Annotated in this window: 52 protein-coding genes and 4 pseudogenes (2 of these 56 only partly in view); 19 read left to right on the top strand and 37 right to left on the bottom strand. The window is 64.7% G+C overall.

Annotated features, from left to right (window positions below; translation table 11 throughout):
- The 11 genes from WKW80_RS24540 to WKW80_RS24490 form a co-directional block, all read right to left on the bottom strand.
- Positions 1–447: the beginning of an NADH:flavin oxidoreductase/NADH oxidase gene (locus tag WKW80_RS24540; RefSeq protein ID WP_340366183.1), read on the bottom strand. It extends 738 nt beyond the left edge of the window; only the first 447 of its 1,185 coding nucleotides appear in the window; its start codon is at positions 445–447; the stop codon falls past the left edge of the window.
- Positions 448–552: 105 nt separating this feature from the next.
- Entirely contained in the window at positions 553–1,770 is a 1,218-nt protein-coding gene (locus WKW80_RS24535; RefSeq protein WP_422822955.1) for an MFS transporter, read from the bottom strand.
- Positions 1,767–2,408: a 3-oxoacid CoA-transferase subunit B gene (locus WKW80_RS24530; protein WP_340366182.1), complete on the bottom strand. Its 642-nt coding sequence runs from the start codon at positions 2,406–2,408 to the stop codon at positions 1,767–1,769. The genes WKW80_RS24535 and WKW80_RS24530 overlap by 4 nt, the downstream gene beginning before the upstream one ends.
- A complete protein-coding gene (locus WKW80_RS24525) occupies positions 2,405–3,088 on the bottom strand; it encodes a CoA transferase subunit A (RefSeq protein ID WP_340366180.1) in 684 nt (227 codons plus the stop codon). Before WKW80_RS24525 ends, WKW80_RS24530 begins: the two co-directional genes overlap by 4 nt.
- Before the next feature lie 251 nt (positions 3,089–3,339).
- Positions 3,340–4,299: an MBL fold metallo-hydrolase gene (locus WKW80_RS24520; protein WP_340366179.1), complete on the bottom strand. Its 960-nt coding sequence runs from the start codon at positions 4,297–4,299 to the stop codon at positions 3,340–3,342.
- A gap of 32 nt (positions 4,300–4,331) precedes the next feature.
- Positions 4,332–5,042 carry an ABC transporter ATP-binding protein gene (locus WKW80_RS24515; RefSeq protein WP_340366178.1) on the bottom strand — a complete coding sequence of 237 codons (711 nt, stop codon included), beginning with the start codon at positions 5,040–5,042 and terminating at the stop codon, positions 4,332–4,334.
- A 15-nt stretch (positions 5,043–5,057) separates the two neighbouring features.
- Positions 5,058–6,836: a branched-chain amino acid ABC transporter ATP-binding protein/permease gene (locus WKW80_RS24510; RefSeq protein ID WP_340366177.1), complete on the bottom strand. Its 1,779-nt coding sequence runs from the start codon at positions 6,834–6,836 to the stop codon at positions 5,058–5,060.
- Entirely contained in the window at positions 6,833–7,756 is a 924-nt protein-coding gene (locus tag WKW80_RS24505) for a branched-chain amino acid ABC transporter permease (RefSeq protein WP_340366175.1), read from the bottom strand. The genes WKW80_RS24510 and WKW80_RS24505 overlap by 4 nt, the downstream gene beginning before the upstream one ends.
- A gap of 58 nt (positions 7,757–7,814) precedes the next feature.
- Complete coding sequence (locus WKW80_RS24500) at positions 7,815–9,014, bottom strand: ABC transporter substrate-binding protein (protein WP_340366174.1); 1,200 nt, start codon at positions 9,012–9,014, stop codon at positions 7,815–7,817.
- Between the two features lie 68 nt (positions 9,015–9,082).
- Positions 9,083–9,859, bottom strand: a complete 777-nt coding sequence (locus tag WKW80_RS24495; RefSeq protein ID WP_340366173.1) for an SDR family NAD(P)-dependent oxidoreductase — start codon at positions 9,857–9,859, stop codon at positions 9,083–9,085.
- A gap of 27 nt (positions 9,860–9,886) precedes the next feature.
- Complete coding sequence (locus tag WKW80_RS24490) at positions 9,887–11,647, bottom strand: FAD-dependent oxidoreductase (protein WP_340366172.1); 1,761 nt, start codon at positions 11,645–11,647, stop codon at positions 9,887–9,889.
- A 133-nt stretch (positions 11,648–11,780) separates the two neighbouring features.
- On the opposite strand from WKW80_RS24490, the gene WKW80_RS24485 reads away from it, so the two are divergent.
- Positions 11,781–12,602, top strand: a complete 822-nt coding sequence (locus tag WKW80_RS24485; protein WP_340366171.1) for an IclR family transcriptional regulator — start codon at positions 11,781–11,783, stop codon at positions 12,600–12,602.
- A gap of 66 nt (positions 12,603–12,668) precedes the next feature.
- Here WKW80_RS24485 and WKW80_RS24480 read toward each other — a convergent pair whose 3' ends face one another.
- The 7 genes from WKW80_RS24480 to WKW80_RS24450 all read right to left on the bottom strand — a co-directional run bounded on the left by WKW80_RS24480 (position 12,669) and on the right by WKW80_RS24450 (position 19,354).
- Positions 12,669–14,228: a UxaA family hydrolase gene (locus WKW80_RS24480; protein WP_340366170.1), complete on the bottom strand. Its 1,560-nt coding sequence runs from the start codon at positions 14,226–14,228 to the stop codon at positions 12,669–12,671.
- Complete coding sequence (locus WKW80_RS24475; protein WP_340366169.1) at positions 14,225–15,379, bottom strand: mannitol dehydrogenase family protein; 1,155 nt, start codon at positions 15,377–15,379, stop codon at positions 14,225–14,227. Before WKW80_RS24475 ends, WKW80_RS24480 begins: the two co-directional genes overlap by 4 nt.
- Positions 15,380–15,384: 5 nt before the next feature.
- Complete coding sequence (locus WKW80_RS24470) at positions 15,385–16,395, bottom strand: zinc-binding alcohol dehydrogenase family protein (RefSeq protein WP_340366168.1); 1,011 nt, start codon at positions 16,393–16,395, stop codon at positions 15,385–15,387.
- 30 nt (positions 16,396–16,425) lie between these two features.
- Positions 16,426–17,190, bottom strand: coding sequence for a transporter substrate-binding domain-containing protein (locus tag WKW80_RS24465; protein ID WP_340366166.1), 765 nt, complete (start codon positions 17,188–17,190; stop codon positions 16,426–16,428).
- A 106-nt stretch (positions 17,191–17,296) separates the two neighbouring features.
- Complete coding sequence (locus WKW80_RS24460; protein WP_340366165.1) at positions 17,297–18,025, bottom strand: amino acid ABC transporter ATP-binding protein; 729 nt, start codon at positions 18,023–18,025, stop codon at positions 17,297–17,299.
- Complete coding sequence (locus WKW80_RS24455) at positions 18,009–18,659, bottom strand: amino acid ABC transporter permease (RefSeq protein WP_340366164.1); 651 nt, start codon at positions 18,657–18,659, stop codon at positions 18,009–18,011. The genes WKW80_RS24460 and WKW80_RS24455 overlap by 17 nt, the downstream gene beginning before the upstream one ends.
- Positions 18,660–18,670: 11 nt before the next feature.
- A complete protein-coding gene (locus tag WKW80_RS24450) occupies positions 18,671–19,354 on the bottom strand; it encodes an amino acid ABC transporter permease (protein WP_340366163.1) in 684 nt (227 codons plus the stop codon).
- A 346-nt stretch (positions 19,355–19,700) separates the two neighbouring features.
- Here WKW80_RS24450 and WKW80_RS24445 point away from each other — a divergent pair, with 346 nt between their 5' ends.
- Complete coding sequence (locus tag WKW80_RS24445; protein WP_340366162.1) at positions 19,701–20,408, top strand: FadR/GntR family transcriptional regulator; 708 nt, start codon at positions 19,701–19,703, stop codon at positions 20,406–20,408.
- Between the two features lie 180 nt (positions 20,409–20,588).
- Here WKW80_RS24445 and WKW80_RS24440 read toward each other — a convergent pair whose 3' ends face one another.
- On the bottom strand, positions 20,589–21,329 hold the full coding sequence (locus tag WKW80_RS24440; RefSeq protein WP_340366161.1) for a TetR/AcrR family transcriptional regulator: 741 nt from the start codon (positions 21,327–21,329) through the stop codon (positions 20,589–20,591).
- A gap of 163 nt (positions 21,330–21,492) precedes the next feature.
- On the opposite strand from WKW80_RS24440, the gene WKW80_RS24435 reads away from it, so the two are divergent.
- The 4 genes from WKW80_RS24435 to WKW80_RS24420 all read left to right on the top strand — a co-directional run bounded on the left by WKW80_RS24435 (position 21,493) and on the right by WKW80_RS24420 (position 26,297).
- Positions 21,493–22,332, top strand: coding sequence for a fumarylacetoacetate hydrolase family protein (locus WKW80_RS24435; RefSeq protein ID WP_340366160.1), 840 nt, complete (start codon positions 21,493–21,495; stop codon positions 22,330–22,332).
- Positions 22,333–22,423: 91 nt separating this feature from the next.
- A complete protein-coding gene (locus tag WKW80_RS24430) occupies positions 22,424–23,377 on the top strand; it encodes a VOC family protein (protein ID WP_340366159.1) in 954 nt (317 codons plus the stop codon).
- Positions 23,378–23,400: 23 nt separating this feature from the next.
- Positions 23,401–25,014: a bifunctional 3-(3-hydroxy-phenyl)propionate/3-hydroxycinnamic acid hydroxylase MhpA gene (mhpA, locus tag WKW80_RS24425; protein WP_340366158.1), complete on the top strand. Its 1,614-nt coding sequence runs from the start codon at positions 23,401–23,403 to the stop codon at positions 25,012–25,014.
- A 29-nt stretch (positions 25,015–25,043) separates the two neighbouring features.
- A complete protein-coding gene (locus WKW80_RS24420; protein ID WP_340366157.1) occupies positions 25,044–26,297 on the top strand; it encodes an MFS transporter in 1,254 nt (417 codons plus the stop codon).
- A gap of 166 nt (positions 26,298–26,463) precedes the next feature.
- Here WKW80_RS24420 and WKW80_RS24415 read toward each other — a convergent pair whose 3' ends face one another.
- The 4 genes and pseudogenes from WKW80_RS24415 to WKW80_RS37710 all read right to left on the bottom strand — a co-directional run.
- Positions 26,464–27,849, bottom strand: coding sequence for an L-serine ammonia-lyase (locus WKW80_RS24415; protein WP_340366197.1), 1,386 nt, complete (start codon positions 27,847–27,849; stop codon positions 26,464–26,466).
- 4 nt (positions 27,850–27,853) lie between these two features.
- Positions 27,854–29,023, bottom strand: a complete 1,170-nt coding sequence (locus WKW80_RS24410; protein WP_340366196.1) for a M20 aminoacylase family protein — start codon at positions 29,021–29,023, stop codon at positions 27,854–27,856.
- A 26-nt stretch (positions 29,024–29,049) separates the two neighbouring features.
- Entirely contained in the window at positions 29,050–30,078 is a 1,029-nt protein-coding gene (locus WKW80_RS24405; protein ID WP_340366156.1) for a DUF3100 domain-containing protein, read from the bottom strand.
- Between the two features lie 91 nt (positions 30,079–30,169).
- Positions 30,170–30,223: pseudogene (locus tag WKW80_RS37710) on the bottom strand (hypothetical protein); the annotation flags it as partial.
- 282 nt (positions 30,224–30,505) lie between these two features.
- On the opposite strand from WKW80_RS37710, the gene WKW80_RS24395 reads away from it, so the two are divergent.
- The 3 genes and pseudogenes from WKW80_RS24395 to WKW80_RS24385 all read left to right on the top strand — a co-directional run bounded on the left by WKW80_RS24395 (position 30,506) and on the right by WKW80_RS24385 (position 32,259).
- Entirely contained in the window at positions 30,506–31,441 is a 936-nt protein-coding gene (locus WKW80_RS24395) for a LysR family transcriptional regulator (RefSeq protein ID WP_340366155.1), read from the top strand.
- 95 nt (positions 31,442–31,536) lie between these two features.
- Positions 31,537–31,827, top strand: a pseudogene (locus WKW80_RS24390) (hypothetical protein); the annotation flags it as partial.
- 120 nt (positions 31,828–31,947) lie between these two features.
- Complete coding sequence (locus WKW80_RS24385) at positions 31,948–32,259, top strand: hypothetical protein (RefSeq protein WP_340366154.1); 312 nt, start codon at positions 31,948–31,950, stop codon at positions 32,257–32,259.
- A 276-nt stretch (positions 32,260–32,535) separates the two neighbouring features.
- On the opposite strand, the gene WKW80_RS24380 is transcribed toward WKW80_RS24385, so the two are convergent.
- A complete protein-coding gene (locus tag WKW80_RS24380) occupies positions 32,536–33,768 on the bottom strand; it encodes an anion transporter (RefSeq protein WP_340366153.1) in 1,233 nt (410 codons plus the stop codon).
- Positions 33,769–33,898: 130 nt separating this feature from the next.
- Between WKW80_RS24380 and WKW80_RS24375 the strand changes: the two genes are divergently transcribed.
- On the top strand, positions 33,899–34,027 hold the full coding sequence (locus tag WKW80_RS24375; protein ID WP_340366152.1) for a hypothetical protein: 129 nt from the start codon (positions 33,899–33,901) through the stop codon (positions 34,025–34,027).
- Between the two features lie 237 nt (positions 34,028–34,264).
- Here WKW80_RS24375 and WKW80_RS24370 read toward each other — a convergent pair whose 3' ends face one another.
- From WKW80_RS24370 to WKW80_RS24360, 3 genes are read right to left on the bottom strand one after another with little or no spacing between them, the layout of a single operon-like run.
- Positions 34,265–35,494, bottom strand: a complete 1,230-nt coding sequence (locus WKW80_RS24370; protein ID WP_340366151.1) for a flavin-containing monooxygenase — start codon at positions 35,492–35,494, stop codon at positions 34,265–34,267.
- A 22-nt stretch (positions 35,495–35,516) separates the two neighbouring features.
- Positions 35,517–36,101, bottom strand: coding sequence for a VOC family protein (locus tag WKW80_RS24365; RefSeq protein ID WP_340366150.1), 585 nt, complete (start codon positions 36,099–36,101; stop codon positions 35,517–35,519).
- A gap of 42 nt (positions 36,102–36,143) precedes the next feature.
- A complete protein-coding gene (locus tag WKW80_RS24360; RefSeq protein WP_340366149.1) occupies positions 36,144–36,692 on the bottom strand; it encodes a Bug family tripartite tricarboxylate transporter substrate binding protein in 549 nt (182 codons plus the stop codon).
- Between WKW80_RS24360 and WKW80_RS24355 the strand changes: the two genes are divergently transcribed.
- Positions 36,691–37,629, top strand: a complete 939-nt coding sequence (locus WKW80_RS24355; RefSeq protein ID WP_340366148.1) for a LysR family transcriptional regulator — start codon at positions 36,691–36,693, stop codon at positions 37,627–37,629. The genes WKW80_RS24360 and WKW80_RS24355 overlap by 2 nt on opposite strands.
- A 71-nt stretch (positions 37,630–37,700) precedes the next feature.
- On the opposite strand, the gene WKW80_RS24350 is transcribed toward WKW80_RS24355, so the two are convergent.
- The gene (locus tag WKW80_RS24350) at positions 37,701–37,946 is read right to left on the bottom strand and encodes a hypothetical protein (RefSeq protein WP_340366147.1); all 246 of its coding nucleotides are present in this window, start codon (positions 37,944–37,946) and stop codon (positions 37,701–37,703) included.
- A gap of 436 nt (positions 37,947–38,382) precedes the next feature.
- On the opposite strand from WKW80_RS24350, the gene WKW80_RS24345 reads away from it, so the two are divergent.
- Positions 38,383–40,260, top strand: coding sequence for a sensor histidine kinase (locus WKW80_RS24345; RefSeq protein ID WP_340366146.1), 1,878 nt, complete (start codon positions 38,383–38,385; stop codon positions 40,258–40,260).
- On the opposite strand, the gene WKW80_RS24340 is transcribed toward WKW80_RS24345, so the two are convergent.
- Positions 40,204–41,934, bottom strand: a complete 1,731-nt coding sequence (locus WKW80_RS24340) for an arylsulfatase (RefSeq protein WP_340366145.1) — start codon at positions 41,932–41,934, stop codon at positions 40,204–40,206. The two genes, WKW80_RS24345 and WKW80_RS24340, sit on opposite strands and share 57 nt — an antisense overlap.
- Before the next feature lie 162 nt (positions 41,935–42,096).
- Between WKW80_RS24340 and WKW80_RS24335 the strand changes: the two genes are divergently transcribed.
- The 5 genes from WKW80_RS24335 to WKW80_RS24315 all read left to right on the top strand — a co-directional run bounded on the left by WKW80_RS24335 (position 42,097) and on the right by WKW80_RS24315 (position 46,698).
- Positions 42,097–42,537, top strand: coding sequence for a YidH family protein (locus tag WKW80_RS24335; protein ID WP_340366144.1), 441 nt, complete (start codon positions 42,097–42,099; stop codon positions 42,535–42,537).
- On the top strand, positions 42,537–42,929 hold the full coding sequence (locus WKW80_RS24330) for a hypothetical protein (protein WP_340366143.1): 393 nt from the start codon (positions 42,537–42,539) through the stop codon (positions 42,927–42,929). The genes WKW80_RS24335 and WKW80_RS24330 overlap by 1 nt, the downstream gene beginning before the upstream one ends.
- 92 nt (positions 42,930–43,021) lie before the next feature.
- Complete coding sequence (locus tag WKW80_RS24325; protein ID WP_340366142.1) at positions 43,022–43,639, top strand: response regulator transcription factor; 618 nt, start codon at positions 43,022–43,024, stop codon at positions 43,637–43,639.
- A 145-nt stretch (positions 43,640–43,784) separates the two neighbouring features.
- The gene (locus tag WKW80_RS24320) at positions 43,785–46,256 is read left to right on the top strand and encodes an arylsulfatase (RefSeq protein WP_340366141.1); all 2,472 of its coding nucleotides are present in this window, start codon (positions 43,785–43,787) and stop codon (positions 46,254–46,256) included.
- A 49-nt stretch (positions 46,257–46,305) separates the two neighbouring features.
- Positions 46,306–46,698, top strand: coding sequence for a hypothetical protein (locus tag WKW80_RS24315; protein ID WP_340366140.1), 393 nt, complete (start codon positions 46,306–46,308; stop codon positions 46,696–46,698).
- 84 nt (positions 46,699–46,782) lie between these two features.
- On the opposite strand, the gene WKW80_RS24310 is transcribed toward WKW80_RS24315, so the two are convergent.
- Entirely contained in the window at positions 46,783–47,952 is a 1,170-nt protein-coding gene (locus WKW80_RS24310; RefSeq protein ID WP_340366139.1) for a cation:proton antiporter, read from the bottom strand.
- 263 nt (positions 47,953–48,215) lie between these two features.
- Here WKW80_RS24310 and WKW80_RS24305 point away from each other — a divergent pair, with 263 nt between their 5' ends.
- Positions 48,216–48,608 (top strand): response regulator transcription factor, encoded by a 393-nt coding sequence (locus WKW80_RS24305; RefSeq protein WP_340366138.1) that lies wholly within the window; start codon positions 48,216–48,218, stop codon positions 48,606–48,608.
- Here WKW80_RS24305 and WKW80_RS24300 read toward each other — a convergent pair.
- Together WKW80_RS24300 and WKW80_RS24295 are read right to left on the bottom strand one after the other, a co-directional pair.
- Positions 48,602–48,907: pseudogene (locus tag WKW80_RS24300) on the bottom strand (hypothetical protein); the annotation flags it as partial. The gene WKW80_RS24305 and the pseudogene WKW80_RS24300 overlap by 7 nt on opposite strands.
- Before the next feature lie 21 nt (positions 48,908–48,928).
- Entirely contained in the window at positions 48,929–49,798 is an 870-nt protein-coding gene (locus tag WKW80_RS24295; RefSeq protein ID WP_340366137.1) for a VOC family protein, read from the bottom strand.
- Positions 49,799–49,965: 167 nt separating this feature from the next.
- Between WKW80_RS24295 and WKW80_RS37415 the strand changes: the two are divergent.
- Positions 49,966–50,694 (top strand): annotated as a pseudogene (locus WKW80_RS37415) (LysR family transcriptional regulator); the annotation flags it as partial.
- Positions 50,695–50,920: 226 nt separating this feature from the next.
- Here WKW80_RS37415 and WKW80_RS24280 read toward each other — a convergent pair.
- The 5 genes from WKW80_RS24280 to WKW80_RS24260 all read right to left on the bottom strand — a co-directional run.
- On the bottom strand, positions 50,921–51,565 hold the full coding sequence (locus WKW80_RS24280; RefSeq protein ID WP_340366135.1) for an ATPase: 645 nt from the start codon (positions 51,563–51,565) through the stop codon (positions 50,921–50,923).
- A 41-nt stretch (positions 51,566–51,606) separates the two neighbouring features.
- Entirely contained in the window at positions 51,607–51,951 is a 345-nt protein-coding gene (locus tag WKW80_RS24275) for a type II toxin-antitoxin system prevent-host-death family antitoxin (RefSeq protein ID WP_340366134.1), read from the bottom strand.
- Positions 51,952–52,142: 191 nt separating this feature from the next.
- Positions 52,143–53,975, bottom strand: a complete 1,833-nt coding sequence (locus tag WKW80_RS24270) for a phage integrase family protein (RefSeq protein ID WP_340366133.1) — start codon at positions 53,973–53,975, stop codon at positions 52,143–52,145.
- 51 nt (positions 53,976–54,026) lie between these two features.
- Positions 54,027–54,302, bottom strand: coding sequence for a hypothetical protein (locus WKW80_RS24265; RefSeq protein WP_340366132.1), 276 nt, complete (start codon positions 54,300–54,302; stop codon positions 54,027–54,029).
- 2,002 nt (positions 54,303–56,304) lie between these two features.
- Positions 56,305–56,488, bottom strand: the end of a protein-coding gene (locus WKW80_RS24260) for a ParB/RepB/Spo0J family partition protein (RefSeq protein WP_340366131.1). The gene runs 866 nt beyond the window's last position; only the last 184 of its 1,050 coding nucleotides appear in the window; its start codon lies beyond the right edge, outside the window; it ends in the stop codon at positions 56,305–56,307.

The following is a 56,488-nucleotide window of genomic DNA, read 5'->3' as shown; positions in this document are numbered from 1 at the left end:
CCATCCGGGGCCTGCAGGCAACGCACTCGGCCCGAGGCGTTGCCAGGGCTGCGGATCCGATGCCAGGCGCTGTTCGGACAGCGCCGCGCCCCCTTCCCACAGTGGCTGGCTTCCCGACTTGCGACCGGCATGGGCCAACTGCACTCCGATGGCACCCCCGTTGGAATGGACGAAATCGACCACCGCCTTCAACGGTTCGATCTGGCTGTCTTCCCATAGACCCAGATCGGCCGTGCCGATGCGGCCTCGAGGATCGACAGCCGTACTCTCGGTGAGGATCAGCCCGGCACCGCCGAGAGCGAACTTCCCAAGGTGAACCATGTGCCATGGCGTCGCGCGCCCGTTTTCGGCCGCGTGCTGGCACATGGGCGAGATGACGATTCGATTGTTCAGCACCAGCTCGCGAAGCTGAATGGGCTGGAAGAGAAGTGGTTCACTGGTGGTCATGAGAAAAGCCTGTCAGTTGGGGGCGACGACCGGGACGGTCGCGGGTTGCCGAGTGCCCAGGTCGCCTTGCACCGCGGTTGGATTTGTTTGGCGATCAGACATCGATCACGCTCCGCGCAGTCGGCGGTTGTGCTGCCGGATCAAGGACGCGAACGCACCTCCGAGCAGCAGGAGGCCGATGGCTGAAAATGCAAAGACCGTGCTTGACGACATGGCGTCGACAACCCACGCGGCGAGCAGGACTCCAAGCGACTGACCGAAAAACAGAACGCAAGCAAACAGCGAGACTGCCGTACCGCGCACGGCCGGAGCCATTTGGGTCGCATGCGTCTGCAGCGTGTTGTGCATGGCGTAGAAGCCGAACCCTGCAAGCAGGCACGCGGGAAGCGTCCACTGCCAGGATGGCGAAAAGGCGATCGTCCCGAACGCGATGCCGAGGCAGACGCCCCCGATGGTCGCCAGACCGGTTTCGCCGAATCGTCGAAGCAGCGTGCGCGCGCACCGGCTGTAGAAAAGGCCTCCGATGCCGTAGAGCGCGACGACGGCCCCTGCTGTTGGCATCGACAGATTGAACGAAGCGTGCAGGTGGGAAGGAATGAAGGCAAGCGCGCTGAACGCCAGCGCCCCTTCGATGCAAGTGACGAGCAATACCGTCCTTGCCCATGGCTGAGCGAGCACGTCCAGAACCCGGCGAGGCACGCTTCCCATATCTCCCGGTGCAGGTGTCGCAAAGCCGCGCGCACGCTTGGCAAGCATCGCTCCGCTGATCAGGAAGATCGCCGCGAGCATGACGAACGCCGCTCTCCAGCTCAACTTCTCAGCGACAAGGCCGCCGAGCCACTGGCCGCAGATCATTCCGAACACCGTCGCGCCGAGCAGTTTGGCCAACACCTCCTGGCGACCTTCGTAGGCCACGCTGTCGCCGATCCAGGCCATCGTCAACGGGATGATTCCAGCTGCCGCTGCACCGGACAGAATGCGACTGACGACCAGCCAGTCCAACGTGGGTGAAAGCGCCGCCGCCGCGCTTCCGATCGTGCAAGCCAGCGTCGCAAAACCAATGACGCGCACTTTGCCGTATCGATCCCCGAGCGGTCCATAGAACAGCTGCAGAACCCCATAGGCCAACGCAAAGCCGGAGATCGTCCGCGCACCTTGACCCGTCGTTGCCGAGAACTCCGCTGTCAGCGACGGAAGCATGGCGTCGCAAATTCGCATCGAAGCCATGCTCGCGAAGGCGCATGCTCCCAGCAGCCAAAGCGTTCGGGAATCGAGGGGACGGACGCTCAACGTCGAGTCGCTCTGCACTGCGGACACTTTCATACTGCCAGACCGGGTCCAGGCATCAGGTTCGCTTCGGTCGCCTCCATCACCTCTCGGACGGACACCCCAGGGGCCGTCTCCAGCAGGACGAGGCCGTTCTCGGTGGGTCGGATCACCGCCAGTTCCGTGACGATCAACTCGACGCGGCGCACCGAAGTGATTGGAAGTGTGCAGCGTGGAACGATCTTGGAACCGGTCCTGGAACGGTGCGTCATCGCCACGATGACCCGGCGGGCGCCGGTCACCAGATCCATCGCGCCGCCCATGCCTGGAATCATGAAACCCGGCACCATCCAGTTCGCCAGCCGGCCAAGTTCATCGACCTCGAGACCGCCCAGCACGGTGAGGTCGAGGTGGCCTCCCCGGATCATCCCGAAGGAGAAAGCCGAGTCGAAAGCACAGGCGCCGGGCAAGGCGCCGACGGGGCGTCCCCCGGCGTCGGTGAGATTGATGTCTTCGAATCCCTCGCCTGGCAGCGGGCTCATGCCGATGATGCCGTTCTCCGAGTGGAAGAAGACGTGGATCGACGGCGCCAGGTACTGCGCGACGAGGGTTGGCAGGCCGATGCCGAGGTTCACGCGATCCCCATCCTTGAGTTCCCTGGCAACCCGCCGGGCAATGATTTCTTTCTCGTTCATGCGGCACGCTCCTTCCCCACAAGCACATGAACGAGAACGCCTGGCGTGATCACGGCGTCCGGACTGATCATTCCGACGGGAACGATGCTTTCTGCCTCGGCGATGGTCGTCGTGGCCGCCATCGCCATCAACGGGTTGAAGTTCCTCGCAGTGAGCGAATATTCCAGGTTGCCGTAGTAGTCGGCTTTCCTTGCGCAGATGAAGGAGAAGTCAGCCTTCAGGGCCGTCTCCAGAAGGTAGTTGGAGCCGTCGACTTCAAGGGTTCGCTTGCCTTCTGCGACAAGAGTGCCGACACCCGTAGGCGTCAAGATGCCGCCGAGCCCGAAACCGCCAGCGCGTATGCGTTCGGCCAGCGTGCCTTGAGGCACGAGTTCCACCTCGAGCCGGCCCTCAAGCATGAGTTGCTGTGTCGTCGCGTTCGTCCCGATGTGGCTCGCAATGAGCCTCTTCACGAGTCCTGCATCGATGAGACGCCCCACACCTACGCCTGGCCTGGCAGAGTCGTTGCTGATCAGCGTCAGCTTGCCCCTCCGCTGGCGAACCATTTCATCGATGAGGCGCACAGGACTGCCGACCCCCATGAACCCACCGATCATCACCACCGCCCCCTCCGGGACCATGGCGACCGCCTGATTGAGCGGGACGGGCTTTTTCACGAGACCACCACAGTCCCGGAACACTCGTCCAGGCCAATGCGCACTGCGCCCGGGCGTTCGCACCAGCCACGCAGGGTCAACGTGACGCCGTCTTCCAGGAAGGAGCGCCGCTCACCGTTGGGCAGTGAGTTACCCCGGCGGAATCTTCCGAAGGGCAGGTTCTGAATCGGAAAGTCTCCGCCCGCCTCGTTGGCCGAAGAAACCCAGCTCTTGGGCCTTGGGTCGTGTGTGCCGTTGCTTTCGCACATATCGTTCACGATGGGCGGGCGAAGGCGTCAGCCTTCCAGCGTCTTCCACATCTCGACGTCGCGCTCGGCGGTCCAGATGCGCGGATCGGTGTACTGGGTCACCTCGTCGTAGCAGCGCGTGACGTCGAACGGCATGCAGTGGTCGAAGATGACCCAGTGGCCGTACTTGGGCTTCAACGCCGCGAACGTATCCTTGTAGACGGAATTCAGGTCCTTGCCGCCGTTGACGCCCTTTTGAACGTTAGCGTACACATCCGAAACGAATTCGCGTGTTTCATCGAGGCCCTTGGACACCTCCTCGGGTGTAGTCAGCGCAGCACCGCGGCCGGGCACCAGCGCCTTGGGCTTGAGCGCAGCGACGTTCTCAAGCGTCTTGGGCCAATCCTTGAAATAGGCATCGCCCGCATAGGGCGTGGCGCCGAATTCGACCAGGTCGCCCGACAGCAGCGCGCCCTCGCCAGGGAGCCAAACGACCGTGTCGCCCTTCGTGTGGCCGCGGCCGAGTTGCAGCAGTTGCACTTCGAGCTTGCCGAGCCACAGCGTCATCTTTCCTGTGAAGGTCATGGTGGGCCAGGTCATGCCAGGTGGCACGGTCTCGACACCTGCGAACAAGCGTGGAAAGCGGCCGATCTCGCTGGCCTTGTCCTGCTCGCCTCGTTCGACAATGAGGTCGTACGTATCCTGGCTCGCAAGAATGTGCTGCGCACCGTACGCGCTGGCACCCAGCACGCGCACCGCGTGGTAGTGCGTCAGCACGACGTACTTGATCGGCTTGTCGGTCACTTCACGAATGCGACGGATGACATCCGCCGCCATGGCCGGCGTGGCTTGCGTATCGGCGACCAGCACGGCGTCGTCGCCGATGATGATGCCGGTGTTCGGGTCGCCTTCAGCCGTGTACGCCCAGGCGTGCTCGGAGATCTGGCTGAAGGTGACATTCTTTTCTTCCAGGTCGGCCTGGCTCGCGAACTTTTTGGTTTCGGTCATGGGGTACTCCTTGTGTGGACGGTTCAATCGAGTCAGTGCGTGCCGAGGTAGGCAGCCTTGACCTTGGGATCGTTGAGGAGCGCGCGACCTGTGCCCTCCGCGGTGATGTGCCCTGTTTCGAGCACGTAGGCTCGATCGGCCACGCCAAGCGCCTGCTTGGCCATCTGTTCGACCAGCAGGATGGTCAGGCCGGCCTCGCGCAGTTGGCGAATGGCATTGAAGATGTCCTTGATGATCAAGGGCGCCAGGCCGAGCGAGGGTTCATCGAGCAGCAACAGGCGAGGGTCACTCATCAGTGCACGGGAGATCGCCAGCATCTGCTGTTCACCGCCGGACAAGGTTCCGGACAACTGGTCCTGGCGCTCCCGCAGCCGCGGAAACCTCTTGAATTCGCGCTCGATGGCGGCTGCCGTGGCGCCTGGGTCGCTCTTTCGCGAATAAGCACCCAGCATCAGGTTTTCGCGCACCGTCTGATCCGCGAACACGCCGCGCCCTTCCGGGGACATCGCGACACCAAGGCCCACACGCTGATGGGATGCAACGTTCGTGATGTCCTTGCCATCGAGCTGGATGCGACCTTCAGTGACGCGTTCCAGCCCGCAGATGCTCTTGAGCAAGGTGCTCTTTCCGGCGCCATTGGCGCCGATGATGGTCACCACTTCGCCCTTGCGCACTTCGATGCTCACGCCCTTGACGGCCTGGATCGCGCCGTAGGCCACCTTGACTGATTCGAGTTTCAGCATGATCGACTTTCTGGTTCAGGCTGCGCAGAGCGCTTCTTCGGGCTCGTCGACGCCCAGATAGGCTTCGACAACTCGGGGGTTGGCCTGCACCTCGGCGGGCTTGCCCTCGGCGATCTTGATGCCGTAGTCGAGCACGATGACGTGGTCCGAGATCGACATGACGAGATCCATGTGGTGCTCGACCATCAATATGCTCACGCCGCACTTGCCGATGCGCAGCAGCAACTGACCCAACTCGGCGGTCTCCTGCGGGTTGAGGCCTGCGGCAGGTTCATCGAGCAGAAGAAGCTGCGGTTCGGTCGCCAGTGCCCGTGCGAGTTCGACGCGGCGTTGGAGGCCGTACGGCAGGCTTCCCGCCGGGTGGTGCGCCAGATGCAGCAAGTCCACGAGATCCAGCAACTGCAGAGCGCGGGCCCTCGTCTCGGCCTCTTGCTTCTTCGCACCCGGCAGATGGAACAGGGACGCGAGGAAGCCGTTCGTCATTCGGCTGTGACGACCCAGCATGACGTTGTCGAGCACCGACAGTTCCGCGAAGAGACGCAGGTTCTGGAAGGTACGCCCCATGCCCATGCAGCAGATCGAGTGCACAGGCCGGCCGGAGACTTCCTGGCCAAGGAACTGGATCGAGCCCTCGGTCGGATCGATCAAGCCGGTCAACATGTTGATCATCGTGCTCTTTCCGGCGCCGTTCGGCCCGATCAGCGCATGGATGTGACCCCGTTGCAGCCGGAACGAAACGTTCTGGGCTGGCTTCACGCCGCCAAAGTTCTTGGTGACGCCCTGCACCACCAGCAACTCGCCTTGGCCCTCCGGGCCGATGCGGGTGGGAGCGGCAGACGTCTTCGATTTCTCCGGCGCCTCGGCTGAACGCCGGAACCATTTCGAGAACAGCCCCGTCACCCCGCCCGGCATCACGTAGAGCGCAAACAGCAGCAGGAAGCCGTACAGGAAATGTTGCGCCGAAGGCCAGCGTGCCAGGGCCGCATCGACCGCTGTCAGGATGACGGTGCCGACCAGCGGCCCATATTGGGACCCGGCTCCGCCAAACAGCACCAGCAACAGGATGAAGATCGAGAGGTGGAAGGTGATGAAGTCGGAGTTGATGTACTGGTTCTGTTGGGCGACCAGCGCACCCGCGATGCCGCAGGTGACAGCCGCAACGACGAATGCGATGACCTTGGCGCGATAGACGCGAACGCCCACCGAGGACGAGGCAATCTCGTCAGCCTGCAGCGACAGCAGCGCGCGACCGAACCGGCCCTGCAGGAGATTGCGCAACAAGAGGTGAGTCACGGCGCACAGGCCGATGCCAAGCCAGACCCATTGCAGCGACGTCAACGGTTGCCCATCCCAGGTCAACGCCTTGATGCCGTAGATCCCCTGCGCGCCGCCGAACACATCGGTCCATTCGCCCACGAGTTTTTCCACGACGATGCCGAATGCCAGCGTCACCATTGCAAGGTACGGACCCTTGACCCGCAATGACGGCAACGCGATGAGGACGCCACAAACCGCGGAGATGCCAGCCGCAACCACAAGTGCGAGCCATGGGTTCATTTCGGTACGCGTCGTCAGCAACGCCACCGCATAGGCTCCGGCAGCGAAGAGCCCCGCCTGGCCCAGCGACTTCTGCCCCGCATAGCCCACCAGCACGTTCATGCCCGCAGCGCAGAGGTAGTAGACGCACATCATGAAGACGATGCGCAGGTAGTAGTCGTTTCCGAAAAGGGACGTGATGCCGATCAGCGCGGCGGAAGCGAGCACGACGCCCAGGAGATGTTGACTGCGCTTCATACCTTCTCCACCAGTTTCTTGCCGAACAGTCCGGTCGGACGGAACGCGAGGACCAGAATCACCAGTCCGAAGACGGCCACCTCGCGCCACTGGGCCTGCCACAGGTTGACCAGCGATTCGAAGACACCGAGAACGAAGCCGCCAATGACGCAGCCTCGGGGATTGCTCAGGCCGCCGATCATGGCGCCGGAGAAGCCTTTGAGGCCGACCGTCAGGCCCATGAAGAGCGAGGCTTGCGCGATCGGCGCGAGCAGGAAGCCGGAGAGACCGGCGAGCCCCGAACTGATCACGAAGGCGCCGATCATCACTGCGTTGGTGTTGATGCCCATGAGGCTGGCGACATTGCCATTGGCTGCCACTGCGCGCATGGCCTTGCCCACCATCGTTCGATTCATGACGAAATCGAAGCCGATCATGATGACAACGGCGACAGCCAGCGTCAGGAGTTCCTGAGGGCGGACGCCGACACCGAGCAGTCGGATCACCGTATCGCCTACCGGCCCGGGTACCACCACCGGCTTGGGCCCCCAGATGGCCAGGCCGATGCTCTGCAGGATGACGCCGAAGCCCAGGGTGCTCATGACCCAGGCCATGCCGGGTCGCCCGGCAAAGGGCCGCACACCAATCGCATAGAGGAGCCATCCGAGAAGGCCCATCGCACCGAGCGCCGCTGAAAGTGCCAGCAGTTGAGCGCCGGCGCCGGGAAGTGCCTGGCCGAATGTGGTCGAGGTCACTGGAAGACCCAGGACCAGGAAGAGCGCGCTCATGCCGATGAATGCGCCTGCCGAGACGAACTCCCCATGGGAGAAGTTCAGTGTCTTGGTTGTCGTGAATGTGATGCTGAAACCCAGGGCGACCAGCGCGTAGGCACCGCCCACGGCCAAGCCACTGAGAATCGCTTGCAAGAGCGCCTCAACCATAGTTGCCTCCGAGATGATTGCCCGGGCCGCGGGATGCGGCCCGGATACGCGTGTCGCGTTACTGCTTGAAGTCCGCGCCAGCCAATGCGCCGACGATCGGGTCCGAGTAGGGCAGCAGCTTGCCGTCCTTCCAGCGAATCCACACCAGGTCCTTGGCCGTCAGGGCTTCGTGATTGGTCTTGCTGAATGGCTTGTCGTAGGTCTTGAGCAGCCCTTGAACAGGGGCCTTCAGATCCTCCAGTGCGACACGAACGGCCGGTCCATCAAAGCTGTTGGCCTGCCTGGCAGCGGCTGCATAGAGCATGACCGAGTCGTAGCCGTGCAGCGCGAAGGAGAAGGAGCCTGGTGCCTTGAGCTTGGGGCCGACGCGATCGAACAGCTTTTGCTGGCCGGGCGTGCGCGTCTCGCTGACCGTGCGCATGAAGATGGGCTTCTCTGCCAACGTCTTGCCTGCCGCGTCATAGAAGGTGATGTTGTCTGCCGCCCACGAGGACAGGACCAGCGGGAAGTAGTTGATCTTCTCCATGCTGCGAACCAGCTGGGCGATCGGGGTTCCCTGTGCCCAAACCACCACGGTGTCGACGCCCGCGGACTTCAGCTTGCTCAACTGGGAGGTCATGTCCGTATCGCCGACGCCAAAGCGCTCGATCGCGGCGATCTTGATGTCCTGCACCTTGGCGAGTTCTTCCATGTCCTTCAGGCCGCCCTGCCCGTAGCCCGTGGTCTCAGCCATCAAGCCCACGACTTTTGACTTGTCCGCATTCTTCTTGACGTACGCCATGAGGGCGGCGACCTGCTCGCGGTCCACCATCGAGACACGGAACATGTAGTTGTCGGCGCCCGGGCTCATCGGCTTGGTGATGTCAGTGCCCGAACCCACGTTGCCGATGACCGGAATCTTCTTCTGGTTGGCGATGTGCTTCCAGGCCATGGCATTGCCGGAATTGGTCGGGCCGAACACGGCGGAGACCTTTTCGTTGTCGACCAGTTCACTCATGTTCTGGATCGACTTCGGGGGGGCCGAAGTGTCGTCCCGGGTGACGAGCGCCAACTTCTTGCCGAGGACGCCGCCAGCAGCATTGATGTCGGCAATCGCCGCCTCCATGCCAAGCACTGCGGCCTGGCCGCTTTGCGCGGAGGGAGAGGCTGACAGATCGCCGTTGTAGCCCAGCTTGACGTCTTGAGCGCTTGCAGCCGCAGTGGCTGCAACAAGGCTCGCGGCAAGCGCGGCTCTCTTCAGGAACTTGGGAATGCTCATGGCTGTCTCCGGTTTCTTGAGAACTCAGTGAGTTCAGGGGGTTGCGAACAAGGAATAGGGGTTGCGAATCAGGAGGCGAGAAAGCCGCCGTCAACGGGAAGCGTCACGCCTGTGACGTAGGTGGCCATGCGCGATGCCAGGAACACCACAGGGCCGACCAGTTCTTCTGGCTGCCCGACACGCGCCATCGGCGTGCGCAACATGAACTTGTCGAGGCGCTCCGGCGCTTCCCGCGTGTAAGAGGTCATCGGTGTCTCGATGACACCGGGCGCGATCGCGTTGACGCGGACACCGTCTTTTGCCAGCTCCACAGCCAGCGCTTGAGTCATGAGCTTGACCGCGCCCTTGGACGGGGAGTAGCCCACGACATTGGGAATCCCGGTGCTCGAGGCGATGGACCCCACGTTGATGATCACGCCCCTGGTTTCCCTCAGCGCATCCAGCCACGCATGCGTTGGAAGAAAGGTACCCATCACGTTCACATTCAGCGTTCGCTCAAGGTTCGACGCGACCTCCGGGCTGTCCAGGCCTTCGCGAATGATGATGCCGGCGTTGTTCACCAGGATGTCGATGTTTCCGACTTCGTTGGCCACGGTGAGCGCCAGTGCCTGGCATGCGTCGCGCGAGGTCACGTCCAGCTTGTATGCGACCGCCTTCCCACCCGCAGCGTTGATCTCGGCGGCAACTGCCTTGGCGTTTTCATCGTTCAAGTCGGTCACGACGACCTGGGCGCCCGCTTTGGCCAGGCCCTTGGCGATGGCTTTGCCGTTGCCCTGCCCCGCGCCGGTCACCAGCGCGATGCGTCCGCCAAGGACTTGAGGCGCCATCAGTTCAGAGATTTCCATTTGTCTGTTCTCGTTGGTTTGGGGGAATCAAGCCGCGTGGACACGCTGGCGTGGGGCGACCAACTGCACGACATCGGCGGCAGCAGGTCGCTTCGTCTGCTTTGCAAGCGCGTTGCCGACGATGTAGCCGAAGGTCAGCGCCGGGCCGAGCGTGATGCCGGCCCCGGGATAGTTGCCGCCCATGATGCTGGCGGCGTCATTGCCGACGGCATAGAGTCCCTTGACCGGTTGCCGTGCCTGCGTGAGGACCTGGCAGGAGTCATCGGTCAGCAGACCAGCGAAGGTGCCGATCTCGCCGACAACAATCTTGATCGCGTAGAAGGGGCCCTGACGAACGGGCGCCATGCATGGGTTCGGCGTGACGAGGGAGTCGCCTTGGAAGCGGTTGTAGGCGGTGCTGCCCTTGCCGAACTTGGTGTCGACGCCCTTGGCTGCGTCACGATTGAAGGATTCGACCTCCTCTTGCAGCGCCGGATAGGGCACGCCGATCGCTTTGGCCAGCTCCTGCAGGCTGTTGCCCTTCTTGAGATAGCCGTTCTTCAGATGCTTGCCGATGGGCAACGGGAACGGAGCCACTGCCCCAAGCCCGTATTCGCGCAGATGCTTGTGGTCGCAGATGAGCCAGCAAGTGACCTCTGGCATGCCCTTGCAGGCCTTCACCAGGTCCTGGATGAAATCGTGATACGACAGTGCCTCGTTGGTGAAGCGGCGGCCCTTGGGTGTGACCGCAATCGCGCCCGGCTTGGCACGGTCGATGAAATGAGGCATGACGCCCTCGGAGCCATCCTTGCGCTTCGTCACCGAGGTCGGGCACCAGGCGGCGGCGTTGGGGATCGTGGGGTCGACCCAGCCGCCCACGGATTCACCCAGGCGCAGACCGTCTCCGGTATTCAGTGCCGGCGAGGGCGTGAAGTGTTCGTGGCCGGTCGGCGCGTGCGGGAACAGTTGCTTGCGACGCTCCACGTCATAGGGAAACCCACCGCACGCCAGGACCACGCCACGGCGCACGCGGATCTCACGGGGCTTGCCATCCTGCACGACGGTCGCTCCAACGACAGCATCACCTTCCACGATGAGCGACTTCACCGGCGAGTTCAGCCATACCGGAACATTGAGTTCCATCGCAGCCTTGGCGAGTCGGCCAGCCAGCGCGTTGCCGTTGGTCAGCGTCATCCCGCGGCCGTACCTCACCACATCGAGCAGGTGTCCGCCAAAACGCTTCGCGACGTACCAGAAGGACTCGAATGACTTGAAGGCGCGCAGGAAGTGCCACAGTTCCTTGCCGGAGCCCAGCATCATTCCGAATACGGTCAGCTCGGGCACGGGCGGCGCGAGTTGGGCGATGCGGCCGCCCAGTTCTCGCCCGTCGAACGGACGGGTCACCATGGACCGGCCGCCCGGTTGGCCTCCAGGCGCTTCAGCGTGGTAGTCGGGAAATTCCGGCGGCATGTCGAACTGCACGCATGTGTTCTCAGTGAAGAAGTCGAAGGCTTTCGGGCCGTTCTCGATGAAGGCGTCGACGCGCGCGGCATCGAAATGCGTGGTGGCCTCGTGCTCCAGATAAGCGCGGGCGGCGCCAGGGGCTTCGTTGATGCCCTGCGCTTTTGCGAGCTTGGTGCCGGGGATCCACAGCCAACCACCCGAGCGTGCGGTGGTGCCACCGAAGACCGGCGCCTTGTCGACGACCAGCACCTTGAGGCCCTGGTAGGCCGCGGTGACCGCCGCCGACATGCCAGACGCGCCAGTGCCGACCACCAGAACGTCGTACTCCGTTTCCTGCTTACCCATTGACCGTTACTCCTGAAAGTGGGGGTCATCTGTCGACCCGATGACGTTAGTATGGTGCTAACGCATCTTTCATACACTAATGGTTTACCCTAGACTAATGAAGTTGTTAGAATCTAAGTGTTAGGAGACGCGCATGGCCGAACTTGAAAACGAAGGCAGTGAATCGGGTTCCGAGAAGGAGCGCAGAGGCATCCAGTCCATTGAAGCTGGCGGCCAATTGCTACTTGCACTTGGGGCTCAGGGTCGACCCATGCCCTTGAGGGAACTCGCCAAGGCCGCTGACATGGCGCCTGGGAAAGCCCACCCCTATCTGGTGAGCTTCGCCAAGCTGGGGCTGGTGACGCAGGAGGCTTCGACGGGCTACTACTGGCTCGGCCCGACCGCCATGCAACTTGGCCTGGTCACGCTCAGGATGCTCAATCCTGTTCGCGAGGCCACGCCCTTCGCGGAACAGTTGGCAAGGGAGACCGGGCACAGCGTTGCGCTGTCGGTCTGGGGCAATCAAGGGCCCACGATCGTTTATCTCTTTGACGCGATCTATCCGCTTCACACCAACATCCGCACGGGCACCGTGATGTCGTTGGCGGGCACGGCAACGGGCCGCCTGTTCGCCGCCTATCTGCCCGCCAAGCTGATCGAGGAATCGCTGCTCGAAGACGAGCGGCGACTCGGGCCGGACATTGCCACGCCTACCGAGCGAGGCGATTTCCAGGGAATGTTGAACGAGGTGCGCAAACACGGTGTGTCTCGCTCCATCAACAACCCCACACCGGGCGTCAGCTCCTTTGCCGCACCTGTCTTCGACTACTCAGGAAATATCGTTTTGGGCATCACGCTCATGGGCCGCTCACGATCTTTCGATACGGACTGGACCGGTTTGCAGGCAAAGGCTGCAAAGGCATGTGGCGTCGAAGTCTCCAAGCGCCTCGGTCATCAAACGCTGCGCGCCGGTTGAGTGCTTGCCAGCGCTCGCCTTCGTCGCCCAAGGGCAGGTAGAGCGGGCGGCTGGTCAGTGAGGTGGTCAGGTGATGACGCTGATCTGCCAAGGAACAAATTCGTTCTGGCCATAGCCATGCACTTCGCTGCGTGATGGCCGACCCGACGCCGTGTCGAGCAGGAGCTGGAACAACTCAGCGCCGAGTTCCTGTATCGACTTCGTGCCGTCCAGGACCTGGCCGCAATTCAGGTCCATGTCGTCCGCCTGCCTGTCCATCAATGCCGTATTGGTCGCCAGCTTGACTGAAGGCGACGGCGCGCAGCCGTAGGCCGAGCCTCTTCCGGTGGTGAAGCAGATCAGATTGGCGCCGCCTGCGACCTGCCCCGTGGCCGATATGGGGTCGTAGCCGGGCGTGTCCATGAAGACCAGGCCCCGTGCCCTGACGGGCTGCGCGTATTCGTAGACCTCGGTGAGCTTGGTGGATCCACCCTTTGCGATTCCTCCAAGCGATTTCTCGAGCACCGTCGTCAGGCCACCGGCCTTGTTGCCGGCAGAGGGGTTGTTGTTCATCTGCGCGCCGTTGCGCCCGCAATAGTCCTCCCACCAGCGAATGCGGGAGACGAGCTTTCGGCCGATCTCGACAGTTTCAGCCCGTCGCGTCAGCAGATGTTCGGCGCCATAGATTTCGGGTGTTTCCGAGAGGATGGCCGTTCCGCCATGCGCGACCAGCAGATCCACCGCCGCGCCCAGTACAGGATTCGCCGAAATACCGGAGTAGCCGTCCGAGCCCCCGCATTGCAGCCCGATGACCAGGTGGCTGACTGGCACGCTTTGACGTCGCACATGGTCGGCTTGCAGCAGCATTTCCTTGACCAGTTCAATGCCGCGGGCGATCGCCTTCGTCGTGCCGCCTGCATCCTGGATCGTGAACGAGCGCAACGTCCCCGAATCGCTCAATCCTTGCGTGGCCAGCAGCTTCGGAACTTGATTGGTCTCGCAGCCCAGGCCGATGACGAGCACCCCCCCGAAATTGGGATGGCACGCGTAGCCGCCGAGCGTTCGTTGCAGGATCTGTAGGCCCTCGCCAGCGGAGTCGATGCCGCAACCGGTGCCGTGTGTCAGCGCGACAACTCCGTCGACATTCGGAAATGCCGCCAGCGCGTCGGGATGAATATCGCGTCGGAAGTGGTCCGCAATCGCGCGCGCAACCGTGGCCGCGCAGTTGACGGAGGTCAGGATGCCGATGTAGTTGCGCGTTGCCACTCGGCCGTCCTCGCGCACGATGCCCTCGAAAGTGGCAGGCTGCGCCGCTGGCACCGTCTCGCGAATCTCTACCCCATAGGCATAGTCGCGCTCGAACTCGCCCATCTCCAGGTTGTGCGAGTGCACGTGCTGGCCGGGCCGGATCGGCTGGCTCGCAAAGCCGATGATTTGACCGTAGCGCCGCACTGCCGCACCCGCTTGTATGGCACGCGTCGCCATCTTGTGGCCCGGCGGTATCAGGCCCGAGACCGTGGTGTTCTCGGAAGCGATGCGCGTTCCCGAAACCAGCTGGTCCAGCGAGATGACAACGTCGTCATCGGGATGCAGGCGGATCACGCGTGCACCAACAGTTGCATCGTCGAGGGCGCTCGCTGCTGTCATGCAAGCACCTCGCGCGCACCTTGTTCGGCAAGCGCCGTGCGCAGCCGTGGTTGGGCGAGTCCGCACTGCAACTTGTCGGCAAGCGCCACGATGGGGGCGAAGCGCCGCAGCTTCTTTTGCGCATGGTTCTGCGCAATGTCGGCGAGGCGGTGGTTCAGAAAGGGGTTGAGCAACCGCTCCCTCAGCTCGACGAGGTAGGTCTCGGCTTCGCCACGCTGCCCCAATGCTTCGAACACCGGCAGCACTTCCTCGGCCCAGAATGACTCGAGTTCCGCCCGGCTCGCGGCGTCATTCATGGCTTGCTGCACCGTCTCGTCCTGGGGCCGGCCCTGCTCCAACCAGCGATCGGCGAGAAAGGTGTGCCCCGCGTTCAGCAAGAACAACTTCAACCGCTCGAATCGCTCGAGGTCGTCAGTCAGCACGATGTGCTCGTGCGCGCAGGGCAGCATCAACCCACGCTGCCGCTCTATGGCCCAAAGCGCATAGGGTTCGGCAACTGCACCGACCGGATGCAATGCTTCCGACACGATGCGATCCACCAGCGAATTCGCCCAGACACAATGCTCGCCCAGCCAGTCGATGAAGCTCGCGTCCAGCTTCCACCGCGCAGCCAGTGCGTGCACGACATCGCGCAGGACATCGCCATTGCGCTCGATGAGCTCGCAAGGAAAGATCGAGATGTCGGCGGCAGGGATCGCGCGCCAACGATGGTGGAGCAGCACCAGCAGCTTGGCCGGGAAGCTTCGCGGTGCATGAAGCGTGTCACCGATGAGCTCAGGCCCATCCAGATCGTCCAGTTGATAGCCCCGATCGGCGGTGTTGGAAACAATCACGTGCACGTCGGTCGCAACGGCATCGCGTAGCGCGGACCAGTCGGCATCCGCTTGCATCGCCTGTCGCACAGAGCGGCAGGTAACGGTCTCGTCGATCCGCTCGCCACTCCTGATGCCGCGAATGCGGACCGGGTAGCCATCGCCGGATGCAAGGGCTGCCACCCGCTCGGCGCTGGCCGGATTGTTGGTTGTCTGAACGACCAGGATGCCGCCGATGGCCTTGCCGGCCTCGCCTCGATCGAGTGCCTGCGAAACGAAGAGGTCGACGTGCGCCTGAAGGAAGCGGCTGGTGCCGAACTGAAGGATGGCTTGGCCCATGATGCTCAGCACTCCACGATGGCTTTGACGACGCCGCGGGCGGGATCCAGCAGGCTCTTGAAGTCGGCAGGCACGTCGGACAGCGCCAGTCGGTGCGTGTTGAGCGCCGCATCAGGGATCTGGCCGGCGCGCATGGCGGTCAGCACCGTCTCGAAGTCCTCGGTCGTCGCGTTGCGGCTGCCGACCAGCGTGGTTTCGCGCTTGTGGAACTCAGGATCCGAAAAGCTGATCGTCGCGCCGACGACCGAGATCAGCACGTAGGTGCCGCCATGTGCGACGAACTTGAAGCCGCGTTCCATTGCCTTCGGATTGCCGGTCGCGTCGAACACGACATCGAAGTACTCGTTGTCGGTGAGGGCTGCAAGCTGCGATTCATCGTCCGGGCCGATCTGCACGCTGGCGGCCATCGCCAACTGGGCCGTGCAGAAGTCGAGACGGTCGCGCCTCGTGTCGAGCGCGGTAACCTGCGCACCCCGCAACTTGGAAAAGATCATGGCCGCCATGCCGATCGGTCCGGCGCCGACAACCAGGACCCGCTGCCCGGCGCGCACCGCACCGCGCCGCACCGCATGGGCGCCGATTGCCAGGAACTCGACCATCGCGGCCTGATCGAGCGACACGCCTTCGGCCTTGTGCACGAAGGCCTGCGGGATGGTCAGGTATTCGGTGAACGCGCCATCACGGTGGACGCCCAGGACCTGGATGCTGACGCAGCAGTTCGTCTTGCCCTGTCGGCATGCGACGCACTTGCCGCAGGACAAGTAAGGCATGACGTAGACCGAATCGCCTGGCGCCAGATGACTGTTCGCCGGGGCTTCCTCGATGACGCCGGAGAGTTCATGCCCCATGACGCGCGGGTAGTTGAGATAGGGCTGGTTGCCGGTGAAGATGTGCAGATCGGTGCCACAGACCCCGACGCGCTTCACGCGCAGCAGAACTTCGCCGTCACCGCGCAGCGGCATCGGCCGGTCTTCGGCGCGCAATGTGCCGGGGGTTTCGCAGATCACAGTCAGCATGACAATTCCTTGAGTGTTGGACTGGACGCTTCAACCGTGGAAGCGCTTGTAGATGGCGGCGAGCTTGCCGTTCTCGGTGTTGTTGCCGACCCACTGGTTGATCCACGCTTGCAGCTTGGTTTCACCCTTGCGCACGCCGATCCCGAGCGGGAAGCTCTTCATCACGAACTTGGTCTCTACGCCGAGCGCCGGCACCTTCTCCGCGACGGTCTTCACGATCGCAGGCGAGGTGGCGAATATTTCAACTTGCCCGCTGGCCACCGCGGTGACGAGCGTGCTGTCGTCATCGAAGCGGACGATCTGCGCGCCTTTGGCGCCCTCGGTCGCCAGTCGGTCGTTGGTGGTGCCGCGGGCAGTGGCAACCTTCTTGCCGGACAGGTCGGCAAAGTCCTTGACGGCGACGGCCTTGGGCGCGGCAACGACTGCCTGGATCTGCGCATAGGGCGCCGAGAAGTCGATGACCTTTTCGCGCTCCGGCGTGACCGATAGCGATGAGATCACCACGTCCGCCTTTCCGGTCTGCAGGAACGGAATCCGGTTGGCGCCTGTCGTCGGGACGATCTCGAGTTCGACGCCCAGATCCTTGGCCAGCAGGCGCGCGGTTTCCACGTCGGAGCCTGTCGGGTTCATTGACGCATCGTTGGTGCCGAACGGCGGCGAGCCGAGGTCGATGGCGACGCGAATCTTTTTCGCCGCACGCACGTCGTCGAGTTGGTCTGCCCGGGCAACGCCCGCAACGGCTACGAGGGCAAGGCTGGCACACAGGCCGCGCAGGAAAGTGGAACGCTGGATCATGGGAGTCTCTCTTTCGGATGGAATGGAGGAAATGGGGTGATGGCCACCTGGGTGGCATAGCTCGAGGGGTGACCGCCTCGGTACGTGTTCTGGCATGGCGGCCGCCTCAGAGCCCGCTGCCGACGAAGTTGCGTAGTTCCTCGGTCTTGGGTGCGTCGAGCATCTCGCCGGGGCCTTCTTCCCAAACGGTGCCGCGGTGCATGAAGATGATCTTGTCGGCGACCTTGCGAGCGAAGGCCATCTCGTGCGTGACGAGGACCATGGTCATGCCATCCGCTGCAAGTTTTTCCATCACGCGCAGCACCTCGCCCGTCAGTTCCGGGTCGAGTGCGGAGGTCACTTCGTCGAACAGCATCAGCTGCGGTGACATTGCGAGCGACCGGGCGATGGCGACACGTTGCTGTTGGCCTCCCGAAAGCTGAGACGGATAGGAGTCCGCCTTGTCCGCGAGGCCCACTTGGGCCAGCACGGCGTGGGCGCGTTCGCGGACTTCGGCCCGCTTGCCCTTGAGAACGATGCGCGGGGCCAGCATGACGTTCTGCTCGACCGTCATGTGCGGGAACAGGTTGTAGCTCTGGAACACGATGCCCACATCGCGCCGCAGCTTCTGCAGGTCCAGCTTGGGCGATGTGATTTCATGTCCGCAGACGTCGATGCGACCGTCGCTGACCGTCTCGAGCCGGTCGATGCAGCGCAGGGCCGTGGTCTTCCCGGAGCCGCTGCGTCCGATGATCGCGACCACCGTACCCTTGTCGACGGTGAAGGACACGTCGTTCAGCACCTTGTTCGTGCCGAAGCTCTTCGTGATGGACTGAACATTAACGATGGGCGACATTGAATTTCCTTTCGAGGCGCCGGCTCATCACCGACAAGGGGTAGCACAGGGCGAAGTACAACGCGCCGACGAGCACGAAGATGACGAAGGGCTGGAAGGTGGCGTTGTTGATCACCTGCCCGGCGCGGGCGAGTTCGACGAATCCGATGGCGGAGGCCAGCGAGGTGTTCTTGACGATCTGGACCATGAAGCCAACGGTTGGAGGCGTCGCGATCTTCATGGCCTGGGGCAGGATGACGTGGCTCAGTCGCTGTCCCCAGTTGAGCGCCAGGCACTCGGCGGCTTCGGCCTGGGTTCGAGGCACTGATTCAATGCAGCCGCGCCAGATTTCGCCGAGATACGCCGAGACATAGATGCTCAAGCCCAAGGCGGCGGCGCTCAGTGGCTTGATGTTGAAGCCCAGCGTCGGCAAGCCGAAGTAGGCGAGAGACAGCAAGACCAGCAGAGGCGTGCCCTGGATCAGCTTGATATAGAGCATCACGATCTGGCGGGTGAAGTTCGGCCCGTAGACGCGAGCGATCGCCACCACGAAGCCCAGGATTCCGCCGCCGGCGAAGGCCAACAGAGTCAGAACGACAGTCCACGCCAAGCCGCTGAGAAGGAACTGGAGTTGGGGGAAAGACAAGAGGGTCATGGCTTCTCTCCTTAGACGGTCGTGCCGAGCCGACGGCGGCGAGGGAAGGCAACGTAGCTCGCGCACCAGAAGACCAGGCGCATCACCAGCGAGAGCACCAGGTAGGCCGCTGCGACAAGCAAATAGGTTTCCACCGAGCGGAAGGTTTCGGACTGGATGCGATTGGCGACCGCCGTCAATTCTTCGGTGGAAATTTGCGAGGTGATCGACGAAGCGAGCATCAGCAACACGTACTGGCTGGTGAGGGCCGGGTAGACCCGCTCGATGGCCGGCGGCAGCACCACGTGAGTCAGTAGTTGGCGCCGCGTGAGGCCCAGGCACTCAGCCGCCTCCAATTGCCCCTTGGGGATCGATTCGATGCCCGCACGGACGATCTCCGATGTGTACGCACCGACATTGATCACCAGCGCCGCAGTTGCAGCGGTGAACGCATCGACTTTCAGGCCAACGGTTGCGAGCCCGAAGTACACGATGAAGATCTGTACGAGCAAAGGCGTGTTGCGAATCGTCTCCACGTAGAACGTGGTCAGTCGCGCCAGCCATGCAACGCGGCCTTTGCCTGCGATGGCGCAGAACACGCCAAGCAAGAAGCCGAACACAGTCGCAGCCAGCGACAACCCCAGGGTTGTTCCGGCAGCGGCCAACAGTTCTGGCCAGTAGGCCAGCGGGGCGCTGAAGTCAAAGTCGTATCTCATGTCTCCTGTCCTGGTTCAGTAGGGATGTGCACCTCGAAGGCCAGATGGCTTGCCAGACGCCGTGGCCTGACCAAATCCGCTTCCTTCCCGCCTCCACAGGACTAAAAGCGCGCTGTGTTGGTAAGGCCACTTTACCTATAAAGGCAAATTGGCCTTACCGTGTTTACCCTCGGGTGCCTCGAAATGGCGGTCCTTTGCGGTCCAATTAACCCGTGCGCGGGGCCTCTGGCGTGGATAAAAGCCCGGCAATGCAAGGGGTACACTTGAATTCCTCCACTTGGTAAGGCCACTTCTCCAACACCTCGGGGACTCCAAGCGTCAGGATCTTTGAACCAAGGGCAACAACGTGATCGCTCAGCTCAAACCAATCGACAACCGGCGGCTCTATCAGCAGATCGCCGATCAGATTCGAGGCCTCATCAGGGAAGGCGGATTCGCCGAGGGATCGCGGTTGCCACCGGAGCGCGACCTGGCCCAGCAATTAGGTGTTTCGCGTCCTTCTGTCCGTGAGGCGTTGATTGCGCTCGAAATCGAAGGAAGCGTTGAAGTGCGTATGGGAGCCGGCGTCTATGTCTGCGCCGCGTCGGAGCGCGCCAGCCAAACCACTACGTCGTTAGGGGAGAGCCCGATCGAACTGATGCAGGCACGCTCGGCGCTCGAAGGCTGCGTGATTGCGCTGGCGTGTGGTCTGTCAACGCCTGAAGGAATCGCAACCGTATCGACGGCTCTGGAGGAGATGCGCGCTGCCATCGAAGAAAATCGCTCGCCCTTGAAAGAGGACCGCGCATTTCACCTGGCCATCGCCGCAATGACAGGCAACTCGGTGCTGGAGCGTCTGGTCAGGGAATTGTTCGACGAGCGCCACAGCCCTATCGCCTCCCAACTCCGTGTACGTTCGGAAAGCAGCGAAACCTGGATGGAGGCGTTGCGCGAGCATGAGGCTATCTTGCGGGCACTGGAAAGACGGGATGTGATTGCAGCGCAGACCTCCATGCGCTCGCACCTCCAGGCGTCACAAGACCGCTGGGTTGCATCTCGGCGGGAGTGGTCCTGATAGAGAGGTTGGGGAGCTGCCATCGCCCGCGCCAGAACTCGTCGCTTCGGTGGACGATCGAGCCAGTCGGCAAGAATCTCAACACGAGCAACGGGCAATTGCGGCATCGGTAGACGTCGCACCGATCCTTGCTGTCATTGCTTCTGTGTACTCGTTTTGTATTCTCAGGATTCGAGTGCATCACGGCACGCGGCCACGCGGCACAGCCAGCCGCGGAGACACTGAGGGCGTCGCTTTGGGCTTCATCGCTGAAAAGATCGGCCCCTTGATCGCACCGGGCACATCCAGCGGCATGTACGCAATCGCCTCGGCTTCCTTTGGCTCCAGCCCGAATCCCACCAGCACGCTGCGCAGGATGTGCTCCGGATGGTGGCTTTGCGTCGGCTCGGTCAGCATGGTTTCGATACCGTAGAAGATCGAGCCCAGCATGATGTCGCGGGCCACGATCACACTGTCGATGTGGATGCGCTTGCTCTTTCGAGCCGTCTCGAGGTCGCGTGACAGGTAGACGTCGATGAGCTGCCCGCGCGTGGCAATGCGCGTACCGACGCGCGTGATGAAGCTGCCCCACAGCGGATAGCGCATCGCCATCTGCATGTACATGCGCGTGCCGGCGGCCACGCGCGCGATCGGATCGTCGAGTTGCAGCACGATCGGGTCGACCACCTGCAGCACCTCGTCGCTCATGGCCGCGGCCAGCGCGAGCATCAGCTCGTTGGTGGTCCTGAAGTGGTTGTAGAAAGTGCCGCGCGCCACGCCCGCGGCGGCGATGAAGTCGTCGATGACGGCCGCGTCCGGGCCCTTCTCCGCGAAAACCGCCAGCGCGCTTTCCAGCAGCCGCAGCCTTGTCTTCTCGCGCCGCTGCGCTCCCACCCGCACGCGGTGGTCTTCTGGGGGTTGTTCGACTTGCTTGGTTGCCATGGCGCATGAGGGTACACGACGAAGACCGGCCCAAAACGGCGCATCCGCCCATAGGGAAAGCACCTACTATTTTGAACGCTTCGTCATCTTGACGTTTTTGTCATAACGACTAAAGTTCGTTTTAGACAAACAGTCTAAATCCAAATCAACCAAGAGGCACAACATGAAATTGCTACGTCACGGCCCCGCAGGGGCAGAAAAGCCCGGCGCACTCGATGCCGACGGCAGGATCCGCGACCTGTCCCTGCTGGTCCCCGACTTCACGCCCGAGTGGATGTCGCCGGCCAAGCTGCAGGCGCTGACCGCCATCGACCTGTCGAAGCTGCCGATGGTGGCCGAAGGCACGCGACTCGGCGCCCCCGTCACCGGCGTGCGCCAGTTCGTCGCCATCGGCCTGAACTACCGCAAGCATGCGGAAGAGTCGGGACTGGAGATCCCCAAGGAGCCGGTGGTCTTCACCAAGGCGCTGACCTCGCTCGCCGGCCCCGACGACGATGTCGAGCTGCCAGAGGGCTCGGTCGCCGGCGACTGGGAAATCGAACTCGGCTTCGTCATCGGCACGCAGTGCAAGAAGGTGTCGGTGGCGGATGCGCTTGCTCACGTGGCGGGCTACTGCCTGGCCAACGACGTGTCGGAGCGCGACTGGCAGATCAAGCGCAATGGCCAATGGGGCAAGGGCAAGAGCTTCGACGGCTTCGGCCCGATCGGTCCGTGGCTGGTGACCAGCGACGAGCTGCCCGACCCGCAGAGCATCCCGCTCGAACTGGCCGTCAACGGCGAAGTGAAGCAGCAGAGCAACACGGCGGACATGATCTTCCCGGTGGCGGAAGTGGTGTCGTACCTGAGCCAGTTCATGACGCTGCTCCCCGGCGACGTGGTCATCACCGGCACCCCGCAGGGCGTGGGCCTGGGCATGAAGCCGACGCCGCAATTCCTGAAGCGCGGCGACGTGATGACGTTGAGCGCCGGCGTGCTGGGCACGCAGCGGCAACGGGTTGTCTGACCCGAAGCGAGAACCACCCGATCCCTCATCGACAACGCCGCGGATTCGCGGCGCGGGCGCAGCGTTGCCCGGACTTTCAAAGGAGACAACGATGACTGCAGCGACAAGCACACACGACAACGGCATCCTGGCGGTGCACTCGGTGGACGAATTCGTCTTCAGCGTGCCCGACCTGGAGAAGGCGCGCCACTTCTACACGGCCTTCGGGCTGGACGTGCGCGACGAAGGCGGGGCGCTCGCCCTCTACACCTACGGCAATCCGCACCGCTGGGCCCGCGTGCTCCAGGGCGGCGACGCCAAGCGTCTCGAATGGATCAGCCTGGGCATCCATGCTTGCGACGAAGCGCGCTTCAGGCAGCACCTGGCCGCGAAGCGCATCGCCACCATCCCCGCACCGGCGAATGCCGACGCGAGCGGCCTGTGGATCGCAGGGCACGATGCGATCCCGCTGCAACTGCGCGTGGCCACGAAGTCGTCGCCGTCGCAACCCGCGCCGCGCGAGTTCCCGCCAGCGAGCGCCAACGCCGGCCGCTCCCCGAGGCGCAGCGAGGTGCAGCCGACCCGGCCGCTCTACCTCTCGCACATCCTGCTGTTCAGCACCGACGTCGACGCGGCCCGCGCGTTCTACGAAGACGTGCTGGGCCTGCGCCTCTCCGACAAGTCCGGCTCGGTCATCGCCTTCCTGCACACGCCGCACGGCAGCGACCACCACCTGATCGCGCTCGCCAAGTCCAACGGCAGCGGCCTGCACCACAGCAGCTGGTGCGTGCCCTCGTTCGACGCCGTCGGCCAGGGCACGCAGCAGATGGCGGAGGCCGGCTACGAACAAGGCTGGGGCGTGGGGCGCCATGTGCTCGGCTCCAACTACTTCCGCTATGTGCGCGACCCCTGGGGCAGCTATGCGGAGTACTCCTTCGACATCGATTACGTCGAGGCCGGCAACACCTGGCCCGCGGCCGACCACCCGGGCGAGGACTCGCTCTATGTCTGGGGCCCATCGCTTCCCGAGGATTTCATCGTCAACCACGAAACGGCTGCCCGCTGAGCGCGCAGCACAAGGAGATCACCATGACCACCAGCGCAATTCCCTTCTACGACGTCGTGCAGATCGGCTACGGCCCGGTCAGCGAGATCATGGCCCTGTCCCTCGCCCGGCAAGGCCACAAGGTCGCCGTGTTCGAACGCTGGCGCGAGCGCTATGCGCTGCCGCGCGCCGTGTGCATCGACCACGAGCTCTACCGCGTGCTGTCCGCCCTGGGCATGAGCACGCAACTCCCCGCCGTGAGCCACGCCGGTCCGCACTACAAGTGGTTCAACGCCGAGTGGAAGGAGCTGCTCTCGATCGACTGGGAATCCGAATCGATCTCCGGCGGCCCCGAAGTCAACTTCGTGCACCAGCCGACGCTGGAGAAGATGTTCGAGGAGGTCGTGCAGGCCCGGCCCGAAGTCACGCTCAACCTGGGTTGGGAAGCCATCGAAGCCACGCAGACGGACGACTTCGCCCAGCTCGTCGTGCGCGACACCGAATCCGGCGAGACGCGCACCGTCCGCTGCAAATACCTGATCGGCGCAGACGGCGCCAACAGCCTCGTGCGCCAGGCCATAGGCTCCACGCAGGAAGACCGCGGGTTCGAAGCCGACTGGCTCGTGATCGACGTGCTGCCCAACGAGGGCGTGACGCTCGACATCCCGCCGGCGGCGCAGTACTGCAATCCGGTCCGCCCGACCACCATCGTGCCGGCCGGCATCAAGGACGGACGCTACTTCCGCCGCTGGGAGTTCATGCGCCTACCGCACGAGTCGCGCGAAGAACTCGAGCATGAGCATGTCGCGTGGGATCTTCTCGAACCATGGGTCAAGCGCGACCAGGCCACCATCGTGCGCCACAAGGTCTACACCTTCCGCTCGCTGCTTGCCGACACCTGGCGCAAGGGCCGCATGCTGATCGCCGGCGACGCCGCACACGTGATGCCGCCCTTCATGGGCCAGGGCATGTGCGCCGGCCTGCGCGACGACTGGAATCTCGCGTGGAAGCTCGACCTCATCCTCAAGGGCAAGGCCGACGACTCGCTGCTCGACACCTACCAGCCCGAGCGCCGCCCGCACGTCAGCGATGTGATCGACCTGTCGATGTTCCTCGGCAAGATCATCTGCATTCCCGATGCGACGCTGGCGGCCGAGCGCGACGAGGCCTTCTTCAGTGGCAAGGTGCCGCCGCCGCCCGCGTTCCCCTCGCTGACCGACGGCATCCTGCGCCGCGATGCGGACGGTGCGGTGCAGGCGCCCGCAGGCTTGCTGAGCCCCCACGGCACGGTGCGTTCAGGCGCCCGCCAGGGCCGTTTCGATGAAGTGGTGGGACTGGGCTTCGTGCTTCTCTCTCGCGACATCGCACCGTCCCTCGGCGCATCGCAGCGTTCGTTCCTCGATGCGATCGGCGCGAAGCGCGTGATCGTCAGTGACAAGGCCATGAACGGCACGTTGATCGATGCCGACCACAAGTACCTCCCGTACATGGAACGGCACGGCATCCAGACGATGCTGGTGCGCCCCGACTTCTACCTGTACGGCGCGGTCGCCAGCGCCGGCGATGTCAACGCACTCGTCGACGACCTGGCGGCCGACCTGCGGCGCCACGGCGTGGACGTGGTGACCGAGCAAGAACCGCAGGCGCTCGCCGCCTGAACGAAGCCGACAAACAGGAGCCAGACACCATGAACACCTATGTCGCAAGCAACGTGGGCACGGCCCCGGGCACGTCACGCCGGGATGCCGGCTACGAATGGAAGGCGGTCGCGCTGCTGTGCCTGGGCTTCGGCCTGGTCGGCATCGACCGCTTCATGATCCTGCCGCTGTTCCCGGTCATCGCGAAGGACCTGAACCTCGACTACCAGGACCTTGGTCAGGTCACGGGCGTGCTGGCCATCGCGTGGGGCGTGGCGGCGCTGTTCATGGGCAACCTGTCGGACCGCTTCGGCCATCGCAAGGTGATCATTCCCGCGATCATCGTATTCTCGCTGCTGGCCGGCTTCAGCGGTCTCGCCACCGGCGTGATGAGCCTGATGTTCATCCGCGCGCTGATCGGCTTCGCGGAGGGCGCCTACACGCCATCGAGCATCGTTGCCACGCTCGATGCATCGAAGCCTTCGCGGCAAGGCATGAACATCGGCATCCAGCAGGCCGCGCTGCCATTGTTCGGGCTGGGCATTGCGCCCATCCTCGTGACGCAACTGCTCAAGGTGGTCGAGTGGCACTGGATCTTCGCGATGGTGTCGATCCCTGGCCTGCTGATCGCGTACCTCCTGCATCGCACGCTGCGCGACACGCCGGCCGCCGTCGCCGCAACGCACACGACCACGCACGACGCTTCGCCGCACAAATGGTCCGACGTGTTCAGGTATCGCAACATCACGCTCAACATGATCGGCATGCTGTGCTGGCTGACGAACCTGGTCGTGCTCAGCGCGCTGCTGCCGAGCTACCTGATCGACTACCTGCACCTGTCGCTGGAGCAGATGGGCCTGGTGCTCTCGGCCATCGGCTTCGGCGGCACGACGGGCACGCTCGTCATGCCGGCCCTGTCGGACCGCATCGGCCGCAAGCCGGTGATGATCGTCTCGGTCATCGGCGCCGCCATCGGGCTGTACTTCCTCATGCACACCGGCGCCGAACCCTGGCGCCTGTTCACCTGGCTGTTCGTCACGCTGTTCTTCATCTTCAGCATGATCTGCCTGACGGTCGGCCCGCTGAGCGCCGAGTCCGTGCCAGCGAAGTTGATGTCGACGGCGTCGGGCATCGTGGTCGGCACCGGCGAGATCTTCGGCGGCGGCATCGCACCGGTGATCGCGGGCTATGTGGCCCAGCACTTTGGCATCCAGTACATCATGCACCTCGCGGCCATCGCGCTGGTGATCGGACTGCTCGTGGCGCTCTCGCTCAAGGAGACGGCGCCGGGCAAGCAGCGCTGAATCAGCGAGCATTCCAGTTCGCACCCCTCGTTCGTCGAGCCGCCGCGGTGGCCACCGCCTGCGCTGCCGGGGCCGCCGGGGCCGCACGGGCTCGACGAAGCGCAATGTCCGGCGGGGCGGCGTGGGCTTGCCCGGCGCGGCTTGTGGCCTTGGTTGCCCCCCGGCCTCAGCACTCGACGACGTTCACCGCCAAGCCGCCCAGCGAGGTTTCCTTGTAGATGGACTTCATGTCCTCGCCGGTCTGCTTCATGGTGCGGATCACCGTGTCGAGCGAGACGTAGTGGCTTCCGTCGCCACGCAAGGCCATGCGCGCGGCGTTGATCGCCTTGACCGCCCCCATGGCATTGCGTTCGACGCACGGGATCTGGACCAGGCCACCGACCGGGTCGCAGGTGAGGCCCAGGTTGTGTTCCATGCCGATCTCGGCCGCGTTCTCGACCTGCTGCGGCGTGCCGCCCTGTGCGGCCACCAATGCACCGGCGGCCATCGAACAGGCCACGCCCACTTCGCCCTGGCAACCGACCTCGGCGCCCGAAATCGACGCGTTGGTCTTGTAGAGCATGCCGATCGCCGCAGCCGTGAGCAGGAAGTCGATCACGCCCTGCTCGTTCGCCCCAGGCACGAAGCGCATGTAGTAGTGCAACACCGCCGGCACGACGCCGGCTGCGCCGTTGGTGGGCGCCGTCACCACACGCCCGCCGACGGCGTTCTCCTCGTTGACCGCCATCGCGAAGGCGTTCACCCAGTCCATCGCGGCCAGCGGGTCGGCACTGGCGGCGCCACCACGCGACAGGCTGCGGAACAGCTCGGGCGCACGCCGGCGCATGCGCAGCACGCCCGGCAGTGCCTCGGCGGCCTGCGCGTTGCCAATGCCGAAGCCGCGCTGCACGCAGTCCTGCATCACCTGCCAGATGCGCAGCAGGCCGGATCGGACCTCGGACTCAGGTCGCCACGCAAGCTCGTTGGCCAGCACCAGTTGCGCAATCGAGCGGCCCTGCGCCACGGCATGGGCCATGAGTTCGTCGCCGGTGCGAAAGGGAAAGGGCAGCGCCACCGCATGTGCCGCAGCCGGCGCCGCCGCACCGCCTTCGACCACGAAGCCACCGCCGACGGAGAAGTAGCACGACTCGCGTAGCAGCGCTGCGTCGCCATCGAAAGCGGCAAGCCGCATCGCATTCGGATGCTCGGGCAGCGAGCATTCGCCCGAGAAGGCAATGTCATCGCGCGGGTCGAATCCGATGGAATGCCGGCCCAGCAGCGGCAGCACGCGTTCGCGCCGCACCGTGGCCAGGATCGCCGCCACGCCTTCGGGCCGCACCGTGTCCGGTGCCTCGCCGAGCAGGCCCAGCAGCACGCCCAGGTCGGTCGCATGGCCGCGGCCGGTGGCGCCCAGCGAGCCGAAGAGCTCGACCTGCACGCGCGCCACCTTGGCCAGCAACCCGCTCGATTCGAGCGCGCGCGCAAACATCAGCGCCGCGCGCATCGGCCCCACCGTGTGCGAGCTCGAAGGCCCGATGCCGATCTTGAAAATGTCGAAGACGGACAGCATCAGTGCATCACTTCACAGGCAACTGTTGCTGGACCAGCGCCACCCAGTAGGCGGCGCCGAGCGGCAGGATGTTGTCGTTGAAGTCGTAGTACGGGTTGTGCACGTTGGGGTCGTTCTCGCCCTCGCCCGCGCCGATGCCGATGTAGGCGCCGGGGCGCTTCTGCAGCATGAAGGCGAAATCCTCCGACCCCATGGCCGGCGCAATGTCGGTGCGCACCTGCGCCTCGCCCACCAGGCTGGCCGCTGCAGCCACGGCGGCCCCGGTTTCCTTCGGCGTGTTGACCACGCCCGGGTAGCCGCGCATGTACTTCAGCTCGATCTTCGCGCCGTGCGTCCGCGCGACGCCTTCGCAGATCTGGCGCATCAACGCTTCCGTCTGGTCCTGGATGGCGGCGTCGAGCGTGCGCACCGTGCCGCGCAGCACCACGTTCTCGGGGATCACGTTCCAGGTGTCGCCGCCATGGATCTGCGTGACGCTCACCACCGCGGACTGGGTCGCGCCGGTGCGGCGACTGACGATGGTCTGCAATGCATTGACGAGCTGCGCAGCGACCACCACCGAGTCGATGCCTGTCTCGGGCATCGCGCCGTGGCTGCCCTTGCCGGTGACCTGGATCTCGAAGGTGTCCAGGTACGCGGTCATCGTGCCGACCCGAATGCCGAACTGCCCGCGCGGCATGCCGGGGAAGTTGTGCATGCCGTACACGGCGTCGGCCGGGAACTGCTCGAACAGGCCCTCCTCCACCATCACGCGGCCGCCGCCCTCGTTCTCCTCGCCGGGCTGGAAGATGAACTGCACGGTGCCGCGGAAAGGCTTGTGGCGCGCCAAGTGCGCCGCGGCCCCGAGCAGCATGGCGGTGTGGCCGTCGTGGCCGCAGGCGTGCATCTTGCCATCGCACTTCGACGCGTGCGACCGCGTGCCGAGTTCCTGCATGTTCAACGCGTCGAGGTCGGCGCGCAGCGCGATGCTCGGGCCCTCGCCGTTCTTCAGCGTGGCGACCACGCCTGTCACGGCCAGGCCGCGGTGCACCGGCAGGCCCATCAGCATGAGGGCCTGCGCCACCACGTTGGCGGTCCGGTGTTCCTCGAAGGCCGTCTCGGGGTTGGCGTGGATGTCGCGCCGCCAGGCGACCATGCTCTGGCGGATGTCGTCGGCAATCTCGGGTTCGCGGTACATGGTGGGTCCTTGTGTGCTGCAGGGGATCAATGGAACAACTGGGCGATCAGCGTCGCGCCGAGGAAAGTGCCGGCCGTGGCGGTGAGCGACACCAGCACGATGCGCCAGCCGAGTTGGCGGAACAGCGGCAGATCCTTGGCGACCGAGAAGCCGGCCAGCGCCAGCACCGGCGTCGTGAAGGCCATGAAGTTCAGCTTGCCGGTGAGTGCCAGCACGGCGTCGGAAAAGGGAAAGAGGCCCGGCACGCCGACCACCGTCGCGACGACCGACAGCACCAGCACCAGTGGCAGGCGCGGCAGCAAGCGCTTGAACGCCTCGACCACCGCGACCACGAGCAGCACCACGACCACGCCTTCGAACGACGTGAGCAGCGGCACCTTGTACGACAGCAGGTTGGCGATCATCACACCGCCGGTCATCACGACCCAGGCCACTGCCGTATCGCCAATCGACAGGCTGTGCGCCGCCAACGGCTGACCGCCTGCGGCGCCAGTACCTTCGGCCGTCGGCGCGCGGCCATGTTTCGAGACGCGGCCCAGCACCGGCTCCAGCTTGCGGTACAGCCAGTCGCACAGCGGCAGCGAGAGAAAGAGCGTGAAGTAGAAGCCCACGACCGAGGTGAGCAGGTTCGAGGCCGCCGCGATGGCGGTGAGTTGCGGCACCATCTCGGCCGGTTGCTGCGCCGTGACGGCGCCGAGTGCCGCCGCCATCAGGCTGCCCGAGCCCACGCCGGCGCCCATGGCCAGCGCACGCGGATCGAAGATGTGCAGGCTGGCGATGAAGCCGGCGAGCACCGCGATGAACAGCGCGCCCAGCACTGTGCCGGTGATGTACTCGGCCAGCACGCCGCGGCCCTCCGGCGAGGTCATGCCGTACTTCTCGCCGATGATCACCAGGTTGCCTTCGCGGCCCACCGAGAAAGTGGAGCCGACCGCCTCGCGCTTGATGCCCAGCAGCAGCGCCAGCGGCAGCCCCAGGGCGAGCGTGCCGAACGCATGCCCGAACTCCTGGAACACCAGCGCCCAGCAGGCCGGCGTTGAGCAGACCGCCGGCAAAACCTTGCAGGTTGGTGTCGATGCGCGCGACCGCCGGCACGCGCCGCTGCGCAATGCCCCAGGCGGCGGCCAGCAGGAGCGCCCACAGCATGGGCAGCAGCACCACCCTTCCCGGCCCGAGGTTGAATTGAACGGCGCCGATCATTTCGGCCAGCGCCACGACGACAAGCGTGACGATGACGAGCCGGAACTTGCCCGTAGCCGTGGCGGGGAGGGGCGCGGCAGGCATGGCCGCGGACGAAGACATGACATGGTTCATGGGGCGCTTTCTCGCTCCGGGAGCCGGAGGGTGAGGTGTGGAACTCGGGGGTGTCGCACAGCGTCTCGGGCAGCGACGGCGGGAAGTTTCTCAACGCTTTCCCGTTGCATCAATGACCCAACTTTGGGATATTTGTTGCGTGAAATGCAACGCTCGAGAGGCTCGCCCATGCCTAACACAACGGAAGACCGGCTCGACCCGCGCCGGGTGCGCTACTTCATGCAGGTGCTGGAAAGCGGCTCGGTTCGCGGCGCCGCCGAAGTGCTGGACATGGACCCCTCCGCGGTGAGCCGGGCCATCGGCGTGCTCGAGCAGGACTGCGGGATGCGGCTGCTGGAGCGCCGCGGCCGCGGCGTGGTGCCGACCGACGCCGGCCAGCTGCTGGCAAGCTACCTGCGGCGCCAGCACAACCAGATGCAACACCTGCTCGCGCAACTCGAAAGCATCCAGAAGGTGGAACGCGGACACATCGGCATCGTGGCCGGCGAGGGGTTCGTCGACTGGCTCATGCGCCGCAGCCTGCGCAGCTTCATGAAGGCGCATCCCGGCATCACGGTGGACCTGGCAGTGGGCAACACCGACGAGATCGTGCAGCACATCGTGGAGGAGCGCGCCCATATCGGAATCGTCTTTCAACCTCCAAAGGACGACCGGCTGCGCTCGCACCACTCGCACCCGATGCCGATCCTGACGCTGGTGCTCGACTCGCATCCGCTGGCGCAGCTGAAACGGCCACTGACGCTGAGCGACCTGGCGCCCTACCCTGGCGCCATGCTGCACCGCGGCTTCGGCGTGCGCCAGCACATCGAGGCTGCCGAGATCAGCGAAGGGGTGCGCCTGCAGGCGCTGTTCACCACGACGTCTTTCGGCGCCGTCGGCCACTTCGTGGTGGCAGGGCTGGGTTACGCGCTGAGCACACGGATGTCGCTGCCGCCGCTGGCGGACAGCGCGCGCGTGGTGGCGCTGCCGATGAAGAACCCGCTGCTGTCGCAAGGCAGCGTGCAAGTGGTGTCGCGCCACGGTCGATTGCTGTCGCAGGCTTCGTCGACGCTATTGCGGGAGATCGTGTCGGACATCGGGCGGCCCGCACCGTTCAGGGACTAGAGGATCAAACACCCCCGAAGCGCCTGCGGCGCCTCCCCTTCGAGGGGGTTTCACCAGAGCGCGTGACGTCACGCTCGCGAGGATCGACGAATTGGTGGCGACTCGCACTGGCGAAGGGCGAAGCCAGGTACGACGAGTACGAAAAACGGCTGGCCGGCGGACTCGTCATCGCCGTGCCGACCATCACCCTCGAAGGTGATGCCAACGGTGCACCGCATCTGGGCGCCAGTGCCTATGCGAAGAATTTTTCGGGAAAGTATTCGCATCGACCCGTCACGGGCGGTGTGGGCCACAACCTTCCACAGGAAGCCCCGAAGGCCTTTGCGCAGGCTGATCGACGTCAACACCTATTGATCAACGCGAGTGTGGATTCAAGGGCCACGTGATTGCGTGCGAGGCCATCACGGCAATTCCTGCGTTTCCCAGGTCAATATGCCGATGAGTCCCTTGGCACGACCATCCTGAAAATACTCGCATACTGCGATACCCACGAATGGAGGTTGAAGATGGCCCAGCACGCAATCACAGCTGTTCACCACAGCGGCGGCAAGATCGATCTCGTCGCCATTCACACGGTGAAGGATCAGGAGTTCGGCTCGAAAGAACTGTCGCTTGGCGCGGCACGACGCATCAGCGTCGGCGAATGTGCCAATCTTGTTGCTGCCGGCGAGGAAGTTTGCATATTGCGCCGCACCGAGAGCCACAGCTGGGAGATCGTTTGTGACGTCAAGGTCGTGCCGGGTCTGAACGAGATTGTGGGCGTCGATATTGTCGGGCGGCCCAACGATGCCCTGCAGGGACTGCCAGGCTGGGACTAGTGATCGCCGGCAATCGCCGTGCCGGGCCGACGGAAGTCCACTTCACGGGTCGGGCTCCTCGGTCCTTTATTTGCGCTTCGGATGTAGGGCATCTCTCACGCCGAGCGAATCCCGCACGCCGGTCGCGATCCAACTTGGCCGGGACGACCGCTTCGTGATTGAACCGACATTGAACGGCGTTGGAAGCAGTCACTGAAACAGAACGCCTGACGCGCCTCAACTCGAGCGGGTGAGGCTATCGATGGGGCATCGACCGCTCGGGGCCCGATGCGTGGATCAGCCGCGCATGCGCCACCACAAATAAAGCGCTGTGACGGACATGGTGGCAATCGTCACCGGCACGCCGATGCGGGCGTGCCGCCTCCAGTCGATCACGACACCGCGGCGCGCTGCTGCGTCGACGACGATGATGTTGGCGATGCTGCCGACGATGAAAAGGTTGCCGGCAAAGGTGCTCGCCAAGGCCAGCAAGGGACCGGCGAGCGGGTGATGCGCGACGGGCAGGAGCAGCATCACTGCGGGGACATTGGAGACGATATTGGACAGCACGAAGGCTGCCCCGAACAGCGGAGCCGGGTGATCCAGATGAAGGCCCAGCGCCGCCGCGTCGGCCACCAGGCGTGCCGGAACGCCGGTGCGCTGCAGCGCGTCATTGACGACAAAGAGCCCCATGAAGAGCACGAGCAGTTCCCAGTCGACCAAGCCCAACATCCTGCTCGAGTGCAACTGGCGGCTCATCAGTAGCACACCGGCGGCGGCCAGCGCGACGACCTCTCTCGGCCACGGCGCAAACAGAAACGAAAGAAGGATCGCGATCGCCACCGCCAGGCCCTTCGTGGTTTGCCAACGATCCAAGGCTTGAGCCTCGAATTCGGGCCGTGCCTCGGGCGCCGCGCCGCCCGCCAGTTGCCAACGCCCCCGGACGCGAACCACGATCACAGCCCATGTCAGCACCAGTCCGACAAGCACTGGCGTGGCCGCTTCGGCGGCATAGCCGGCAAAGGGCAAATGCAGGGTCTGTCCGATGAGAATGTTCTGTGGATTGCCGATCAGGCTTGCAGCCGAGCCGACGTTGGCGGCGCAGGCGAGACCAAGCAGGAACGGAATCGGAGCTAGGCTTCGGCGCATGCAGGCGTCCACTAGCACTGGGGCGACGGCCAGGCAGACGATGTCGTTGCTGAACACAGCGGACAACAGCGCGACGACCGCGATCAACACGCCTAGCAACGTCGGCGGCGAGACGGGCAGCGCCGATAGAAGGACGGTGATCCAATCGTAGAAGCCGCCGAGGCGCATTTGCGCGGATACGACCATGAAGGCAAACAGCAGCAGCACCGTTGGCAGATCGATGGAGCGTGCAGCCTGCTCGACCGAGACAGCTTCTGTGGCGATCATTGCGATCGCGCCGAGCAGCGCGATGCCGGTGCGATCGAGTTGCAGGAACGGCAGCCCGCCCAGGATCATGCCCAGGTACACCAAGCCGAAAATCACCAGGACGGTCGCGGTCATGAACGCATTGTCGATGAGGTCCCGGCCCCGAACGCAGGGCCATTTCAAGAATGGCGAGAGATCCCGAAATCGACCGAATGACGAGGCAGTTGCACAAGTCGACAGAGATCAAGAACACTGGCTGACTGCCATGGACGACTCCTGGCCATGTTCGTTCATGGCCGATCCGAGTCGAAGGGCGGCGCGCCACGGCTGCGAGTCGATGAACAAGAAGGCGCAGTTGATCGACCTGCCACTTGAACTCCTCCTCGAATGCTGAAGGGTCGCCGATCGCATAGCCGCCATAGGCATAGACCACCGCGTTCGCCGCATAGCCAGCGGCATCGAGCGCCTTGCCGGCCAGTGCGTTCGCGGAGGCATAAGTGGCAGACCTGCCGCGTGACCAGCGCCGTGGATGGAACTGGAACCCTGATGGATGTTGGAGATCTGCGCAACGCAATCTCCTGCGCTGCCTCGGCCAGGCTTGCTGCGTCGAGGGTTCCTGCTACAAAGCCGTTCAATGACGCAAGGCCGGTGCGCGCAACCGCGCGGCGATCCTGTCGGCGACGCGCTCGGCATCCCGAGCGACGCCGTGGATCATCCCCGACGACGCCGAGTACTGGAAGGCAAGGCCCGCGACATACAGTCCTGGCTCGCCGGCGACGACGCCCCGGTGCTGGTCCAGGCGCCCGGAGGCATCGAAGACCGGCAGCTTGATCCAGTCCAGGCCCGCCTGAAAGCCGGTGCACCACACGATGGTGCTCACGTCCAGGCGCCTTCCGTCCTCGAGCACCGGCTGGCCACGCTCGACGCCGGCCACGCGCGACACACGCCTCACGCCGGCCTGATCGAGGTCCTTCGGCCTGAGTCGGATCAAGGGCGTGCCATGGGTGATGAAGTCCGGTCGCGCCTTACGACCGATCGGCGTGTCGACCGACAGCAGCCGGTGGAAGACGACGCGAAACAGGTTCGGCAGCACGATGAAGTAAGCCAGTGCACTGCCATGCTTGAACGGGAGGTGGCCAGGGTGCCGACCCGCCAACCAGACCTGGTGCGTGCGTGCCAGCTCGGAGGCTATCTCCGCGCCTGAATTGCCCGCGCCCACCACCAGCAGGCCGCCGGGGTTCAACTGCGAGGGTCTCCGATAGCGCGATGCATGGATTTGTCGAATCGACGGATCGAGTTCTGCCGCGAAGTCCGGAATCTTGGGCTTCTGGTAACTTGCGGCGGCGACCACCACATGGGCAGCCACATAACGCGTATTGCCGGCAACCACGACGTAGTGCCCATCGACCCGCGTCACCTCGTCCACCTTGGCGCCGCTGCGCACCGGCAACTCGAAGCTGGCCACATAGGCTTCGAGAAAATCAGCCATCTCGTCCTTGGTCGGAAAGTAGCGTGGGGGCGCGGGGAAGCGCATGCCGGCGAGCCCGTCGAAGCGCGCCGGCGAAAACAGGCGCAGCGAATCCCAGCGGTGGCGCCAGCTGTCGCCGACACGCTCATTGCTGTCCAGGATAACGAAGCGCAGGCCCTTGCGGGCCAAGTGGTAGCCGATGGAGAGCCCGGCCTGGCCTGCGCCGATGACGACGGCATCGAAGCGCTGCTCCGGGTTCGCAGACGCCGGTGCATCGGCGTGCGATTTCCCATGCGTTTCGGGAGCGCCGGACGCGCGCAACGCGACCGCGTCCAATTGCCTGAACGAATAGCTCTTGGCGGAAGGAACGGTAGGGGCTATCGCACGCTCCATCAGATTTCGTTGCGTGCGGAACTCACGGCTTCTCGGCCAGCGCGCAGATGAGAGCCGTCACGCCGTCGGCATCCACGTTGCGCCCAGAAGGATCGCGCTTGAACGCCGGACTCGCCAGCGCAGCGAGGTAGCCCTCGACGGACATGTGATTGCTCGCCGAGATCTCGACCACATTGCGATCGGGATCCTGGTAGTAGAAGCTCAGGGACGGACCATGGTCCACCGATCTGAAAGGTTCGATGCCAAGGAACTTGAGGCGCCGGTAGCGCACTGCCATCGCCACCAGCGACGCGTCGCGCAACTGCATGTGGTGCAGGCCCGGCCCGACCGGGTCCGCAAGACCGGCAGCGGGCACATCGAACAACGCGATCACCTGCATGTAGGGATGGTCAAGGAGCAACCTGAAAAAACACAGCCGTGACCGGCTGGCCCATGAGGGTTCCCCGTCTTCGTGCGCCGCCCTGCCCTGCGCCGCCATCGGTGGCACATGCTCGTAATACGGATCGATCCCCAGCACCGCGGCGTACCAGGCGCGCATCGGGTCGTACCGCGAGGTTCTAAGGACGACCTCGGCAATGCGCAACGAAGTGGGGGCTTCAGTCAACATGAAAGGATGCTCCTGGGTTATTCGCGTCTACGGAAGGGTTGACTACGAGAAGCTGCGGTCCACGATAAAGGATGCCGATGGGCGCGAAATCCTTTGACGGGGTCGTAGCAGATGCTTGAACAAACTGGGGCTCACACTCATTTGCGGCATGGCGACGACGCGCAAGGTGTAGCCGTCGGGTGCGCTCGACTTCAACGCCTGCAGCGCAACGATCCCGCCGGCCGAAAAGCGGTTCTCGACAAGCACGGGCTGCCGTAGCTCGCGCGCCAGGCCTTCGCCAATCTGACGGGTCACGACGTCGATCACCGAACCGGGAGCGCTGCCGATGATGAAATGGATGGGCCGGACCGGATAGCCCTGCGCATGAGCCACCGGCATCGCGACAAGCGATGCGAGCAAATCCCAGCGTCGAAGAAGACATCCCGCGTTCATCGCAGACTTCCTTTCGAGAACCTGCCGGCAGCTTAGGTGCTGTCCCCTTGCCGCGCCAGCCATGGCGCGGCACACGAGAAGTGAAAAGAATTCACCTCGTTTTCCTCTCCGCGCAGTACCTTCCGGGTGTCGGCCAACGCTCGCATGGAGAAGCGACATGGAACATCTTCGAAGCATCAGCATCTTTGTGCGGACCGCGGAGTTGGGAAGCTTTGCGGCCGCCTCGACGACGCTTGGCCTGACGCCCTCAGCGGTCAGCAAGTCGATCGCTGCGCTGGAGCGCGGACTCAAGGTCCAGCTGCTCGTGAGGACCACGCAAGGGGCGCGGCTCAGCGACGAAGGCGCGAGGTTCTACCAACGCTGCAAGGCCATCGTCTCGGAGCTCGAAGCGGCCGAGCGCGAGGTCGCCACTGCGCGCGAGACAGCGCGTGGACGCCTGCGCGTGATGCTCCACGTCACGCCGGCGCGATACCGGATCCTGCCCGAGCTGCCCCGCTTCCTGCGAGAGCATCCGGACCTTCAGCTCGAAGTGGTGATCTCGCCAGGCGCAAGAAGCGTCGAAGCCGAAGGCATCGATGTCGGCGTCTTCATCGGCGATCCACCCGATTCAAGGCTGGTTGCCCGTCGCGTCGCCGACCTGAAGTTCGTCACCTGCGCGTCGCGCGCCTACCTTGCGCAGTACGGCACCCCGTCTCATCCTCGCGACCTCGTGCACCACAATTGCATCGAGTACCTGCGCCCCGACGGTCGCACGCGCAAGGAATGGACCTTCGAGCGTGGTGGCGAGACGCACGCGGTCGAAGTGGGCGGCAACCTCTGCATCAACGATGGCCAGGCACTGGTCGACCTGGCAGCGGCAGGCAATGGCATCGCACACGTGATCGCGATGACAGCGGAACGATCGATCGCGGCGGGCGTCTTGGTGCCCGTCCTGCCCGACTGGTCGAGTGACGCGCCGCCCATCTACATGCTCTTCGCGCGTGGCAACAGCCAGACGCTGCGGGTCAGGAAGTTCGTCGAGTTCATCACCGGATTGTTTGTGGACATGCCGCGCGTGGCGGCACCCGCACGGCGTTGGCCGATGTACCAGAGTTGAACGTTGGCGAACTTCGTTCGGATCGCGACGACACGCGGATACCGGGAAGGTCTCCGGAGTGACACCTCGCCTCACCTGCGAACGACCGCGGCCCCGTTGGGCCCGGCGCAACCGGCGCGATACACGCCCTTTGCGCAAGTCACCGTTGCCGGCGCGTGGTAGACCGGCGGCGGCTTTCTGACCGCTACGGCACCGCTGGGACCCACGCAGCCAGCGCGATAGACACCCGCCGCGCACGCGACGGCTCCTGAATCCAGCGGCACCAATGCCAGCAATGAAAACGCGGCGGCGATACCGAGAGAATGAAGATCGACCATTGGATTTCCTTTCCGAAGAGTTCAATGTCCACCCATCCGCTCCTTGGGGCCATAGGTTCAAGGGGCAGGCTGCTTGCCCGAAGGGGAAGGCGGTTCGCCCAGGCTTCACTCTCGAGCCAACGCCCTGTCCCCCGACCTGGTGCTTGCGTGCCCGCGGCGTCGCAGTGATTGCGCCCATCGGCGCGCCGTTCAGAAGATGGCTTTCGAAAAGGAAGCAGCGTTGGTCGCGGCGACACCTTGTGCAATAGGCCAAACGGGAGAAAGGCAATCGGTGGCAATTTGGCTAAGGTCTGGCTGCGGGAGCCGACATGACCCACAGGAGAACGCTGTGCCGAAGACTCGCTGCCCCAAGACCTCGCAGACCCCAGCATTTGCTGTGCGCCCAACGTCACGCGATTGCACCTGAATCGCATCCTGCCGTCTGCCAGGTTTCCGCATGCCCGCCCCGATTCCGGCGTTGTCGCAGCGCCCGTCACATCGACGGCGGCTGAACGTCATTGCACTGTGGCTGTTCCTGATCTGCGGCGGCGCCATGGCGGAGCCCGGCCGCAACGTACTGGTCCTGTATTCCAACGGCAGACTTGTGCCCGGCAACGTCGAGGTCGAGGGCGCGCTGCGGGACGCGATCCACAGCACCATCGCAAGGCCGGTGCACATCAACAGCGAGTTCCTCGACCGCCCCGAGTTCGTGAGCGATGCGTACGAGCAGGTCATGACCAGCTACCTGCGCGACAAGTACGTCGAACATCGGCCGCATGTGGTCGTCGCGATCGGCCGGGACGCCCTGGATTTCATGCTGCGCCAACGCGGGCAACTCTTTCCGCGGGCACCGCTCGTCCACGCTGCAATGCTGGGCACCCTGCCGAGGGCGATCGGCAATCTGCCGATGGACGTGGTCGGCGTTCCCATCGAATACGACGTGCCTGCCACCATCGAACAGGCCTTGCGATGGCATCCGAAGGCCAGGCGGCTGCTCGTCGTCACAGGGTCGACGCGGCGCGACCGGGAGTGGGAGGCCATGCTTCGCGAGCGAACGGCACCCCTTCGCGACCGCGTGCAGATCGAGTTCGCCGCGGGCATGCCGACCGACCAGCTTGCACGTCGACTGGGCAGACTCGATCCCGACTGGCTGGTGCTGACGGGCGGCTTCTACCAGAGCGGCAACGACCTGTGGTTCACGCCGCGCGATTCGGCAGAGTTCATCGCGCAGGCCTCCGCGGTACCGGTCTATGGACTGCTCAGCACCTTCGTCGGCACCGGCGTCGTCGGCGGCCGTGCCCCGCGCTTCCAGACCGCGGGCGACCAGGCCGGTCAGATTGTCAATCGCCTGCTCGACGGTGAGTCGCCCGCATTGCTCGAGCTCCCGGCCGTCATGGCCAACACGCTGTTGGTCGACTGGCGACAGACGCGCCGCTGGGGCATCGCCGACGAGGACATCCCGATCGACGCAGTTGTTCAGTTCAGGCCGCCTTCGTTCTGGGAAACCTACCGCACGGCCAGCCTGCTGGGCGGGGCGGCCATTCTCCTGGAGACGGGCCTGATCGCGCTGCTCCTGTTCGAGCACCACCGCCGACTCAAGGCGGAGACCGCGCTCGCGCAGCGCGGGACCGAACTCGCCCACGCGTCGCGCCTGGCGATTGCCGGCGAACTCACCGCTTCGATCGCACACGAGATCAACCAGCCGCTCGCGGCGATCCTGTCCAATGCCGAGGCCGCAGAGCTCCTGCTCGAGTCCGGCCGCGTCGACCCCGGGGATCTCGCCAGCATCCTGGCCGACATCCGCCGCGACGACATCCGGGCCAGCGACGTGATCTCTCGGTTGCGAACGCTGCTGGCCCGGCAGGTCGGCACGCGCCAGCCGTTCGAACTCAACGCGGCAATTGCCGATGGATGCGAATTGCTGGCGGCCGAAGTGCGACGCCGCACCATGCGGCTCGCGATCCGGCCCAGTGCGAACCCCGTGCTCGTTGTCGGCGATGCGGTGCAGATCCAGCAAGTGCTCATCAACCTCGTGCTGAACGCGATGGATGCGATCGGCGACCGCCCCGAAGGCCGCCGCGCGATACGCGTGTCGACCGTCGAGCAACGCGACCTTGTCGAGATCAGGGTGAGCGATCGCGGCGAGGGCGTGGCCCCGGAAAACCTGGCCAGGTTGTTCGATTCCTTCTTCAGCACCAAGCGCCGCGGAATGGGCCTTGGCCTGTCGATCACGCGCACCATCGTCGACTCGCATGGCGGGCGGATCTGGGCAGTGAGCTCACCGGACGAAGGCACGACCTTCCACGTCGAATTGCCCAGGGTCGTCGAGGGCTGATGTACGAGCGTACGAGCGCATCGGGATGCACGGGTGAAGCCACCGCGTCGGCGACGCAATCCACCTCCGTTCGCAATCACCAGAAATGACATCGTGCCGCAAGCGGATCTCCGCGGTCGCACCGCGACCCACGCTCAGTTCCCGCTGCCGCGACTCCCGGCCTGCAGCATCAGCAGTGCTTTCTCCACGCTGAGCGAACCCGACACCTGGCTCGGCGGATAGTCCTTGAAAGTCGCGAGGAACTGGCTGACGATGCCCACCGCGGGGATCATGGTCCAGAGCTTCTCGCCCCACCAGCGTCCGTACGAGGCTCTCGCTCTGGTATCGCTCCCACGGGTCCTGCCGCAGGTTGGTCACGAGGGGCACGTTGGTCGAATCGGGCTTGCCGTTGAAGAGATTGCCCTCGATCGTCTTGAAGCTGACCTTCCAGGCGTTGTAGCGGATCGCCATCAGGTCGGCGTTGTCGCTGAAGTAGTAGAACTCGTGGCGCGGCGCCGGCGCTTCGCCCTTGAAGTAGGGCATGAAGTTGTAGCCGTCGAGATGGTTCTTGAAGGTCTTCTCGCCGGCCTTGTGACCTGTCAGGAGCTTCTCCTTGACGTCCGGATCGCCGGCGGCCGCCACCAGCGTCGGCATCCAGTCTTCCGCAGCCATGATGTCGTTGCAGATGGTGCCCGGCTTGATCACGCCCGGCCACTTCGCGACCATCGGCACGCGAAAGCCGCCTTCGAACACGGTGCCCTTCTCGCCGCGGAACGGGTGGTTGCCGCCATCCGGCCAGCTGAAGATCTCGGCGCCGTTGTCGCTGGTGAACATCACGATGGTGTCGTCCGCGATGCCTTCGTCGTCGAGCTTCTTCAGCAACTCGCCGACGATCCAGTCGAGTTCCATCATCGCATCGGCATAGAGGCCGAAACCGCTCTTGTCCTTCCACCTCTCGGACAGATGGGTCCAGACGTGGCAGCGCGTCGTGTTGTGCCAGAGGAAGAAGGGCTTGTCGGCCTTCGCCGAGCGGTCGATGAAGTCGACCGAGCGACGCAGCAGTTCGGCGTCGACGTCTTCCATGTTGAACTTGGCCGCAGGGTCCATGCCCGGGCCCGGCGGCAGCGGCCCCGCGTCGATGATCTTTTGCTTGCCGATGCGGCCCCAGCGCGGCTCTTCGGTCGCGTCATCGACATCGGTGGCGAAAGTCTCGATGACATTGCGCGGGCCGAACTTCTCGTGGAAGCCGGGCATCTTCGGGTATTCGCCGTCGTACGGCTCCTCCATCGCGTTGAGGTGATAGAGGATGCCGTAGAACTCGTCGAAGCCATGCACCGTCGGCAGGTACTCGTTGCGGTCACCGAGGTGGTTCTTGCCGATCTGCGCTGTCGCGTAGCCCAAGGGCTTGAGCAGTTCGGCGATGGTCGGATCCTTGTCCTGCAGGCCCTGTTTGGCGGCGGGCATGCCGACCTTGAGCAGGCCGGTGCGGAACGGCGTCTGGCCGAGGATGAAGGCGGCGCGCCCCGCGGTGCACGACTGCTGCCCGTAGTAGTCGGTGAACAGCGCGCCCTCCTTTGCGATGCGATCGATGTTGGGCGTACTGCCGCCCATCATGCCGCGGTGGTAGCAACTCAGGTTCCAGATGCCGACGTCGTCAGCCATGATCATGATGATGTTCGGGGGCTTGGTGGCCATGCATCTCTCCAGCGTGTGAGGAACCTTCAGCGGCGGATCGTGGCAGGACAAGCGGAGCGTGCAAATCAGGACAACGGGCAGTCGATTTGCCTCGAAGGGCAATCTGTCGCCCAACCCTGGACACGCGACTTCGCGGCATGCATAGTCGCGTTCCGACGTGCCATGAACGACCCATCCGCACCATCGTCAGCCACCGCGGCGCAAGCGCCCCGCGCGAAGTCCTCGGACGAACTTGCGCTCGAGCGCACCGACCTCGCGATCGATCGCACGGTGATGGCGGCGGACCGCTCGCTCATGGCCTGGGTCCGCACCGGGCTGTCGATGATCAGCTTCGGCTTCACGATCTACAAGGTCATCGAAGGCTTCGCCCAACAGGGCGGCCAGCTGCACAGCGCCAACATGGCGCGCAACGTCGGGCTCTTCCTGACGGGGCTTGGCACAGTGGCCATCGTGATGGGCACGGTCGAGTACCTGTATCGCCTGAAGGGCCTGCGCAAGGACCGGGCGAACCTGAGGATCCTGCAGCCCTCGCTCGTGATGGCGCTCATCATGTCGGTCGCGGGCGTGCTGATGTTTCTCGGCATCATCTCGCGGGTGCTCTGATGCACGAGCTTCTCGAACCCTTCATCCGCACCTGGGCGGACATCACGGATGGCAGCCACAGGCACGTGCCCCTGGCATTCCGCTTCATCCTGCAGCCCTGCGTGGCAGCCTACTTCGCCTGGCGTGCCGGCAGGCAGGACGCGCGCGAGGGCCGGCCGCTCTATTTCTGGGGCCTGCTCACGGACCCCGCCCACCGACCCGACGCGCTGCGGGAAGGCTGGAAGGACATCGGGAAGGTTTTCGTCCTGGCCTTCGTCATGGACTGCATCTACCAGTTCATCGAGCTGCGCTGGATCTATGTCGGCGAGGCCTTGATGATCGCGGCGCTGCTTGCAGTGGTGCCCTACCTCCTGGTTCGCGCGCTGACGCATCGCGTTCTCCGGTCCACCTGACCGGAGCCGGGGAAGCGGCATGGCCCGAACCTGCCATTGGCGGCGATGGGATGCCTCGGCCAGAATGGACCATCCACACCCTACTGCCGCGCATGAGCCTGAATCCGGTTGTCCACGTCGTCGACGACGACGACGCCTTGCGCGTCGCGTTGCTGCGCCTGCTCAACGCTTCGGGCCACGAGGCGCGTGGCTATGCATCGACCGGTGAGTTCCTCCTGCATGCGCTGCCGCCGGACCATGCCGGCTGCCTGTTGCTCGACGTCAACCTGCCCGGCCCGTCGGGGCTGGAACTGCAGGAAGTGCTGCTGCAGCACGGCTGCACGTTGCCGGTGGTCTTTCTCACCGGCCGCGCCGACGTGGCGTCCGGCGTGCGGGCCATGAAGGCGGGCGCGGTGGACTTCCTGCAGAAACCCGTTCACCGCGAGAGCCTGCTCGCCGCCCTCGAGCGGGCGCTCGCGAAGGATGCCGCCCAGCGTGCCCTGCGCGACGAGTCCCGGGAACTTCATGCCCTGTTCGCCAGCCTGACGACCCGCGAACGCGAGGTGTTCGACCTGGTGATCGCCGGCAAGCTCAACAAGCAGATTGCCGACCAACTCAGGACCAGCGAGCGCACCGTCAAGACGCACCGAGCACAGTTGATGCTAAAGCTCGGCGCCGACTCCGCAACGGATCTCGGCGCCCTCGCAGAACGGCTTCGCCGGACCGGCTGATCCCTTCCCTTTCGGGCAAATGCGCTGCCCGTCGTCCCGATTGCCGCACCTCGGGCCGGGTGCAACCATCTCGCGACCGCAGCCGGATCACGCAGCGCTGCAACCGCAGGGATCGTGCATCCATGCCACCCGAGGAGCGAGTTCAATGAGCAGTCGACAGAAGATTTCCGGGCGCGTCGCGAACATGGCGTGGTCCGTACTCGTGGCCGCGACGCTCGTCGCGCCGGCGCGGTCGCAGGTCGTGACGGGCGAGCTGGGCGCGCCCAGCGCGACGACGACCATCGAAGGCCGGCAACTCCCCGCGCCGCCGCTCCCGTTCGGCGGCGTGATCAAGCCGAACGCCACCGAATCGAAGACCTGGTGGCCACCGCGCGTGGTGCCGCCCAAGGGCGCACCCAACGTGCTGCTCATCATGACCGACGACCAGGGCTACGGCGTGAGCGGCACCTTCGGCGGCGTCATCCCCACACCGGCACTGGACAGGATTGCCGCGACCGGCCTGCGCTACACCCAGTTCAATTCGACCGCGCTGTGCTCGCCGACGCGCGCCGCGCTGATCACCGGCCGCAACCATCACTCGGCCGGCTTCGGCGTGATCACCGAACTCTCGACCGGCTACCCGGGCTATGACTCCATCATCGGCCCCGACAACGCGACCGTCGGCCGGATGCTCAAGGACAACGGCTATGCAACCTCGTGGTTCGGCAAGAACCACAACACGCCCTCCTTCCAGTACAGCGTGGCCGGCCCCTTCGACCAATGGCCTTCTGGCATGGGCTTCGACTACTTCTACGGCTTCATGGGCGGCGAGACCGACCAGTACACGCCCTACCTGTTCCAGAACAACCGGCAGATCCGGCCCTGGGTCGGCAAGCCGGGCTACCACCTGACCACCGACATGGCCGACGAAGCCATCGGCTACATGAAGCAGCTCGACGCGGCCGCACGCGACCAGCCCTTCTTCCTGTACTACGTGCCGGGCGGCAGCCACTCCCCGCACCAGCCCACGCCGGATTGGATCGCCAAGTTCAAGGGCCAGTTCGACAACGGCTGGAACGACCTGCGCGAGCGCATCTTCGCCAACCAGAAGCGCCTGGGCGTCATCCCCGCCGATGCCAAACTGACCGACTGGCCCGACAGCCTGCCCAAGTGGGACACGCTCACGGCCGACCAGAAGAAGCTCTACGCCCGCCAGGCCGAGGTCTTCGCGGCCTACACCGCCTACACCGACTACGAGATCGGCCGCGTCATCCAGCAGGTCGAGGACCTGGGCAAGCGCGACAACACGCTGATCATCTACATCAGCGGCGACAACGGCACCAGCCCCGAAGGCACGCTGAGCGGCACGCCCAACCAGTACACCTCGTACAACGGTGTGCTGGACTTCCCCGTCGAGGCGCAGTTCAAGTTCTACGACGCATGGGGATCGGCCGCCACCTATCCGCACATGGCGGTCGGCTGGTCGTGGGCCTTCGACACGCCGTTCAAGTGGACCAAGCAGGTGGCATCGCACTTCGGCGGCACGCGCCAGGGCATGACCATCTCGTGGCCGGCCCGCATCAAGGATGTCGGCGGCGTGCGCAACCAATTCCACCACATCATCGACATCGTGCCGACGATCCTCGAGGCCTCGGGCATCAAGGCACCGGAAATGGTGGACGGCATCAAGCAGAAACCGATCGAGGGCGTGAGCATGGTCTACACCTTCGACAGGGCCAATGCCAACGTAGCCACCACGCACAAGACCCAGTACTTCGAGATGGTGGCGAACCGCGGCATCTACCACGACGGCTGGTATGCCAACACGACGCCGCCGCACGGGCCGTGGATCCTGAATGCGCCGATGCCCAAGCCGGACGACTACAAGTGGGAGCTGTACAACCTGGCCAAGGACTATTCGCAGGCCAACGACCTGGCCGCGCAGATGCCCGACAAGCTCAAGGAGATGCAGGCCATCTTCGACCAGGAAGCGAAGAAGTACCAGGTGCTGCCGCTGAACAACGACACCTTCGCACGCGCATCCGCACCGCGGCCCAGCACGACCGCGGGCAAGACGGTCTTCACCTATTCGGGCGTGATGGCGGGCATTCCGCTGGCCAATGCACCGAACGTGCTGGGCAAGTCCTTCTCGATCACCGCGGACGTCGACATTCCCCAAGGCGGCGGCAACGGCATGCTCGCCACCGCGGGCGGCCGCTGGGGTGGCTGGGGTCTCTACATGCTCAACGGCAAGCCCGTGTTCGACTACAACATGCTGATCCTGGCCCAGTACCGCAGCGAAGGCCCTGACGTGCTCGCGCCCGGCAAGCACACGATCGTGTTCGACTACACCTACGACGGGCCCGGCATCGCCAAGGGTGGGAGCGGCGTGCTGAAGGTCGACGGCAAGGTCGTCGCCAACCACAAGCAGCCCAACTCGATCGCCTTCCTGCAGGTGGCCGACGAATCCTTCGACGTGGGCAGCGACACACGCTCGGGCGTGAACGACAGGGACTACCAGGTGCCCTTCGCGTTCAACGGAAAGATCGACAAGCTGACCGTCAAGCTCGGGCCATCGCAACTGACCGCTTCGGACCAGAAGACGGTCGCCGAGAGTGCGGCCAAGGCGAAGGACTAGGCGAGCGCTCCAGCCCCTGCCACCCTGCCAGCCCACACACGCGGAAGCCATGCAGCGCAACCCCTTCAACCGGCTGGCCGCGCTCCTGGCGTTCGCCTGCATCGTCGAGTTCGTTGCCGGCCTGGCCATGCTGGCGACGACCGCCTACGCCGTGCGCTTGCTGCTTGGCGCAGAAGCCGTTGGCGTGGCGCTGGCCATGGGCCGCGCGTTCGGCATCGCCATCCTCGCGCTCGGATTGGCCTGCTGGCCGAGCGGTCGCGAAGCATCGGCCGCCGGTCGCGCATGGCGGGGAATGCTGGCCTACAACGCCATGGTCGCTTCGTGCCTCGCCTGGCTGGGTTTCGCGCACGGAGGCGGCTTGCTGCTGTGGCCGGCTGTGGGCCTGCATGCCGCAACGGCCCTGCTGTTGATCCTGGCGGCCCTTCACGAGGACCGGCAATGACGATGAAAGAAAGGGCAGCGCAATTGTTCATCCACGCTTCGGCCGCCTTGCTGGTGCCCCAGTTCAGGTACGCCGGGCTCGGGTTCAAGTTCCGAGTTCGGGCCGCGGCTGCAGCGCGGCCGCCAACGTCGGAAACAACAACACACTCAGCAATGCGGCACCAACCAGGGCAGACGAGACATCTGCGCTCATCGACCCGGTGCGCGCACCGATCTCGCTGATCACCACGATGATCGACAGCGACGGCACCGCAGAAGACAAAGCGAAGGGCAGCGCCTCGCCCTTGGCAAGCTGGCCGCGATAAAGAAATACAGGCACACCCCGCACCACCAGGAACAGCGCGACGAATGCCGGCACCAGCAGCATCGTCGTGCTGTCGCGTGCGAGCGCCGTGATGTCGAACTTGATGCCGGTACCGACGAAGAAGAACGGATAGAACCAGGCGAAAGAAAGTGTCTCGAGCTTGTGGCGCAGGGGTTCGCCGGCCGGCCCGCGCGTGGCCTGCCCGACCACCATGCCTGCGGCGAATGCGCCCAGGATGCTCTCGAAGCCGAAGGACTGCGCGATCCACAACATGGTTCCCAGCAGCAGCAGCGAAAAGCGCACCGGCATCTGCGTGCTGCTATTCAGGTGTCGCTGCAGCATGGCCTGAAACCTCGGCGGCCGCGTCTGCAGGCCGGCGACGATCGCGGCCCCGACGATGCCCAGGAAGATCAGCAGGAAACCGACCTCCTTCCAGCTGCTGTACTGGGTGGACAGCAGCACCGACATCGCGACGATCGGCGCCACCTCGCCCATGGTGCCTGACGCCATGATGAGCCGGCCGAACCGAGAGTCCATCCGTCCGTCATCGCGCAGCGTGGGCACCAGCATGGCGAGCCCGGTGGTGCAAAGTGCCAGCACCGTCATCATCGGTGCGTCGACGCGTGGCGCGACGTGCATCGCTCCCACCACGGCAAGGCCGACCACCACCGACAACACCCAACCGCCGATCCCCAGCACCAGTGGCTTTCCCCTGATCGCGCCGAAGTCCAGTTCCATGCCGGCCATCAGCAGCGTGGTGGCCATGCCGAAGGTGAACATGTGCAGCACGAAGCCCTCGAATTGCGCGAGGTCCAGGACGTGGGGACCTATCAGGATTCCCAGAAGCACCTCGAACACCACCACCGGCACCTTGAACCCGATGGGGATCTCGCCGAGCAGCGGCGCCAGCACCGATGCGACTAGGACCCAGAAAACCGGGATGTGGTTCAAGGCGCGACTCCAGTGGCGTACCGCCCGATGGTGCGCTGGAGCGGGCCGGCGCGACATCGGGTCCGAGGGCAGGCCCCGCTTCCCTTTCGGGCAGTCGAACTGCCCGCTGCCCCGGTTTCGCGGCACCGCTGTACGCGCAATGATAGGGCGCAAGTGCCGCATTGCATCGCGCGCGCAAAGGAAGGCCACCCATGAAGCTCCTGACCCGACACCTGGCCCAGGCCGGCGGCATTTGACCCTCCACGGTCGCAACGGCCTTCTCGATGAATCCGACTCCCAGCGGCGCCGTACTCGTGGTGGACGATGACGACAGCATGCGGCACGCCATCGAGCGCCTGCTGCACGCCGTGGGACTCGGCACGCGAGCCTACCCATCGGCCGAAGCGTTGCTGGCCGAAAGTCTCGTCGAAGGCGTCGCCTGCATCGTCAGCGACTTTCAGTTGCCCGCAATGTCGGGCCTCGAACTCCTGGCGGAGTTGCGCGCGCGGGGTAACCGGACGCCGGTGATCGTTGTCACTGCGCACGACACGCCGGCGCTGCGCCGGGAGGCGATCCGACGTGGCGCGTCGGCCTACCTGGCCAAGCCCTTTCGCGGCAGCGACCTCCTCGCTGCGATCAAGGCGGCAGGCCCATCGGCGTCCGCATCGCCGACGTGAAAACCCGCGAGACCGACTCGCTCGATCTCGACCGAGATGTACTGCCCCGGCTTGATCCATTCGGCCGGCGTGGCACCACCCGCCATCACGACCCAGCCTGCCTGCATCGGTTCCGCGGCGGCGGCCGAGAGGCGCGCCGCCGCAAGGAGGGAACGCAAGGGATGCTCGAGGATCTCGGTGACGTCGCCAGCGAGCGGCTTCTTCAGAACGAAGGCCGGTTCCGGGTCGACGCGCGGATGCACGAAGCGCCTGAAGCGGATCGGCGTGCCCTCCTCCACCTGCATGCCGCTGGTCAGGCGGCAGAAGAATCGCCGTAACTCTTAGTCGGGCCGATGCGGCACGAAAGCGTCGGCGCCCGGCAGGTATTGGCCGGTACGCTGGCGTGGATCGCGATTGACCAGAGGCCGCGCAAACATGGGGTGCGTCATGCTCCGCACCTCGTGCTCTACCTGGAAGCACGGCGCCCCGCCGTGCGGATCGACGATGTCCATGAAACGGTATTGGTGCTGGTTGCTTTCTTCGGTCACGAGTCCCAGCGCGTGAAGGCGCCGATGCGGCCCGGAGAAATCCGCCACGTAGATCTGGATGTGGTGACCGTCGTAGGCCGGGAGCGCATCACCGGTTTCGCAGAAGATCAGCCATTGGCCGACGCCGACTTGCACGCGCGCCTGCCCCGCAGACGATTGCGCAGGCGCGCCGAACACTTCACGGTAGAAACGTGCGATGCCCGGCGTGCTGCCGACCGCCACATCGAAGACGAGTTCAACAATGCCCAGTTGCGTCGCACCGAAGCGTGCCGGGTCAGGCTCGTAGAACTCGAGCCGGTTTCCCCAAGGGCTGCAAACCTCTACGCGGCCAGCGTTCGAATCATCGAAAGAAAACTCCGTGCCGCGCAACGCCTGCTCGACCTGGCGCAAGCGCGTGATCAATTCATCGCGTCCGGGCATCACCAGCCGCACCGCGCCGCGGAAAAGCTGGGCCGGGCCGTGTGGCAAGTGGAACTGCGTGCGCCCGATGTTGGCCCACATGTTCTCCACGCCGGTGTTGAGATACGGGTCGCGCGTCAGCCCCAGCGCCGTGATGTAGAAGCGTGTGGCGAGCAGCTGGTCGGGCACCGTCAGGTTGACGTGCTCGAGGTGAACGATGTTGCCGATGTCCTCGGCGCTGCGGTCGGGCAAGGTGACGTTCAAGGTGCAGTTCCTTCGAATCCAAAGAGACGCATTGGCGTTTCTCACAGGACATCGCGCCGGGCAGCGTCGTTCGGCAGGTGGGGCAGTTTCATACGGCTCCGTTCAGCAGGGTCCGGCGCCTTCTGCCCCGTGCCGGCGAACCATAGGCGCCTTCCTCCATGCTGTCCATGGCATGCGCGAAATGGCCTGCATTCCAGTTCGAAAAGGATCTCGACGACGACACCGACGGCGGCTCCGCGCTGCTCCGCATCAAGTTGCTGCGCCTTTTCGACCTGCTCTACAGCGTCACGCGCACCGCCGAGCAGATGGGGCAAAGCGGTCAGCAACTGGCTGGGTCGGCTGCGCGAGCAACTGGGAGATGAACTCTTCGTTCGGATCGCTGCCTGCATGCGAACGCCGCTGCGGGCGCCGCAAGCCGGCGCAGCGATGTCAGCGCTTCACGCGCAGGAATGACGAGTTCTTCCGCGCGCGGGGTCGCCTGCACGTTCGATCCCTCCAGCACAACGCGACGATTCCGCATCTGCATGACCGATGCAAGCCACATCACGCTGTTGCCGCCACTGCTCGCGCATGTGCGTGCGGTCGCCCCGGGCGTCCGGCTGGAAGCCGCACGACTTGACGACGAGACTGCGCAGGCGCTGCAGTCGGGCCAGGCCGACCTGGCCATCGGCCTGGTGCCCTGGCTCGAATCCGGCTTCTACCAGCAGGCGCTGTATCCGCAGGACCGGGTTTGTCTGGCCAATGCACGCCACCCGCGCGTGGGGGGCGCAAAAGGCCTGAGCTTGCGCGACTACAAGTCAGAAGCACACATCGGCACCGTGGGTGGCACCGGCGTGCAACTGCTGGACGGTGCGTTGGCAAGGCATCAGATCGAGCGCCGGTTTTTGCTGGAGTTGCTGCATGGGAGCAGGAGGCTTGTTGAATCGCGGACCGGGATCGGAGCCGAACCCTCGCGATCGGATGTCTCCTCCACCCCATTTTGGTGGATTTGTCCACGCGGCCTTGCGTCCCGGATTTTTTGGCGCAGTCCCGGACCGCGCGTTGTCGGCGGCCCGCCCGACGGGACATGGAAGCGCGAGCTTCGGGAAGTGCCCCGTTGCCTCTCGCATCAAAGTGCGCGCCCTATGACCCGTTGGTTGAACCGGAGCGCCTGGCGTCGTCCAGTTCCATCGCGGCCTGAACGATCGGCTTCGCCCATGCCGGCGTTGCCGCCAATACGTGCTGGTCGTGCGGATCGGGGAACAGCAGCACGCCACCCTTCGCCTCCAGCACCAGGACAGGGTCCGGAATATCCTGTCCCGGTAGCGCTTCGATGCTGTTGTCAAAGACCTGCAGGTGCGCCAGATGCGGCATCAGATGGATCAGGTTGAGCCGCGAGGCCACCCAGCGCTCGCGGATCTTGGCTTCGGGTATGTCATGGCCGCCGTGGGCGACTCTCACGCGAACGCGCTCGATGTGCATCTCGGGGCTGTTCAGGCCGCAGAAGAGCACCACGACATCGTGGCTGGGCGCCGCGTCCCTGAGCAGAGCCGGAATCGTGTTGGCGCCCAGCGTGGTCTCGAACGCGTGGTTGCTCCCCTTCGCGATGGCTGCTTCCAGCAGTTCCTTGCCGTGCTGCCAGGCGCGGACATTGGCCTCTTCCGCAGGCATGCCCGCCTGCGCGAGTTCGCGCGCGAAACTGTCCGGGTTGTACCAGGCGAGCCCGTGACCGGCCACCATGGCGCCGCCGACCGAGCTCTTGCCGGCCCCGTTGACGCCAGCCAGCACGAACAGGAAAGGCCGTTGGCGCGCGGGCCCCGCCGTCACCATCAGTACGAGGCGCCGACCTTGGGTCGCTGACCCAGTCTCCCGCGGGAGGCGAGCAGTGCGCCGACCTTGTCCTGGGCATCCGGCATGCGCAACACGGCGAGTCGCGCATCGAATCGCGAGGCCAGCTCATCCAGCATTCCCTGTTCTCGCGCCTTGATGGTTGCCAACGCATCTGTCACTTGCCGATAGGTTTCGGCGTCGATCAGCACCATTTCAACGTTGGAATGGTTGGTGATGGCCACGCTGCCGGTCTGGTGAACCTGGCGAACGATGTCGCCCCACTTGTTCCTCACCATTGAGGTGTTGTGGCGCGGCAGATCGGCGAGTTCAGCAAGATAGGGCATATTGCTACCTTTATGGCAATGTTGGCATTATGCCGCGATTATCCATTGACTGCTGTTGCCGAAGGTAGCGAGTCCAGTAGCGGCGGAAGCTGGGGAACTGTGCCGGCGGTCGAGGGATTGATGGGGCTTGGCAATTCAGCTTGCGCCGCCCCAACGGCCATCCCCGCGCGCCCCGCCGCATCTGCCGGCAGCTACGCCGACGTTGTTTGACGCGACGCGTGGCCCAGGTTGTCGCGCACCACCTCCAGCGGCAGCGCTTGCCGGCCCCCACGGCCCTGTAACGCGTGCGCACCGTGGGTCCGTCTAAGCCAGTGAGCGCTCGCTTTCCTAAGATGACTTGCGTCGATGGGGTCCAGATCGGCGGCCAGCCGTTGCAGGAGTGCCTTGATGGCTTTGGCGAGACCGGAGGCCGACCATGCGCGCGATGGCGGACCGGCTGCGCCGTGACGCGCCAGGATCGGCACCGCCGCCACGGCGGGACTTCGAACGCTCGACCCGAGACCGTTGCGCACCAGTTCCGCATTCAGTTCGGCCACGAGCGATGACGGGACCGGCACCTGCCGCTGCCGGCGCCGCCCCGTGCCTTCGATCGAGAGTCGCCAGCCGCGGTCCATTGCCTCGTCTTCTTGGGCAGGATCGACATGCGCCAGATCGCCGCACCGCGCGACGGTGATCTCCGACAGCCGAAGCCCGGTCGCGTAGATCCACCGCAGCGCCCGTGCCAGCCGCCGAGAGGGTTCGGTATCGGGCAGGTCGGAGAGCAGTGTCTCCAGTCGGTCCCACTGTTCAAAGTTGAGGGTGCGATTCGCGGCCGGCGTGCGTCCGACCGCCGGTGGCGATGTCACCTCTGAGAAGGGGTTGCCGACCACATAGTTCTGGCTCGCCAGGAAGCCGTACAGGGCTTTCAGCACGGTCATGGCATGGCGCTGCGCCGCCAGCGACAGAGGACCTTCGAAGGGACGCCACTGGGGCGACCAGCGCTGATGGTGGCGCGGCCCGCACCAGGCAGGCGGCGGGTTCGCCAGAAATGCGCTGTAGGCGACGGCGTCTTCGGGGGACAGCGACGACAGCGACTTGGCTCGCACCAGCACGCTCCATAGCAGCAACCGCTCGGCCTCCTTGCGGTAGGCGCGCTGCGTGGCGGACAGGTTGGGCGAACGCGAGCCGGGTCCCCCCTCGCACGGGCCGGCGCCGGCCTTCGCCGCCAACCAGGCGTGGAGCGCCTCGTGGTCGTTGCGCGCGGCGATCGAGCAGCGCTCCGGCGGCGCCCGGTATCGGCCGGCGCGGCCATCCAGTTCAGGCGGAATCCGAAACTTCTCCAGCGGCACCATCGCGGTGGCCGGCGCCACGGCAGCGGCACGCACATGCGCGGGAACGGAAAAGTGCGGCACGGCGACATGGGCGTGCAGGCGCAGTCCGGGCACATGCGCTTGATTCCCCAGCCATGCCATGACACGGGCGGCCTTGTGCGCGCCCACGCCCGGAACCTGTCGCCACCAGCGTGCGCCGACGCGGTTGATATGTTCGACCAACGCCGACAGCGTCGCGAGGCCGGTGCGCTGAAGACGCGTCGCCACCGCGGGGTTCAGCCAGGCCGAGACGTGGTCGCCGGGACGAGGGTCCTGCGCGACGTGCGACTCCAGCCAGCGCAACGCCTCGAGTTGATGGGCAATGACCCGCGCACGCTGTGTCGGACGCCCACCTCCGGCGCCCGGCCGGGCTGCTTCCGGGAACGCCTCGGCGTAGGCTTCGGCCTGCTCGGCCGCCGAGAAATCTTCCAGTCCCCGTTCGGCCGCGAAGTCCTCGAGGCTCGGAAGGCTCCGCCCCGCGTCGAAGCGCTCGGGATCCAGGCGGATCAGGCGGGCCGTTCCGGGACGCGCTTCCCGCAGGGCGGCGCTTGCGAAGACGTCGCGAATCCACGCGATGGTGTTGCGGATCGTGCGCAGGTCGGCCGTTTCACCGTGGCCGCGCAAATAGCGGTTCCAGCTTTCCCTCTCGTCGAGGCCCTGGAGCAGGGCCCGCATGAAGGCGAAATGCCCCCGGTGCAGCTGGTGGGCCGGACGAACGCTCACCGCTCAGCCGATCGAACGCTCGCGAGCGGCGCACGCGTCGCCGGATTCACGCAAACATCGGCCACGGTGCCGCGCCCCTCTGTTGCCGACCGCCGCCATAACTGCCGCCAGGCACGCCGGGGCGCGTCGGGGATCCACGGCGGCAGGGGCCTCGCGTTGGCTGGCCCTTCGCCGACGCCGTTCGACCTCCAGCGCATGGCCGATGCCGTAGGAGGCCTGCTTGTCCTCGCGCAGCGCTCGCGCGCGCCACTCCGTGGCGAACGCCTCGAATCGAGGCATGGGCGTCCTCCTGGAATGAAGGGTCGGAGGACGGCAGTGTGCGGAAGTGAGACGGCAAGGTGACTATTTTGGGGGCCGGCGAGCCCGGGCCAGCCGAATGATAGCCGTACTTATCATCCGTGTCATTTTTTCATCGCAGAATCGACATTCTGGCGGTATTGAAAATAAAGCACTTTGAAATCAATAAGTTAGCGAGTCTTTGGAAGAATGATGACGAGAACTGCACGCTAACTCGACGCGCTTGAGGTATGCAACGTAACTTGCTGCCAACACAGGCGAGCGTGTTGGACAGAGGCACCGAGCAGGCTGGCGCCGAGCGCGCGGAATCGCCGCCAAGTCCTACGCTTGCTTTTTGCGGATGTTGCGCTTTGGCTTTCGGCGATGCGGGACGAGGATTGCGACGCGGCTCGATGCTTGCGTTGCCGCGACCCAGCGCCTCCTGGCCGGACGTGAAGCGAGTCACGCCGAGAACAGGGCACAGCCCACCGCTCGCAACGATCCCGCATCGCACTCAAACGTGGTCAGGCAATAAATGATCTTCGCGTCTTGACCACGACACAGATCTACCAGTTGAGGCGCGTTCAAGTGGGGGCGAGCTTGGCGGCGACGGCCGCAAGCATCACTGAGTGCATGTGTTCCATCATCCCGGCGATCTTCCGCGTCTGGGTCTCATATCTTCAAGTGTTTGACGCCGGAGTGGTTTGTTGATTTACGCACAGGAGGCCTTTCGAGGATTCAGGGATTGTTGCCAGAAGGGGGTTCCGGAACCACCCTTGCTTCAACGATGAAATAGCGTTTGAAGTGGCTGCCGCCCGAAGCGTTGGCCCACCCGGGCCGGCACCGCATACCGCCGTCGCGACATAGGCCTGCGCACGACTGCCGATGTCCAAACCGTGGAGCAACGCCAGCGTCCTCGGCGTGCGCATCCTGTGTCCTCCGCACCGCAGTTCGACGGGGTCGTCAGATCGCGTGGCGGCGTATAAAAGAAAGACCAGGTGGAGGATCCAGCTGGAGGGTTCGTAGTTCGCGGGCACCCGTGCGCTCACGGCGCGGACCACCAGCGACGCGCCGGGGGATTCCGGAACCGCCCTCCGCGCGCGCCAGCTGGAACCACCGTCGACGTGCAATGCAGCAGGCCGCAACGCAATAGCGAGGGAGGTCACGACGTCCTCCACAACTCCGCTGCCTGCATGGCGCTGCATGCCCCGGCATCACTTCGGGTCGGCGCGATTGCGGGAGCTCCTAACCATGCCCCTGGCGGCAGCGAAACGGACCATCTCCGAACGTGCAAAGAGTGGTGGTTCCGGAAACACCCCTACCGTGCATGCATGTTGGAACCAGGAAGGACGTACCGCGCCGCATGCCGCAATGTAATCGCGACCAGAGGTCGCGCCATACTCCGCTGACTCCAGGGATGCGACGCGGCCGGCGACTTCGCTCTGGGTCGACTCGACAGAGATAGCTCCCAGCCATGCTCCTAGGGTGCCGGCGTACGAGCCATCGCCGCGCGAAAACAGGGGGTGGTTCCGGAACCACCCCACCGTGCATTCATGCTGGAACCACGAGGGACGTGCCGCACGGCATGCCGCAATTCGATCGCCAGCAGAGGTCGCGCCCATACACCGCTGACTGAAGGGATGCGACGCGGCCAAACTTCGCTGCGGGTCGAGTCGACGCATGCGACGCCCAGCCATGCTCCTGGGGCGCCGACGAACGATCCATCTCCGCGTGGAAAAAGGGGGGGTGGTTCCGGAACCACCCCAGGCGGGTACGTTTGTTGGAACCACCGGGGAGGTGCCATGCCACATGCCGCAATCCCATGGCGAGTAGGGGCCACGTCCACTCTCACATACTGCGAGGATGCGCCGCACCGCGGCCGACGTTGTTACGGGGTACTCAGTGCCGTACGTGAAACGCGCAGGCGGCACCCGGGCCATCCCCGAGCGGGCAAAAAAAAGGGTGGTTCCGGAACCACCCCCTTTTTTGTCTCAGTCTCCACGCGCTAAATGCTGCGGACAAATGACTCCGCCATCTGCGCCAGCGCCGCCTGTTGCGCCGCCGAAAGCGGCAGATGAACATGCAATGAAGCGCGACCCACCGCATCGAAGCGCAACGTGGCGGCCTTCTTCCCGTTGACCATGAAAGTCTGGGGCTCGACAGTTGCAGCAACCGCTCCGCCGGGCGCC

Origin of the sequence: Variovorax humicola (assembly GCF_037889915.1) — a bacterium.
Classification (GTDB): domain Bacteria; phylum Pseudomonadota; class Gammaproteobacteria; order Burkholderiales; family Burkholderiaceae_C; genus Variovorax; species Variovorax humicola.
The sequence above is the reverse complement of the archived record's forward strand: the minus strand, read 5'-3'. Positions and strand labels throughout refer to the sequence as shown.

Excerpts from the sequence above, each read along its gene's own strand:
- WKW80_RS24535 (WP_422822955.1), bottom strand. The coding sequence starts at position 1,770 with ATGAAAGTGTCCGCAGTGCAGAGCGACTCGACGTTGAGCGTCCGTCCC.
- WKW80_RS24530 (WP_340366182.1), bottom strand. The coding sequence starts at position 2,408 with ATGAACGAGAAAGAAATCATTGCCCGGCGGGTTGCCAGGGAACTCAAG.
- WKW80_RS24520 (WP_340366179.1), bottom strand. The coding sequence starts at position 4,299 with ATGACCGAAACCAAAAAGTTCGCGAGCCAGGCCGACCTGGAAGAAAAG.
- WKW80_RS24515 (WP_340366178.1), bottom strand. The coding sequence starts at position 5,042 with ATGCTGAAACTCGAATCAGTCAAGGTGGCCTACGGCGCGATCCAGGCC.
- WKW80_RS24510 (WP_340366177.1), bottom strand. The coding sequence starts at position 6,836 with ATGAAGCGCAGTCAACATCTCCTGGGCGTCGTGCTCGCTTCCGCCGCG.
- WKW80_RS24505 (WP_340366175.1), bottom strand. The coding sequence starts at position 7,756 with ATGGTTGAGGCGCTCTTGCAAGCGATTCTCAGTGGCTTGGCCGTGGGC.
- WKW80_RS24500 (WP_340366174.1), bottom strand. The coding sequence starts at position 9,014 with ATGAGCATTCCCAAGTTCCTGAAGAGAGCCGCGCTTGCCGCGAGCCTT.
- WKW80_RS24495 (WP_340366173.1), bottom strand. The coding sequence starts at position 9,859 with ATGGAAATCTCTGAACTGATGGCGCCTCAAGTCCTTGGCGGACGCATC.
- WKW80_RS24490 (WP_340366172.1), bottom strand. The coding sequence starts at position 11,647 with ATGGGTAAGCAGGAAACGGAGTACGACGTTCTGGTGGTCGGCACTGGC.
- WKW80_RS24485 (WP_340366171.1), top strand. The coding sequence starts at position 11,781 with ATGGCCGAACTTGAAAACGAAGGCAGTGAATCGGGTTCCGAGAAGGAG.
- WKW80_RS24480 (WP_340366170.1), bottom strand. The coding sequence starts at position 14,228 with ATGACAGCAGCGAGCGCCCTCGACGATGCAACTGTTGGTGCACGCGTG.
- WKW80_RS24475 (WP_340366169.1), bottom strand. The coding sequence starts at position 15,379 with ATGGGCCAAGCCATCCTTCAGTTCGGCACCAGCCGCTTCCTTCAGGCG.
- WKW80_RS24470 (WP_340366168.1), bottom strand. The coding sequence starts at position 16,395 with ATGCTGACTGTGATCTGCGAAACCCCCGGCACATTGCGCGCCGAAGAC.
- WKW80_RS24465 (WP_340366166.1), bottom strand. The coding sequence starts at position 17,190 with ATGATCCAGCGTTCCACTTTCCTGCGCGGCCTGTGTGCCAGCCTTGCC.
- WKW80_RS24460 (WP_340366165.1), bottom strand. The coding sequence starts at position 18,025 with ATGTCGCCCATCGTTAATGTTCAGTCCATCACGAAGAGCTTCGGCACG.
- WKW80_RS24455 (WP_340366164.1), bottom strand. The coding sequence starts at position 18,659 with ATGACCCTCTTGTCTTTCCCCCAACTCCAGTTCCTTCTCAGCGGCTTG.
- WKW80_RS24450 (WP_340366163.1), bottom strand. The coding sequence starts at position 19,354 with ATGAGATACGACTTTGACTTCAGCGCCCCGCTGGCCTACTGGCCAGAA.
- WKW80_RS24440 (WP_340366161.1), bottom strand. The coding sequence starts at position 21,329 with ATGGCAACCAAGCAAGTCGAACAACCCCCAGAAGACCACCGCGTGCGG.
- WKW80_RS24435 (WP_340366160.1), top strand. The coding sequence starts at position 21,493 with ATGAAATTGCTACGTCACGGCCCCGCAGGGGCAGAAAAGCCCGGCGCA.
- WKW80_RS24430 (WP_340366159.1), top strand. The coding sequence starts at position 22,424 with ATGACTGCAGCGACAAGCACACACGACAACGGCATCCTGGCGGTGCAC.
- mhpA (WP_340366158.1), top strand. The coding sequence starts at position 23,401 with ATGACCACCAGCGCAATTCCCTTCTACGACGTCGTGCAGATCGGCTAC.
- WKW80_RS24420 (WP_340366157.1), top strand. The coding sequence starts at position 25,044 with ATGAACACCTATGTCGCAAGCAACGTGGGCACGGCCCCGGGCACGTCA.
- WKW80_RS24410 (WP_340366196.1), bottom strand. The coding sequence starts at position 29,023 with ATGTACCGCGAACCCGAGATTGCCGACGACATCCGCCAGAGCATGGTC.
- WKW80_RS24395 (WP_340366155.1), top strand. The coding sequence starts at position 30,506 with ATGCCTAACACAACGGAAGACCGGCTCGACCCGCGCCGGGTGCGCTAC.
- WKW80_RS24385 (WP_340366154.1), top strand. The coding sequence starts at position 31,948 with ATGGCCCAGCACGCAATCACAGCTGTTCACCACAGCGGCGGCAAGATC.
- WKW80_RS24380 (WP_340366153.1), bottom strand. The coding sequence starts at position 33,768 with ATGACCGCGACCGTCCTGGTGATTTTCGGCTTGGTGTACCTGGGCATG.
- WKW80_RS24375 (WP_340366152.1), top strand. The coding sequence starts at position 33,899 with ATGGACGACTCCTGGCCATGTTCGTTCATGGCCGATCCGAGTCGAAGG.
- WKW80_RS24370 (WP_340366151.1), bottom strand. The coding sequence starts at position 35,494 with ATGGAGCGTGCGATAGCCCCTACCGTTCCTTCCGCCAAGAGCTATTCG.
- WKW80_RS24365 (WP_340366150.1), bottom strand. The coding sequence starts at position 36,101 with ATGTTGACTGAAGCCCCCACTTCGTTGCGCATTGCCGAGGTCGTCCTT.
- WKW80_RS24355 (WP_340366148.1), top strand. The coding sequence starts at position 36,691 with ATGGAACATCTTCGAAGCATCAGCATCTTTGTGCGGACCGCGGAGTTG.
- WKW80_RS24360 (WP_340366149.1), bottom strand. The coding sequence starts at position 36,692 with ATGTCGCTTCTCCATGCGAGCGTTGGCCGACACCCGGAAGGTACTGCG.
- WKW80_RS24350 (WP_340366147.1), bottom strand. The coding sequence starts at position 37,946 with ATGGTCGATCTTCATTCTCTCGGTATCGCCGCCGCGTTTTCATTGCTG.
- WKW80_RS24345 (WP_340366146.1), top strand. The coding sequence starts at position 38,383 with ATGCCCGCCCCGATTCCGGCGTTGTCGCAGCGCCCGTCACATCGACGG.
- WKW80_RS24340 (WP_340366145.1), bottom strand. The coding sequence starts at position 41,934 with ATGGCCACCAAGCCCCCGAACATCATCATGATCATGGCTGACGACGTC.
- WKW80_RS24335 (WP_340366144.1), top strand. The coding sequence starts at position 42,097 with ATGAACGACCCATCCGCACCATCGTCAGCCACCGCGGCGCAAGCGCCC.
- WKW80_RS24330 (WP_340366143.1), top strand. The coding sequence starts at position 42,537 with ATGCACGAGCTTCTCGAACCCTTCATCCGCACCTGGGCGGACATCACG.
- WKW80_RS24325 (WP_340366142.1), top strand. The coding sequence starts at position 43,022 with ATGAGCCTGAATCCGGTTGTCCACGTCGTCGACGACGACGACGCCTTG.
- WKW80_RS24320 (WP_340366141.1), top strand. The coding sequence starts at position 43,785 with ATGAGCAGTCGACAGAAGATTTCCGGGCGCGTCGCGAACATGGCGTGG.
- WKW80_RS24315 (WP_340366140.1), top strand. The coding sequence starts at position 46,306 with ATGCAGCGCAACCCCTTCAACCGGCTGGCCGCGCTCCTGGCGTTCGCC.
- WKW80_RS24305 (WP_340366138.1), top strand. The coding sequence starts at position 48,216 with ATGAATCCGACTCCCAGCGGCGCCGTACTCGTGGTGGACGATGACGAC.
- WKW80_RS24275 (WP_340366134.1), bottom strand. The coding sequence starts at position 51,951 with ATGCCCTATCTTGCTGAACTCGCCGATCTGCCGCGCCACAACACCTCA.
- WKW80_RS24270 (WP_340366133.1), bottom strand. The coding sequence starts at position 53,975 with ATGCGGGCCCTGCTCCAGGGCCTCGACGAGAGGGAAAGCTGGAACCGC.
- WKW80_RS24265 (WP_340366132.1), bottom strand. The coding sequence starts at position 54,302 with ATGCCTCGATTCGAGGCGTTCGCCACGGAGTGGCGCGCGCGAGCGCTG.